We start from the raw sequence: 57,671 nt of genomic DNA on the forward strand, positions 1-57,671 counted from the left end.
GGAGGCGATCAGGTCCTCGCGGCGGGTGCCCGAGCGACGAATGTTCATCGCCGGGTAGACGCGCTTCTCGGCAAGCTTGCGGTCGAGATGGGCTTCCATGTTACCGGTGCCCTTGAACTCCTCGAAGATCACCTCGTCCATCTTGGAGCCGGTATCGACCAGCGCCGTGGCGAGGATGGTCAGGCTGCCGCCTTCCTCGATGTTGCGCGCGGCGCCGAAGAAGCGCTTGGGCTTCTCGAGGGCGTGAGCATCGACACCACCGGTCAACACCTTGCCGGAAGACGGCACCACGGTGTTATAGGCCCGGGCCAGACGGGTGATGGAATCGAGCAGAATCACCACATCGCGCTTGTGCTCGACCAGTCGCTTGGCCTTCTCGATGACCATCTCCGCGACCTGCACGTGGCGGGCCGGCGGCTCATCGAAGGTCGAGGCCACCACCTCACCGCGCACGGTGCGCGACATCTCGGTCACTTCCTCGGGGCGCTCATCGATCAACAGCACAATCAGATGGCACTCGGGGTTATTGCGGGTAATCGAGGTGGCAATGTTCTGCAGCATCAGCGTCTTGCCCGCCTTGGGGGGCGAGACGATCAGGCCGCGTTGGCCCTTGCCGATGGGCGCCGTCAGATCGATGATGCGCGACGTCAGATCCTCGGTAGACCCGTTGCCGATTTCCATGAACATGCGTTCCTGAGGGAACAGCGGTGTCAGGTTCTCGAACAGGATCTTGTGCTTGGCGTTCTCCGGCCGATCAAGGTTGATCTCGCTGACCTTCAAGAGGGCGAAGTAACGCTCTCCTTCCTTGGGCGGACGAATCTTGCCGGCAATCGAGTCACCCTTGCGCAGGTTGAAGCGACGGATCTGGGACGGCGAGACATAGATGTCATCGGGACCGGCGAGGTAGGAAGAGTCAGCGCTGCGCAGAAAGCCGAAGCCATCCTGGAGAATCTCCAGCACACCATCTCCGTGGATGTCCTCGCCGCTCTTGGCGTGTTTCTTGAGGATGGCGAAGATGATGTCCTGCTTGCGCGAACGGGCCAGATTATCGATACCCATTTCCTGGGCGATATCCAGCAGTTCCGGCACGGTCTTTTGCTTGAGTTCGGTAAGATTCATCGGTTTGATCAGAAATAGCTCGTGTCAGCGTGGCAACGAAGCCGGGAAACGACAGGAGGCGGTAACAATGCGCCGCGTGGTGCGTTCAGAGCCCTGGATCATCCACTCTCGATATATAATCAGCCGCCCGTTGCTTGCGGGGAAGCCTGGGACGATATCGAACTAGAGGGAAGCGCTGTTCATGTAGCCGTATTCGTGTCGCCTGAATAGCTAGTCATGATGGCGAAGCGTCATCGCGAGGAATCAGCGGGCTGACTGACGACTTGGAGTCTGACCGCGGCGTGAGATGCCGTTGGCGGTCACCGTGAAGCAGTCGGGAAGTATTCGGAACAGGCGAACGATTCGATGTTAGTCAAGCGAATCGGCAAACGCAAGCCCCCCGTGATATCACCCGCCATGTAAGCAATTGACAACCCCGGAAGCGAGACGCAACCTTGAGGCCAAGCAACGCCAAGGGATCCCCCATGAGCAACCATCCAGGCTTCGGCGATACGCCAGACAGCGCGGCCTCACCCCAGCGTCTGGCCGCTATCGATCTGGGCTCCAACAGCTTTCATCTATTGGTCGCCAATCAGGTCGACGGACAGCTTCAAGTCGTTGCCAAGCTCGGCGAGAAAGTCCAGCTGGGGGCCGGTCTTGATGATGAAGGTGCCCTGACCGAAGACGCCATGCAGCGCGCGCTGGATTGCCTGGCCCGCTTCGCGCCCTTTCTCGAGGAAACGCCCAACACCCAGCTGCGGGTGGTCGGCACCAACGCGCTGCGTGCCGCCACCAACAGCCAGGTGTTGATCGAGCGTGCCGAGGCGCTGCTGGGTCAAGACATCGAGATCATCGCCGGGCGCGAGGAAGCTCGCCTGATCTATCTCGGCGCGGCCCATGCCCTTGCTGAAGTGCACGGCCGCCGCCTGATCGTCGACATCGGCGGCGGCTCGACCGAGTTCATTATTGGCGAGCACTTCGAACCCCTGGCGCTCGAGAGCCTCGAAATGGGTTGCGTGACCTTCACCAAGCGCTTCTTCGCCGACGGCGAGATCACCGAAAAACGCTTCCGCAAGGCAGAGCTTGCCGCCTTGTCTGAGCTTGCCAACATTCGCCGCCCCTTCGAGGAACTCGGCTGGGCCGACCCGGTCGGTTCCAGCGGCACCATCAAGGCCGCCGCCGCCGTACTGGCCGCCAGCGGCCAGGGCACAGAAGGCATCATCGATCGCAAGGGGCTAAGCGCGCTGCGCAAGCGCCTGATCAAGATGAAGCGCCTCGACAAGGTCGCGATGGACGGGCTCAAGGAAGACCGCGCCAGTGTCTTTCCCGCCGGTATCGCCATTCTCTCGGCGGTCTTCGAGGCCTTTGGGCTCGAGCAGATGCGCTATTCCGACGGCGCCCTGCGCGAAGGGGTGCTCTATGACATGATCGGCCGTAACACCGCCGAGGACTCGCGCCTGCAGACCCTCGAGGGGCTGCGCCGGCGCTATCAGATCGACCCGCGTCAGGCCGACCAGGTCGCCGCCAGCGCCCGTCAGTGCCTGTCACAGGTGGGGGCTGCCTGGCAGCTGAGCGCCAGCAACGCCCAATTTCTCGACTGGGCCGCCCAGCTGCACGAAATCGGCCTTGTCATCTCACACAGCCAGTTCCATCGCCACGGTGCTTACTTGCTGGCACACTCCGATCTTGCCGGACTGTCACGCCCCGAGCAGCAGGCACTGGCCTTCCTGGTACGCGCCCACCGTCGCAAGTTTCCGCTCAAGGAGCTTGATGCACTGCCCGCCTCGGTTCGACCGACGCTGGGTCGCCTGGCAAGACTGCTGCGCCTGGCCGTCATCCTCAACCACTCTCGCCCCGAGCAGCCCCCGACCGACTTTCGCCTCACCGCCGATGGCGAGCAGTTGTCGCTGTCGCTGAGTCCCGAGCTCGCCGAGCAGGCGCTACTGGTCAATGATCTGGAGCAGGAGCAGGAATACCAGCGCTCGGCAGGCTTTACGCTTACCATCGAGACATTGGACACCGTCACCGCCTAGGTGCCAGAGGCGTCCGGTGGCGCTTTTAAGGCCTATCCCTTTAGCCGTCTCCCGACGCTATTCGGCTGACCAGGCCTTGGCCGAATAGCCCTGTGACGCCGCCAGCACGGCAGGCGCTCGGGGCTCGAACACCGCCGCCACCGTGTCTGCGTCCCACACCACCAGAAGCGCCTGGCGCTGCCAGGGCGGAACGCCTGCTTCCTGCAGAAGGCGCTTGAGGTCGCGCCGACCTCGCCCGGCCAGCCGTAGCACCTCGCCACCCTGGCGTGGACACACCTGATAGCAACCGCTCCCCCCCTCAAGACGCATTCCATGCTGCCCAAGCGGTGATGCCAACCCTGCCTGTCCGTCCCACTCGGCCTGCCACTCCAGCGGCAGGTCAACGGCTGGCGGCTGCAGATAAAGCACCTCGCGCCAGCAGCGCGCCTCTGCGCCTGGCCACGCCACATGCACCTGAGCATCACGCTGGGCGGTAAGCTGCTCATCGAGGGCCGACAAACGCCCTGCCGGCGGGGTGGGCAATGCCAGGCGCTGGCAGGCATAGCGGATCAGCAGGCGCCGACGCGGCGCGCTTAATGCGCGCAGCACCGGCAGCGCTAACCGGTCAGGGGTATCACCGCAGGCGGCCAGATCCAGCGCCGCCAGTTCACCGAGAAGGCTATCCGCTTCGCCGGCGAGCGAGGCACTCTTCGCCAGACTCGCCTCGGCAGCTGACCAGCGGGACTCGAGCAGTGGCAGCACCTGCCGGCGCAGGAAATTACGGTCCAACCCTTCATTCTGATTGCTCGGGTCCTCGACCCACTCAAGCCCCATTGCCTCGGCCTCACGCATGAGCTGCGCCCGAGACAGATCACGCAGCGGGCGAACCACGCACAGGCCGGCCCAATCGCGGCCCCTGGGCATTGCCCCCAGCCCGCGCACGCCGCTACCCCGCAGGGCGGCCAGCAGGAAGGTCTCGGCCTGGTCGCGACGATGCTGGGCGAGCCAAAGGGTATCGCCCGAACCAAGCCGCGAGGAAAAGGCCGCGTAGCGCGCCTCACGGGCGGCGGCCTCGAGTCCCCGGCCGCTCGCCGCGTCGACGCAGACCCGTTCGATGAACAACGGCACACCAAGGTGTGCACAGAGACGTCGGCAGTGTTCCACAAACGCGCATGACGCGTCCTGCAGGCCGTGGTCGACGTGCAGGGCGTAAAGCGGGCGAGGATGACGGTGCGCTGCCCGGGCGGCCAGGGTCAGCAGCAGGCTCGAGTCGAGCCCGCCGGAAAGCGCCACCCAAACGCGACGCCCCGGCGGGGTCTCCGCCAGGGCGTCATCAATCAAGGCTTGCACGTCATTGACCATAGGGGGTTCCACCGCCGCTTCGCACGCCGCAAGGCCCCTGACGAGATCAGACCGGGGCGCCGTAGCTCATCAGGCGCTCATAGCGCCGCTCGAGGAGAGCATCGGTATCCAGGCCGTTCAGGCGATCGAGGCTCTCGATCAACGAGGCCTTGATCCGCTCGGAGGCTTGTACAGGATGACGATGCGCCCCCCCCAGCGGCTCCTTGATCAGGGTATCGACGAAGCCGAGTTCCTGCAGCCGCTCGGCGGTGATGCCCATGGCATGGGCGGCTTCAGAGGCGCGGTCGGAACTCTTCCACAGAATGGAGGCGCAGCCTTCCGGCGAGATCACCGAATAGGTGGAGTACTGCAGCATCTGCAACTCGTCGCAAACGCCTATCGCCAGCGCACCGCCAGAACCACCCTCGCCGACCACGGTGGAAATGATCGGCGTCTTGAGCCGCGACATCACCGCGAGATTGTAGGCGATGGCCTCGGACTGGCCGCGCTCCTCGGCATCGATACCCGGATAGGCGCCTGGCGTATCGATAAAGGTCAGCACCGGCATCTTGAAGCGCTCGGCCATTTCCATCAGGCGGCACGCCTTGCGATAACCTTCAGGGCGCGGCATGCCGAAATTGCGACGCACCTTTTCCTTGACGTCACGCCCCTTCTGATGACCGATGACCATTACCGGCTTGTCGTCGAGACGGGCCACACCGCCAACCAGCGCCGCATCGTCGGCGAAATGACGATCGCCGTGCAATTCGTCGAAGTCGGTAAAAACGTGCTCGAGGTAATCGAGGGTGTAGGGGCGCTGCGGATGACGCGACAGCTGTGACACCTGCCAGGCCGAAAGATCCTTGAAGATCGACTCGGTGAGCTTCTTGCTCTTCTCCTGGAGCTTGGCCACCTCTTCATTGATATTGATCTTGCTGTCGTTGCCGACCAGCCGCAGTTCCTCGATCTTCGCCTGCAACTCGGCAATGGGCTGTTCGAAATCCAGATAATTGGGGTTCATAGGCTTCAGCTTGTTAGCAATCGGGGCAGCCTGGAGGCCACGGCTGTCGCGGAAAACATAAAAAAGGAACGATCAACGATATAGCCACTCATTATCGCAGCTTGTCTGTCCGGCGCAAGGCGCCTCCTCGCCCTGCCACCGGCGACCATCTTGCGGGATGCGTCAACGCCGGTACTTGAGGCGCACGCCATCCTGGCCCTGGACATCTCGCAGGGCGAGCATCAGTTCGTCCGAAGGCGACACCTTCCACTCGTCGGCCAGCTCAAGCCAGCCGGACGCCTCGGCATTGCGGTACTTGAGACGCACCGGCAGGCCGTTGGCATCACGGTAGGGCGTCAGGCTATCACGCAGGCTGTCGATCAGCTTCCCGTTGGCAGCCGCGCCGTCAACGGCGAGTTCCACGGCCTGGCCAAACCGGGCCCGCGCCTCGACCATGGGCGTCACGTCCTTGCCGCGCAGACGCAGGCCACCGGAATAATCGTCACTCGAGACCTCGCCCTCGACGATCATCACCTGGTCGGCCTCCAGCCGCCCGCGCAGGCGTTCATAGAGCTCGCCAAACAGCGAGGCCTCGATACGCCCGGTACGATCATCGAGGGTAACGAAGGCCATGGTGTCGCCACGCTTGGACTTCATGGTGCGCATCGCGACCACCAGGCCGGCCACCCGCTGGGGCTCCCGGGACGGTTTGAGTTCGTTGATGCGGATCGAGACGAAGCGGGAAAGCTCCTGCTCGTATTCATCGATCGGATGCCCGGTCAGGTAGAGGCCCAGGGTGTCCTTTTCGCCGGCCAGACGCTCCTTGTCCGTCCAGTCGCGCACGCGGCGGTAGTCGGCATAGACATCACCGGCTTCCTCCTCGTTGAACGCTTCGCCGAACATGTCCATCATGCCCTGGTTCTGATTGGCCAGGTTCTGGGAAGCCGCCTTGAGCGCGGCTTCCATGGAGGCCGTCAGTACCGCGCGGGCCGCCCCCAGGTTATCCAGCGCCCCGGAGCGAATCAGCGCCTCGAGCGTGCGCTTGTTCATGCGCTTGGGGTCGACCCGACGACAGAAGTCGAACAGGTCGCTGAAGGCACCGCCCTCGTCGCGCGCCTCGACGATCGCACCGATCGGCCCCTCACCGACGCCACGAATGGCGCCGAGGCCGTAGACCACCCGCCCCTCGGTATCGACGGTGAACTTGTAGCCGCCGACGTTGACATCCGGCGGGGTCACGGTCAGCCCCTGGTGGCGGCATTCCTCGATCAGCGGCACCACCTTGTCGAGATTGTCCATCTCGGTGGACATCACCGCCGCCATGAAGGGGCCCGGGTAGTGCGCCTTGAGCCAGGCGGTCTGGTAGGACACCAGCGCGTAAGCCGCCGAGTGCGACTTGTTGAAGCCATAGCCGGCGAATTTTTCCACCAGGTCGAAGATGTTGCCGGCGAGATCCTTGTCGATGCCGTTGGCCGCGCAACCTTCCATGAAGCCGGCGCGCTGCTTGGCCATCTCCTCAGGCTTCTTCTTGCCCATGGCGCGGCGCAGCATGTCGGCCTGACCCAGGCTGTAGCCCGCCATCACCTGGGCGATCTGCATCACCTGCTCCTGATAGAGGATGATGCCATAGGTGGGGCCGAGTACCGGCTTGAGGAGCTCGTGCTGATAGTCCGGGTGTGGGTAGGAGATCTCGGCCCGGCCGTGCTTGCGGTTGATGAAGTCATCGACCATGCCCGACTGCAGCGGGCCGGGACGGAACAGCGCCACCAGGGCGATCATGTCCTCGAGGGAATCCGGCAGCAGTCGCTTGATCAGCTCTTTCATGCCACGGGATTCGAGCTGGAAGACCGCGGTGGTCTCGGCCTTCTTGAGCATGTCGAAGGTCGGCACGTCATCCAGCGGGATGGTGTCGATATCCAGCGGCCCCTGGCCCTCGACGGCACGCACCTTGTCGACCATCTCCAACGCCCAGTCGATGATGGTCAGTGTGCGCAGGCCCAGGAAGTCGAACTTGACCAGCCCGGCCTCCTCGATGTCGTTCTTGTCGAACTGCACCACCAGGCCGTTGCCGTCTTCATCGCACAGCAGCGGCGAGAAGTCGGTGAGCTTGGTGGGCGCGATCACCACGCCACCGGCGTGCTTGCCGGTGCCGCGGGTAATGCCCTCGAGGCGCTGGGCCATCTCCCAGATCTCGGCAGCCTCTTCATCGGCCTCCAAGTACTCGCGCAGCGGCTCCTCCTGCTCGTGTGCCTTCTCGAGGGTCATGCCGACCTCGAAGGGGATCAGCTTGGAGAGCTTGTCGCCCAGCGAGTAAGGCTTGCCCTGGGCACGGGCCACGTCGCGCACCACCGCCTTGGCGGCCATGGTACCGAAGGTGACGATCTGCGAGACCGCATCGCGACCGTAGCGCTCGGCCACATAATCGATCACCCGATCGCGTTTCTCCATGCAGAAGTCGACGTCGAAGTCGGGCATCGAGACGCGCTCGGGGTTCAGGAAGCGCTCGAACAGCAGGTCGTACTGGATGGGGTCGAGATCGGTGATCTTCTGGGCGTAGGCCACCAGCGAGCCGGCACCGGAACCACGCCCCGGCCCCACGGGCACCTTGTTATCCTTGGCCCACTGAATGAAGTCCATGACGATCAGGAAGTAACCGGGGAAGCCCATCTGCAGGATGATGTTGAGCTCGAAATCGAGCCGCTCCCGGTAGCGCTGCTCGATGGGCGCCCAGTCGGCGCCGTCGCGCGGGTAGCGCTCGCGTGGATAGAGGGCGTCGAGCCGTTCGGTGAGGCCGTCGTGGGAGATCTTGCGGAAGAACTCCTCCTGGGTCATGCCCTCGGGGATTTCGAACTCGGGCAGGAATATCTCGCCCAGGCGGACGTCGACGTTGCAGCGCGCCGCGATCATCACACTGTTCTCGAGCGCTTCGGGAATGTCCGCGAACAGCTCGGCCATCTCGGCAGGCGTCTTCAGGTACTGCTCTTCGCTGTAGCGACGCTCGCGGCGCGGGTCGTCGAGGGCCTTGCCCTCACCGATGGCCACGCGCGTCTCGTGCGCCCAGAAATCCTCACGCGCCAGGAAACGCACATCGTTGGTAGCGACCACCGGCGTATGGGTCTCGCTGGCAAGCTCGACCGACAGGTGCAGGCATTCCTCGTCGAAGGGGCGCTGGGTACGATTGAGCTCGAGATAGAAACGCCCCGGGAAATACTGATTCCACTCCTCGAGCAGGCTGCGTGCCGTGTCGCCGTGTTCGCTCAGCAGATGACGACCGATCTCGCCGTCGCGACCGCCGGACAGCGCAATCAATCCCTCGCTCTGGGCGAAGACCCAGGCCTTGTCGAGGATGGCCCGCCCCTGGCGCTGCCCTTCCATCCAGCCCCGCGAAATCAGCTCGGTAAGGTTACGATAGCCCTCGCTGTCCATGGCCAGCAGGGTCAGCCGGTAGGGGTGGACGTCATCATGTGGATTATCGAGCCACAGGTCGGCACCGATGATCGGCTTGAGCCCGGCGCCCTGGGCAGCCCGATAGCCCTTCACCAGGCCGAACAGGTTGGCCTCGTCGGTCATCGCCAGGGCCGGCATGCCCGCCTGTGCTGTCTGCTTGACCAGCGGCTTGAGCCGCAACAGGCCGTCGACGAGGGAATACTCGGTATGCACGCGAAGGTGAACAAAGGAAGGGGTCATGGCGAACTCGTGGCTTGTCTGTGTCGAGAGCGGTGTCGACGGGCAATATCGGCGGCGGCGATCCGGCGGCCCGGCGATCCGGCGGCCCGGTGAACGAAGGCCGCAACGGCAGCGGCTGGAGGCTAGAGCAGGTCCAGTTGCTTCTTGACCGGCGCGAATGAGCGCCGATGGTCAGGCAGTGGCCCCAGGCGCGAAAGCGCCGCCAGATGCTCCTTGGTCGGATAGCCCTTGTGGCGGGCGAAGCCATAATCGGGATGCAGGGCGTCCAGCGACACCATCTGCGCATCCCGTGCGACCTTGGCCAGTATCGAGGCAGCGGCGATCGCCGGATGGCGCGAATCGCCCTTGACCACGGCCTGGCCGGGCAGGTGATGCCCCGGCAGACGATTACCGTCCACCAGCAGGTACTCGGCCTCGGGTACCAGGCCATCGATGGCGCGCCGCATCGCCAGATGGGTGGCATGGTAGATGTTGAGGCGATCGACTTCCAGCGGCGACGCCTCGGCCACACAGAACGCCAGGGCCTTGTCGCGAATCTCGCGGTCCAGTGCCTCGCGCCGTCGCGCCGTCAGCGCCTTGGAATCATTGAGTCCCTCGATCGGCCGCGCGGGATCGAGGATCACCGCCGCCGCCACCACCGACCCCACCAGCGGGCCACGGCCGACCTCATCGACGCCGGCCAGACGCTCGCCCCGGTAATCGACATGAAGTGGCGGAAGCGTCTTGGCGCTCATGGCTTCTCTCCCGAACGGGATGATGCGTCGCCATGACGGTGGCCATCCCCTTCTTGCTCCAAGGCTCGCTTGCCAGCGGGGCTTGCCGCACCACCGGCCTCAGGCGCCATGCTTGCCGGCAACGCCTGCCTGGCGATCAACGCCTCGATGGCCGCGGCGGCACGTTCACTGGCGCCGCGCTGCAAGCCTTCGTGCATGGCCGCGAAGCGGGCTTCCAACGCCTGGCGTCCGGGGCCATCGTCGAGCATGCCCGTAAGCTCCTCGGCGATCGCCTCGGCGTTAGCGGCGTCCTGAATCAGCTCCGGCACCAGTGTCTCACGGGCGATCAGGTTGGGTAGCGAGATCCAGTCGGTCTTGACCAGGCGCTTGGCGAGCCAATGGGTGGCCGGCGCCATCTTGTAGGCCACCAGCATCGCGCGATGACAGAGCATCGCTTCCAATGCCGCCGTGCCCGAAGCCAGCAGCACGGCATCCGCCGCGACCATCGCCTCCCGTGCCTGACCATCGAGGAGCGTTACTCGCTCCTTGAGCGCCGGATAGTCGACCAGTAGGGCCTCGAGCTCTGTCCGCCGTGCCGGCGTCGCCGCGGGAATCACCACCGCAAGACCGGGGCGCGCTTTGCAGAGACGCTCGGCGGCATCCAGAAAGGTCGTGCCCAGAAAACGGATCTCGTTGGCCCGAGAGCCGGGCAGCAGGGCCAACACTTCCCCCGCCTTAGCAAGGCCCAGCGCCTTTCGGGTACCCGCGCGATCGTTTTCAAGCGGCAACTCATCGGCCAGGGGATGACCGACAAACGCCACCGGCACGCCATGCTGCTCGTAGAAGGCGGCCTCGAAGGGCAGGAAGGTGAGGATCGCATCTACCGACTTGGCAATGCCCTTCACTCGTCCCTGGCGCCAGGCCCACACGGAAGGACTGACGTAGTGGGCGGTGGTCAGGCCTGATTCACGCAACTGACGCTCGAGGCCCAGCGTGAAGTCCGGCGCATCGATGCCGATCATGATATCCGGCGCCCAGGCGAGGGCATCACGCCTGAGTGTGCGGCGGACCTTGATCAGCTCGGGCAGGTGCTTGACCACCTCGACCAGCCCCATCACCGACAGTGTCTCCAGCGGGTAGAGACTATCGATGTCCTGGGCGAGCATCCGCGGACCGCCGATACCGCGAAACTCAACATCGCCCAGCCGCGCGCGCAGCGCCTGCATCAGGCCAGCGCCGAGGATATCACCGGACAACTCACCGGCAACCAGATAGACCCGCAGCGGGCGCGACGCGCGAGAGACATCTGTCATGGCCTAGCGCAGAATGCCGCGAGTTGAGGCGCGAATCGAATCGACGAAGACTTGTGTCTCCGGTAGCGCGTACTCGGCCTCGATCTCGGCGAGCGCCTGGTCGACAGTCAGTCCCTGGCGGTAGACCTTCTTGTAAGACTCGGTGAGGGCCTTGATCGCCTCCCGGGAGAAGCCACGGCGCTTGAGGCCCACCAGGTTGAGGCCATGGGGCTGCGCCGGATTGCCGTTGATCATCACGTAGGCCGGGGTGTCCTTGGTGATGATCGAGCCACCACCGGCCATGGCCTGAGTGCCGAAGTGACAGAACTGGTGGATCGCCGACAGCCCACCGATGATGGCGGCATCACCAAGGGTGACATGGCCGGCAAGTGTCACCTGATTGGCCAGGATGCAGTCGTTGCCGACCACACAGTCGTGCCCGACATGGACATAGGCCATGAGCAGGTTGCGGCTGCCGATGGTGGTCTCGCCGCGGTCCTGAACGGTGCCGCGATGCAGGGTGACGCCCTCGCGAATGACGTTGTCGTCGCCCATCACCAGGCGCGTCGGCTCACCGGCGTACTTCTTGTCCTGGCAATCCTCGCCGACCGAGGCGAACTGGAAGATGCGCGTGCGCTCACCGAGCACCGTCGGCCCCTTGACCACCACATGCGGCCCAATCACGCTTCCGGCGCCGATCTCGACGTCAGGACCAATCACGCTGAATGGGCCGACCTCGACATCCTCGGCAAGGCGCGCTTTTGGATCAACGATAGCAGTGGGATGTATCAAGCGACCTTCCTCTCGGCACAAATGATCTCGGCCTCGCAGGCCACCTCACCTTCAACGCTTGCGATGCACTGGAATTTCCAGATACCCCGTTTCGTGCGAATCACATTCGCCTCGAGACGCAGCTGATCGCCAGGCATTACCGGGCGTTTGAAGCGGACGTTATCGCTGCCGACGAGATAATAGACATAGCCATCGGCGGGTAACTTGTTGACCGTCTTGAAACCGAGGATGCCACACGCCTGGGCCAGCGCCTCGATGACCAGCACCCCCGGCATGATCGGATGGTGCGGGAAGTGACCATTGAAGAACGGCTCGTTGATGCTCACATTCTTATTGGCCACGATACGTGCACCCTGCTCGAGTTCCATGACCCGGTCGACCAGCAGAAAGGGGTAGCGGTGAGGGAGATACTCACGGATCTCGTTGATGTCCATTACCATCGATACGACCTCTGAAATGACAAAATGCTCGGCCGAAGGCGAGCATGTTGGGGCGGCAGGGCCGCCGCCATGATTAGGTTGGGATGGTGGACGTTCCCGTGCGGGCGTCTCACCACCTGGCTATTGCTTTTCCAGGCGAGTCACCCGTTTGGCGAGCGCATCCAGCTGTTTGAAGCGTACCGCATTCTTGCGCCACAGGGCGTTGGGCATCGAACCAGTGCCAGAAGAGTAAACGCCGGGCTCGTGGATCGAATTGGTGACCAGGCTCATGCCGGTGACTTGTACACCATCACAGAGGGTCAGGTGACCGGACAGACCGACACCGCCACCGAGCATGCAATGACGTCCCACCCTGGTGGAGCCGGCGATACCCACACAGCCAGCAAGGGCGCTGTGGTCACCGATCTGCACATTATGAGCGATCTGCACCTGACTATCGATCTTGACGTTGTTACCGATAACGGTATCGCCCAATGCGCCGCGGTCAATGCTCGAGCAGCTGCCAACCTCCACGTCATCACCGAGCACCACGCCCCCTAGCTGGGCGATCTTGTGCCAGCGGCTACCATCGTGGGCGAAGCCGAAGCCATCACCGCCAATCACGCAATGGCTGTTGAGCACGACCCGCTCACCAAGCACCACCCCATGACAGACACTGACATGCGCATGCAGGCGTGAACCGGCACCGACCACGCTATCGGCCCCGACCACGCTGCCCGGCCCGATGGCCACATCATCACCGATCACCACGCCATCCTCGATGACCGCCTGCGGGCCGATTTCGACATTGCTGCCGAGTGTTGCGGTGGGCGCAACGACAGCCGAGGCGTGAACCCCCGGCCGATGTCTCGCGGCCAAGGGATCAAACAGCCGAGACAGCTCGGCATAGCCCAGGTAGGGATTCTCGAGCGCAAGGCAGGCAGTCGGGCTTTCCTCGGCATGATCCGGGTGCAGAAGCACCGCCGCTGCCCGCGTTTTGGGCAGGTATTTCAGGTAGGCCCGATTAGCGAGGAACGTCAGTTCCTGAGGGCCGGCATCGCTGAGCGTCGCCAACCCACTGACGGTGCGACGGCCATCGCCGATCACACGAGCATTGAGGCGCTCGGCGAGCTCGTCGAGAGTAAACGTGGGAAGTGGAGCGATTGTCATGGACGCGGATCATCGCGGACAGCATGCCTGGGCAGGCTGTCGGCCTCAGTTGGACGAATTGAGAATCTCGGTAACGTCTTCGGTCACATCGAGAAGCTCGCCATTGGCATGAATTACCCCATTGCGATCCACCAGCACCTCGATGTCGTAACGATCGACGACCTGGTCCACGGCGCTCTCGAGCCTCGGCTGAGCCTGCTGCATGAACTCTTGCTCAGACTGCTGACGCGCCTGCGTCACTTGACGGCGCAACTGCTGAAAACGGCCGCCCTTTTCCTGGAGTTCCTGCATGGCTTCCTGGCGCTGCGACTCGGACATCGTGGCCCCGTCGCGCTGCAGACGCTGCTGAAGCTGCTGAACTTCCTGGCCCAGCGCCTTGGCTTCCTGCTGCTGACCACCGATCCGGTCTTCCAGTTCACTCATTGACTGCTGGGCATCATCGCTCTTCAGCAGGGCTTGGCGCCAATCCAGCACGGCGACATCAGTGGCCAGGGCGGGCGTACTCAGGGCCGCGAACAGGCCGAGACACAGGGCTCCGGTCAACTTGCGCATCTTGTCACACTCCTTGAAATCGATGGTCTGGCATCCGGCAATAAGCCTAGAACGTCTGGCCCAGTGAGAATTGGAAAAACTGGGTATCGTCGCCCGTCTGATCGTTCACTGGCTCAGCCACGCTGAAGGTCAGCGGCCCTACCGGCGTCAACCAGGAAAGGCCCAAGCCCACACTGTAACGCAGATCACCCAGATCGACACCCGAGCTGCAGTCAGAGGGCCTATCATCAGGCTTAACGGCGTAGCATTCAGTGAGGAAGGTGTTGCCGCCATCAATAAACAGAGAGGACTGCACACTGCGCTGATCCTCGACGAAGGGCGTCGGGAACAGCACCTCCGCGGTACCGCTGACCAGCACGTTACCGCCCAGGGTCTGGTCATCGCCGTTGCCGCGGGGCGTGGTGGATGGCCCGAGGGTGCTGCCGGTAAAGCCGCGCACCGAGCCAAGGCCACCGGTCAGGAAGTTCTCGTAGAACGGATAGGGCTCGTCATCAGGCGTATCGGCATAACCAAGGTTGGTGCCGAACTTCAATGACCAGGCGTCGTTAAACTCAAAGATTCGCTGCCCCTTGTAGCGCAGCTTGTAATAGACGGCATCGCTGCCCGGCGCTGCGGTATCAAGCGAGACTCGCTGATAGCTTCCGGCGGTGGGCATCACGCCGCGGTTGAGCTTGTTGCGGGTCCAGCTGGCCGTCAGCTTCAGACTGTCGGCGCTCTCGCCCTGCTCATCGACGTACTGAACGATCTCCGAGGATGTATCTCGATAGGTCTGGACCTCGAGCTGCTCGACACCGCCCCCGAAGTTGAGTCGGGTGAACTCATCAACCGGATAACCGAAGTTGATACTGGCACCGAGCGAGTCGGTGGAATAGGTCGAGATGTCGGAGTCTTCGTAGTCCGTCTTGCGATAGTAAAGGTTATACCCGCGCGAGATACCGTCCAGGGTCCAGTAGGGATCGGTGAAACCAAAGTTGAGGCTGGTATAGGTATCGCCCTTCTGAGCCCCGATGTTGACCCGGTTACCGGTACCCAGGAAATTTTTCTGGGACAGCGAGGCACCGTAGATGAAGCCATCGCTCTGGGAGAAGCCAATGCTCGCCGAGACCGAGCCTGAGGGCTGCTCCTCAACGTTATAGGTCACATCCAGCTGATCGGGCTCGCCGGCCACCGGACGCGTTTCCACATCGACCTGCTTGAAGAAGCCCAGACGCTCGAGTCGCTGACGCGACTGGCTGATCTGCTCGGTGGAGGCCGGGGCGCCCTCCATCTGGATCATCTCGCGGCGCAACACTTCATCCATGGTGGTGGTGTTGCCGACGAAGTCGACGCGGCGCACATAGGCGCGACGGCCGGGGTCAATCTGGAAGGTGACATCGACCCGCTCGCCATCGGCGGTAATTTCCGGCACGCCCTCGACGCTTGCAAAGGCGTAGCCCTCGGCGCCGAGGCGCGAGCGCAGTGCCTCGGAGGAGGCGGTGATATCGCTGCGCGAGAAGATCTCACCGGGCGTGGCTTCAACGAGGTTGCGGGCTTCGGAAGGCGAAATCTTGATATCGCCCGCGAAGCTGATGTCGCCCAGACGATACTGCTTGCCTTCCTCGACATTGATGGTAACGAAAATGCGCGACTTGTCGGGGCTGATCGATACCTGGGTCGAGGTGATCGCGAAGTTGACGTAGCCACGGTCCAGATACCAGGAACGCAGCCGTTCCAGGTCACCGGAGAGCTGCTGGCGAGAATACTCATCGCTTGAGAACCAGCCGAAGAACCAGCTGGGCCGGTCTTTAAGCTCGAAGACATCGCGCAGGGTGTCGTCACCGAAGGCCTGATTGCCGACCACGTTGATCTGACGAATCTTGGCCACGGCGCCTTCGTCGATATCGACCGTGACCCGCACCCGGCTGGCATCGATTTCCTCGACGTCGACATCGAGGCGGGCACTGTAGCGGCCCTGGCCATGATAGAGCCCCTCGAGTTCGCGCTGCACCTCATCAAGCGTCGAGCGCTGCAGCGCCTGGCCCTCGGCCAGGCCCGCCTCACGCAGCCCCTTGCGCAACTCCTCTTCGGAAATCTGGGAGTTGCCGGTGATTTGCAGATCGGTGATGAAGGGGCGCTCGTCGACCTGCACCACCAGTACATCGCCCTCACGGGCCAGGCGCACGTCCTCGAAGAGACCGGTCGCGAACAATGCCTTGGCTGCCTCAGCCAACTCGCGCTCGTCGACGGCATCGCGGGCACTGACCGGGAAGGCATTGAAGACGGAAGCCGCGGAGACCCGCTTGAGGCCCTCCACACGGATATCGGAAACGGTAAACGCATCGGCCAGCGCCACTGGGGCGCCAGACAGCAACAGCGCCGCAACGCCTAGAATCTTGAGTTTCATGCAGTCGGTTCGCTCGCGTTGGTCTGCCCGCTTGTCAAACGAGCACCTTATACATTTGTTCGGTCCACTGACAAGGCCAGGACCCGGCCGGGGCGGACCGCTCTCATGCAGCTACCAGAGCCGCATCAGGTCGAAGTACATCGCCATCAGCATCAAGCTACCTACCAGCGCCAGGCCGATCTTGAAGCCCACCGCCTGTGCCTGCTCGGAAACGGGGCGCCCCCGTACCGCCTCGATGAGGTAATAGACCAGATGCCCCCCGTCGAGCACCGGGATGGGTAGCAGATTGAGAATCCCGAGGCTGATCGACAGATAGGCCAGAAAGCCGATAAAACTCTCTACGCCGGTACGTGCCGTATCGCCGGCGATACGGGCAATCGTGATCGGCCCCGAAAGATTCGACGGCGAGATCAATCCGACCAGCATCTTGCGCATCGCATCCAGGGTCAATGCCGACATTTCGGCCGTCTTGTTCAGTGACTGGCCGATGGCTTCAAGCGGGCCGTAATGAATCTCGCGCTGGTACTCGGCCGGCCATTCGGCACTGGCGACGCCAGCGCCGATGTAGCCGATGGCCTGGCCATCATCCCGGGTGGTCGACCCCGGGGTCAGCGTCAGCGTCTGACGTTCACCACCACGTTCGATATCAAGCGTAAGCGCTTCGCCTGGGCTTGCCCGGACCTGCTCGACGAAGGCCATCCAGCCATCGATCGGCGTGCCCTCGACAGCGAGAATACGATCGCCTGCCTGCAGGCCAGCGCTGGCCGCGGCCTCACCGTCGAGCACCTGGCCAAGCACCGCGGGCATTGAAGGCCGCCATGGTGTCAGACCCAGGGTCGCCAGCGGCCGCGGTGGGTCTTGACCGACCAGCCAGTCTTCCACGGGGAGCTGGTGCTCTCGGGTCGCCGTGGCACCGTCAGTGCGCGACATCATGCTGATCGCGCCACTATCGCCAATCGCCGCGACCAGCTTCAGATTGATATCTTCCCAGGAACGTACCGATTCGCCCTGCACGGCCACGATTTCCTGGCCAGACGACAGACCACCGCGGGCGGCCGGCGAATCCGGGGCCACATTGCCGACAACCGGCGCGACGGTGGTGATGCCGATCACGAACAACAGCCAGTAGGCGACGATCGCCAGCAGGAAGTTGGCCAGCGGCCCGGCGGCGACCACGGCGATCCGCGCCCATACCGACTTGCGATTGAAGGCCAGGTGCGCTTCAGCGGGGTCGACAGGCCCCTCCCGCTCATCGAGCATCTTGACATAGCCGCCCAGCGGGATCGCGGCGACAGCGAATTCCGTGCCATGGCGGTCGATACGCGACCAAAGCGGTTTGCCGAAGCCGACCGAGAAGCGCAATACCTTGACGCCACAGCGTCTGGCCACCCAGAAGTGGCCAAACTCATGGAAGGTGATCAGTAGTCCGAGAACCACGATCACCGCCAGCACATTCTGTATCACGCTCATCGCAATTTACTCCCGGCCATAGCGTTCCAGATGGTGACGAGCCGCCCGGCGACCACGGGCATCCTCGGCGAGAATCCCCTCGAGTTCATCGGCCGCCGACGGCGGGCAGGCAGACAGCACGGCTTCGTTGAGCTCGGCAATGCCCGGGAAGGATAACCGCCCCGCGAGGAAAGCTTCCACGGCCACTTCATTGGCAGCGTTGAGCAGCGCAGGCGCACTGCCCCCTGCCGCCTGCGCCTCACCGGCCAGTCGCAGGCAAGGAAAGGCCGCCTCGTCGGGTGCCTCGAAATCAAGCCTTGCGACCTGAAACAGATCAAGGGGGGCGACGCCTGCGTCGATGCGCTCCGGCCAGGACAGGCCATAGGCGATCGGGGTGCGCATATCCGGATTACCGAGCTGCGCCAGCACCGAGCCGTCGAGGTAGGCCGCCATCGAATGAATGACACTCTGCGGATGCACCACCACCTGGATCTGCTCGGGGGCGGCATCGAAGAGCCAGCAGGCCTCAATCAACTCGAGCCCCTTGTTCATCAGGGTCGCGCTATCCACCGAGATCTTGCGCCCCATCGACCAGTTAGGGTGGGCACAGGCCTGCTCGGGGGTGACACTCGCCAAATCATCTGCCGACCAGCCCAGAAAGGGCCCGCCCGAGGCAGTCAGTAAAAGCTGGCTGACGCCGATGCGATCAAGGCCGCCACGGTGCTTCGAAGGTAGACACTGATAGATGGCATTATGTTCGGAATCGATCGGCAGCAGCACGGCGCCATGGCGCTCCACTGCATCCATGAAGAGACCGCCGCTCATCACCAGCGCTTCCTTGTTGGCCAGCAGCACACGCTTACCGGCGCGCACGGCGGCAAGCGTCGGCACCAGGCCGGCGGCACCGACGATGGCTGCCATGACCACATCGACCTCGCCGGCGTCGGCGACCTCGCTCAGTGCTGCCTCACCGGCGCGCACGTCGGTGGCCAGACCGGCTTCCGCCAATCTGGCGCGTAGCCACACGGCATCGTCTTCGCTGCCAATCACGGCCTGCAACGGACGGTGCGTCAGGCACAGCGCCAGCAGTGCTTCCTTCGAGCGTTGAGCGGTCAACGCATGCACCTGATAGCGCTCGGGATGGCGGGCGATCACATCGAGGGTGCTGGTGCCAATCGAGCCGGTCGCCCCCAGCACAGTGACGCGCTGAGGGCGGGACGCGGTGGTCGAGGTCGCGGTAGAGGAAAGGCTCATAACCACACCCGCAGCAGGGCGAAGATCGGGATCGCAGCCGTCAGACTGTCGATGCGATCCAGCACGCCGCCGTGGCCGGGCAACAACACGCCAGAATCCTTGATGCCGCGGGTCCGCTTCAACATGCTCTCGAACAAATCACCCAGCACCGACACCAGCGTAACCAGCACGGTCGCCATCAGCAGACCCAGGGTCGCGCCAATATCGAGTGACAGCCAGACGGCGAAGCCTAGTGCCAGCGCCAGCGTGGCGACGACGCCACCGGCGACGCCTTCCCATGTCTTGCCGGGACTGACGGCGGGGGCAAGCTTGCGTTTCCCGAAGGCACGGCCGGTGAAGTAGGCGCCAGTATCGGCGAGCCACACCAGCAACAGCACGAAGAGCAGCCACTCGGCGCCACTTGCCCGCAGACTGTTGAAGCCCGCCCAGCAGGGCAACAACACCAGCAGCCCCATGATGAGGCGACGGCCTGTCGTGGCCCATTGGGTCTGTCGCTCGGGGTAGTGAGTCACCCAGAAGAGGTTGGCAAGCCAGATGGCGGCACCGACCCACAGCAGAGCGGTAGCCTGCTCGCCCCCTCCTAGCCACAAGAGCCCCATGGCCAGGCCAAGTACTGCACTTGCCATGAGCCGCGCGCCAAGCTGCGTCAAGCCAGCAAGATTGGTCCACTCCCAGCCAGCGAGTAACACCACCACGCCGGTAAACAGAGCGAATGCCCCACCCTCGAGCAGGAATAGCCCGCCAAGGGCCAGAGGCACCAGGATGGCGGCAGTCAGAATACGTTGCTTAAGCACCCTGGGCCTCGATTTGCTCGTGGGTCATGCCGAAACGACGCTGGCGACGTGCGAAGTCGGCGAACGCCTTATCGAGCGCATCGGCGCCGAAGTCCGGCCAAAGCAGGGGAGAGAAATACAGCTCGGCATAGGCCATCTGCCAGAGCAGGAAGTTGGATAGCCGCTGTTCGCCGCTGGTGCGGATACACAGGTCCACATCGGGCGCGTCAGCCAGGCATACCTCACGACCCAGCAACGTCTCGTCGATCTGGGAGGCATTGATCTCGCCGCTGGAGACTCGGGCTGCAAGACGCTGCGCCGCCTGGGCGATGTCCCAACGGCCACCATAGTTGGCCGCGACGACCAGGTGCATGCCGCGGTTGTCCTGAGTCAGCTTTTCGGCACGCGTGATGTGCTTCTGAATCGAGGTCGAGAAGCCTTCCCGCTCACCAATGATGGTCAGGCGAATATCATGCTCATGCAGCTTGTTGACCTCCCGTTTGAGGGCGATCAGGAACAGCTCCATCAGCGCATTGATCTCGGCCGGCGGACGCTTCCAGTTCTCGCTGGAGAAGGCGAATAACGTCAGCACCTCGACCCCCCGCTCGGCGGCGCGACGTATCACCGAGCGTACCGACTCGACGCCCGCTCGATGACCACGCACACCGGACAGGCCATGGGCCCTGGCCCAGCGATTGTTGCCATCCATGATGATCGCCAAGTGACGCGGGATCGCCTGGTGATACGATTCGGGGGGTTGCGGTGATGTCATGGGGGCTCGCATAGCAGTAGAACGATAGGCGGGCGATGCGATGTCGCCCGCCAGACCTCAGACCGTCATCAGGTCCTTTTCCTTGGCTTCCAGCAGCTTGTCGATCTCAGCGATATACTTGTCGGTCAGCTTCTGGATGGCCTCCATGCCGCTGTGCTCTTCGTCTTCGGAGATATCTTTCTCCTTGAGCAGCCCCTTGAGGTCACCATTGGCATCGCGACGCACATTGCGCACGGCCACGCGGGCGTTCTCTGCTTCGGAGCGCGCCTGCTTGATGTAGCCCTTGCGGGTTTCCTCGGTCAGCATCGGCATCGGCACACGAATCACGCTGCCCGCCGTGGCCGGGTTGAGGCCAAGGTCCGCGGTCATGATCGCTTTCTCGACCTTGGGGACCATGGACTTTTCCCAGGGCACGACTGCGAGGGTGCGGGCGTCCTCGACGTTGACGCTGGAAACCTGGTTGAGCGGCATCTGGGCGCCGTAGTAATCCACGGTCACAGCATCAAGGATGCTGGGGTGAGCACGACCGGTGCGGATCTTGTTGAAGTTCGTATGCAGAGACTCGAGAGTCTTTTTCATGCGAGCTTCTGCGTCTTTCTGAATATCGTTGATCACGGTTTCAACCTCTGTCTATCAGCGTGCCTTCCTTGCCGCCCATCACCAGATTGAGCAGGGCACCGGGCTTGTTCATGTTGAATACGCGAACCGGCATGTCATGGTCACGCACCAGGCAGATGGCGGTCAAATCCATCACGCCAAGCTTCTGATCCAGACATTCATCGTAGGTCAGGCGCTCGTATTTCTGGGCGTCGGCATGCTTGACCGGGTCACGGTTATAAACACCGTCGACCTTGGTGGCCTTGATCACCACATCGGCGTCGATCTCGATGCCACGCAGGCAGGCCGCGGAATCGGTGGTGAAGAAGGGGTTGCCAGTGCCGGCGGAGAACAATACCACATCGCCCGACGTCAGGTAGCGGATGCCGGTACGGCGATCGTAGTGCTCGACCACACCGCTCATCGGAATCGCCGACATCACCCGCGAACGAATATTGGAGCGCTCCAGGGCATCGCGCATGGCCAGGGCATTCATGACCGTTGCCAGCATCCCCATATGATCGCCGGTCACCCGCTCCATGCCCGCCTCATGCAGGGCGGCGCCTCGAAACAGGTTGCCGCCACCGACCACGATACCGACCTGAACACCGATGCCGACCAGTTGACCGATTTCCAGCGCCATACGATCAAGCACCTGCGGGTCGATGCCGAAGTCGGCATCACCGGTCAGGGCCTCGCCGGACAGCTTTAGCAGAATACGCTTGTACTTGCTCTTCGCCTGGCGCTCAGGTTTGGCAGGGCGTTCGGACGTAGTGGTGAAATCGGACATGTGGCGTCTCCTGATGACAGCGACAGGGGGAGGAAATCTTGGCGGTATTTCTAACCGCCGGATACGCGAAGGCGTGCGCTTGCGCGCACGCCATCACGAACTCGCAGTACCAAGCCTTAACCGCGGTTGGCCTGCTCCATCACTTCCTTGGCAAAGTCGACTTCTTCTTTCACGATGCCTTCACCAACCTCGAAGCGAGTGAAGCTGACCACCTCGCCACCAGCTTCCTTGACGAACTCGGCCACGGTCTGGTCCGGATTCTTGACGAAGGCCTGTTCGGTCAGACTGTTCTCGGCCAGATACTTCTTCAGGCGGCCCTGAACCATCTTCTCGGCGATGTTCTCCGGCTTGCCCGCCATGTCCGGCTGCGCCAGGATGATCGCTTTCTCTTGGTCCAGCTGCTCCTGGGGCATGTTTTCCGGCAGCGCCACGACCGGATTAATGGCCGCCACGTGCATGGCCACGCCCTTGGCTGCGTCGGCGGTGCCGCCGTTCAGCACGGTCAGCGCGGCGATGCGGCCACCGTGAACATAGCCACCCACAGTGCCGCCGGCCGGCGCTTCAACCAGCGCTGCACGACGCACACTGATGTTTTCGCCGATCTTCTGCACCAGCAGCTCGCGAGCGTTCTCCAGCTCACCGTCCATCAGTGCTGCGATGTCGGTGGTCTTCTGGGCGAAAGCCTGCTCGGCAACCTTGTCGGCAAAGGCGATGAAGTTGTCATCACGAGCCACGAAATCGGTCTCGGAGTTGACTTCAAGCATCAGGCCATAGCTGGCGTCATCGGCCAGCTTGATCACAATAGCGCCTTCGGCAGCGGTACGACCCGCTTTCTTGGCGGCCTTGAGACCGGAATTCTTGCGCAGATTTTCGATAGCGGTTTCGATGTCGCCGCCGGCTTCGGTGAGTGCCTTCTTGCACTCCATCATGCCGAGCCCGGTGCGCTCGCGCAGTTCTTTTACCTGAGACGCGCTGATAGCTGCCATGGTATTAACCTCTGAAATAATTCGACGTCGATAATCAAAGCGTATCCGCCACCCGGGCGGGGGACGGAAAGAAGGGGGCCAAGCCCCCTCCTATGCCTACCCTTCATGCGCAATGAGCGGTGCCCACTGACCGGGTCTCCATCAATATGGCGACACCGGGTGACACTTCAGGGTAGACCAGCGCCATCACTCGGCGACCTGGTCGTCTTCGGTGACTTCAACGAATTCGTCGGGACGACCTTCCTGCGATTTGGCGCAGGCATTGGCGATGCTCTGCACGTAGATCTGGATGGCGCGGATGGAGTCATCGTTACCCGGGATCACATAGTCAAGGCCGTCCGGGTTGGAGTTGGTGTCCACCACGCCGATGACCGGAATGCCAAGCTTGTTGGCTTCATTGATGGCGATACGCTCATGATCGACATCAACCACGAACAGCGCGTCGGGCAGTCCGCCCATTTCCTTGATGCCGCCTACGGAGCGCTCGAGCTTGTCCTGCTCACGGGTCGCCATCAGCACTTCTTTCTTGGTCAGCTTCTCGAAAGTGCCGTCTTCGTGCATCGCTTCAAGCTCGCGCAGACGCTTGATGGACACGCGAATGGTCTTGAAGTTGGTCAGCATGCCGCCCAACCAGCGATGATTGACGAAGGGCATGCCAACGCGGTTAGCCTCTTCCTTGATCACCTTGGCTGCCGCACGCTTGGTGCCAACAAACAGGATCTTGTTGTTGGTCTCCGCCATCTTCTCGACCACGCTGATCGCTTCATTAAGCGCCGGCAGGGTATGCTCGAGGTTGATGATATGGATCTTGTTGCGGGCGCCGAAGATGTATTTGGACATCTTCGGGTTCCAGTACTTGGTCTGGTGACCGAAGTGAGCGCCTGCCTTGAGCAGGTCACGCATATTAACTTGTGTCATGAATGACTCCTGGACTATCGGGTTAGGCCTCCACGCACCCCATGGATCCGACCCTCGGACTAGCCGACGGCACCCGGGACCATGTGTCGGTGCATGTGTGTTTTTCAGGCTATTTAGCGCCTTGCTGCAGGCCGTGCAACGCACGCAGCCTTCACCGTTCGGGACAGCCTGGTCGCCGGACGTATAGAAGAAGCGAAGCACTCGGCACAACGCATTGCAGGAAAGCGCGCAGCTTTATACCATAGATCAATATCAAGATGAAGTCGCAAGCGCCCTGCCCGCCTGCCGTTTGCTCGGCCACACGCGAGCGCCCTTCCCCCTTCACAACCCGAGATTCCATGAACGTATCCATCAAGACTGCCGACGAAATCGTCAAGATGCGCGAAGCCGGCAAGCAGGCCGCCCGCGTACTGGAAATGATCACGCCTCACGTTCAGGCCGGCGTCAGCACCGGCGAGCTCGACCGCCTGTGCCATGATTTCATTGTCAATGAGCTAGGGTCTGTACCGGCCCCGCTGAACTACCATGGTTTCCCCAAGTCGATCTGCACCTCGATCAACCATGTGGTCTGCCACGGCATCCCCGACGATGCCAAGAAGCTCAAGAAGGGTGACGTCATGAATATCGACATCACCGTCAAGACCGCCGACGGCTACCACGGCGACACCAGCAAGATGTTTATCGTCGGCGAGAGCATTCAGGGCGAACGGCTGGCCCGTATCACCCAGGAGTGCCTCTACAGGAGCATCGCCGAGGTCAAGCCCGGCGTCCACCTGTCCCAGCTGGCACGCGTCATTCAGCAGCATGCCGAAGCCAACGGTTACAGTGTCGTCCGTGATTTCTGCGGCCACGGCATCGGTTCCGTCTTCCACGAAGAGCCACAGGTACTGCACTACGATGGCTATGCGCCCGAAGCCGACATCGCCCTAGAAGAAGGCATGTGCTTCACCATCGAGCCCATGATCAATGTTGGCGATCACCGCACCCGAGTCCTGCGCGATAACTGGACCGCCGTGACCAAGGACAAGGGCTTATCCGCCCAGTGGGAGCACACCCTGCTGGTGACCGCCACCGGTGTCGAGGTACTGACCGCGCGTGGCGAGGAAGACTTGAGCTTCCTCTCGAGCTGACATGCTGCTGCATCACTACCGCTTCCAGCCCGACACAAGCCTCTTCGATGTTGCTGAATTCTGCATCGAGCTTGAGGGCAAGCGCTCGCCGATCGCCCCTTTCAAGCAGGCGCTGAGCGACATTCAGGAAAACCTGGATGAACGCTTTCGCGCCGGCGCCGATATTCGCGACCTGGTGCATGGCCGCGCCTGGTGCCTCGACCGCCTGCTCGAGATCGCCTGGTCGCGCCATGCCTGGCCCGACGATGGCGTCGCCTTGCTGGCCGTCGGGGGTTATGGCCGCGGCGAGCTGCATCCCCACTCGGATGTCGACCTGCTGCTGCTGCTCGAAGACGATGACGACACCCTCTACCGCGAACCACTGACCGGCTTCATCACCTTCCTGTGGGATATCGGGCTCGATATCGGGCATAGCGTGCGCTCGCTGAACGACTGTGAGCGTGAGGCTCGCGCCGACGTCACGGTCATCACCAACCTGCTCGAGACACGCACCCTGGCAGGCGGAAGCCACCTGCGCGACGCCATGCGGGAAAGGATACAGACGGATCGGCTGTGGCCGGCAGATGCCTTCTTCGAGGCCAAGTGGCAGGAACAGATCGCCCGTCACTACCGCTACAACAACTCCGAGTATCACCTCGAGCCGAACATCAAGAGCTCCCCCGGTGGCCTTCGCGATATCCAGATGATCGGCTGGGTCGCCAAACGCCAGTTCGGAGAACTGCGCTTTGAGGAGGTCGTCGAAAACGGCTTCATGAACGATGCCGAGCTGCGTATCCTCAGTCAGGGCCAGTCCTTCCTGTGGCAGGTCCGTTACGCCCTGCACATGCTCACCGGGCGCGCCGAGGATCGCCTGCTGTTCGATCATCAGCGCACCATCGCCACCCTGTTCGGCTATCGGGACATTCCCGGTCGCCTGGCCGTCGAACAGTTCATGAAGCGCTACTATCGCCATGTCACGGCTCTTGCTGGCCTCAACGACATGCTGCTGCAGCACTTCGACGAGGTCATCCTGCGCGCCGACGAGGTCCTCGAGACGCACCACCTCAACGACCGTTTCGAGGTCAAGGGCGGCTATATCCAGGCTCGCGACGAGCGAGTCTTCCGCTATCGCCCCGCGGCCATGCTCGAGCTGTTCCTGCTGATGGCGCAGCATCCGGAAATCGAGGGGGTACGCGCCTCGACCATTCGCCTGATTCGCGACCACCGCCATCTGATGGATGACCTTTACCGCGACGACGTCCGCCATCAGAGCCTGTTCATGGAGCTGCTCCGCTCCAGCGGCAACGTCGCCCGCCAGCTCAGGCGCATGAACCGCTACGGCGTGCTCGGCAAGTACCTGCCGGAGTTCGGCCAGGCGGTGGGGCTGATGCAGCACGACCTCTTCCACAGTTATACGGTCGATGCCCATACCCTGGGCCTTCTGAAATTCGTGCAGCGCTTCCGCGAGCCGCGCTGCCGCGCCGAGTTCCCGGTCGCCGCCGCACTGGTCCACCAGCTGCCCAAGCTCGAACTGCTATGGATCGCCGGGCTCTATCACGATATCGGCAAGGGGCGCGGCGGCGACCACTCGCTGCTCGGCGCCCGCGATGCCGAGGAATTCTGTGAGCGTCACGGCCTCTCACCACGCGATACCCGGCTGGTCAGCTGGCTGGTCGAACATCACCTGTTGATGTCGAAGACCTCGCAGAAGCGCGACATCACAGACCCGGAGGTGATCCGCGAGTTCGCTACCCAGATGCACGACGAGGTCCACCTCGATTATCTTTATGTGCTGACCGTGGCCGACATCAATGCCACCAACCCGACCCTCTGGAACGGCTGGCGAGCCTCACTGCTGCGCCAGCTGCACGCCGAGACCAAGCGCGCCCTGCGCCGCGGGCTTGAAAACCCGCTGGATCGTGATGACTGGGTCCGCGAGACTCGCGAAGAAGCGCGCAGCCTGCTGACCAACGTCGGCGTTGACCCCCAGCGGGTCGAGCGTCTGTGGGAGTCGCTGGGCGAGGACTACTTCGTGCAGTATGCCCCCAGCGAGATCGTCTGGCAGACGCAGGGCATCCTTGCGCATGACGGCTCGAACCTGCCCCTCATCCTGATCAGCGCGCCCACCCAGGACATGACCGAGGGCGGCACCAAGGTGTTCATCCATACCCGCTCGGTGGATGATCTGTTCGCCGCCACCGCCGCGGCCATGGAGCAGCTTGGCCTGTCGATCCATGATGCGCGCATCGCTACCTCGAGCAATAACTGGACCCTCAACACCTTCATCGTGCTCGATGAAGACGGCCAGCCGATCAGAGACCGCGAGCGGCTTGAGACCATGCGCCGCCACCTGGCCGAGGAGCTCGAAAATCCGGACGACTACCCGCAGATCGTCACCCGACACACGCCGCGCCAGCTCAAGCATTTCAAGGTGTCGACCCGGGTAGAGATCGCCCAGGACCCGGGCAATGAGCGCACCATGCTCGAACTGACGGCACCCGACCGCCCTGGCCTGCTGGCTCGGGTCGGCCGGATCTTCATGGAGCAGGGCATCGCGCTTTCGGCCGCCAAGATCGCCACGCTTGGCGAGAAGGTCGAAGACGTCTTCTTCATCACTGACCGTAACGGTGCACCGCTCACCGACCCCACGCGCCAGCAGCAACTGCGCGAGCGGCTGGTCGAGATGCTCGACGTCTAGGTTCATCATCCAGACAACGGCCCTTTCATCAGCTGGGCTCAAAAGCCGGCAGGCGCCGAGATTGAGGCGCCTCGCCGGCTTCCCTATAATCGCTTGCCTGAACCCATGCGCCAGACCGACCATGCGGCCCCATTGATCGAGCCCCATGCCGTCACCACGATCACGACAACGCCCCGCGAGGCGGCCAGGACAGCCATGAACCCCGATCTCGATGCGCTCAAGCCCTACCCCTTCGAGAAGCTTGCCGCCCTCAAGGCCAATGTCACGCCCCCCGCGGCGCTATCGCACATTCCGCTGACCATCGGCGAACCCCAGCACCCGCCGTATGCAAGGGCGCTCGAGACGCTCAGTGCCCATCGTGATGAGATGGCCCGCTATCCGGCCACCGCCGGGCTTGCCGAACTCCGCCAGACCGTCGCTGACTGGGCGACGAAGCGTTTCGGCCTGCAAGGCATTGGCGGCCTCGATCCGGACCGCCAGGTGCTGCCGGTCAACGGCACCCGGGAAGCGATATTTGCCTTCGTGCAGGCCGCCCTCGATCGTCGCCGCCCGGCCAGGGTTGCCGTGCCCAACCCCTTCTACCAGATTTATGAGGGGGCAACGCTGCTCGCTGGCGGCACCCCGCTGTACCTAGATTGTCATGCCGAACAAGGCTTTCGCCCGGATTTCGAGGCGGTACCGGCCGAGACCTGGCGCGACGTTCAGCTGGTGTTCCTGTGCTCACCGGGCAATCCCACCGGCGCGGTAACCCCGTTCGAGGACTTCAAACGTCTGATCGAGCTTGCCGACGAGCATGACTTCATCATCGCCTCCGACGAGTGCTATTCAGAGTTGTATCTTGACGAGACCGCCCCGCCGCCGGGACTGCTCGACGCCTGTGCCCGCCTGGGCCGCCACGACTACCGGCGCTGCCTGGTCTTTCATTCGTTGTCCAAGCGCTCCAATCTGCCAGGCCTGCGCTCGGGCTTCGTGGCCGGTGACGCCAATCTGATTACCCCTTTCAAGCGCTACCGCACCTACCACGGTTGTGCCATGTCGTTACCGCTGCAGCGCGCCTCGATCACCGCCTGGCGCGATGAAGCCCATGTGAAGGCCAACCGCGACGCCTATCGCGAGAAGTTCGCCGCCGTCACCGAGATCCTCGCCCCGGTGATGGACTTTCCCACGCCAGAGGCGAGTTTCTATCTGTGGCCAGCAGTGCCCGGTGGCGACGATGAAGCCTTCACCCGGGCGCTCTTCGCCGAGGAAAACGTCAGCGTACTGCCAGGCAGCTACATGGGGCGCACCACCGCAGGCGACGGTTCATCAAGCGATAGCGGTGTCAACCCGGGGGCCGGTCGCATCCGGCTGGCATTGGTCGCCGACGTCGAGTCGACCGCCGAGGCTGCCCGGCGTCTGCGCCGCTTCACCGAACGCTGGCGGGCGGCCATGACCGACGACGAGGAGGCCCCGACATGATCACGCTCTATGGCATCAAGGCTTGCGATACCTGCCGCCGGGCGCGCAAGGCGCTGGAGCACAAGGGGCTGCCCTTCCAGGTCCATGACCTGCGCAAGGATGGCCTGTCCACGGAGCGGCTCGAGCATCTGCTCGAGCATGTGCCGGTGATGACCCTGCTCAACAAGCGCAGCACCACCTGGCGAGCGCTCGACGACGCCGACAAGGCCAAGCTGGATGCCCACTCGGCCCGCGAACTGATGCTCGCCAACCCGACCCTGATCAAGCGCCCGCTACTCGATACCGGCGAGGACATTCGGGTCGGCTACCGCGACGGCGACTATGACGACCTTGACGGCTGATACCGCCACCATGCTCGACACGACTTCACCTTGCCCGAGGCCCCAAAGCCTCGCTCACCTACAAACGAAAGGAGTTTCCCCATGCTGAGCTTCGCACTCGGAATCGGTAACCAGAACACTCAAGGCGACTGGCTGGATGTCTACTATCCGGCGCCGCTGCTCAACCCCGAGGCAAGCCTCGTCGACGCCGCACGCCAGGCCCTCGGTGCCCCCGCCGGCAACGTCGCGGTAAGCTTCTTGCCCGAGCATTGTGCCGATCTTGCCGAAGCGCTCAAGGCCGTCGGCCACACCAAGCAGGCAGAGTTTGCCGCAGCCCTGGCGCAGAGCCAGCGCCCGCTGGTTGCCACCTTCCTCGAGACCGACCAGGCACCGCAAAGCGCCCCGGAGGTCTATCTCAAGCTGCACCTGCTCTCACACCGCCTGGTCAAGCCGCATGGCCTGGACCTGACGGGCATGTTCGGTCTGCTGCGCAACGTCGCCTGGTCAAGCGAGGGCCCGATCGACATCGAGGAGCTGCCGGCGCGTCGCCTCAAGGCGCGTCTCGAAGGCCGCGCCCTGTCCGTCGACTGCGTCGACAAGTTCCCCAAGATGGCCGATTACGTCGTGCCGGCCGGTGTACGCATCGCCGATACCGCCCGTGTGCGCCTGGGCGCTCACCTTGGCGAGGGCACCACCGTGATGCACGAAGGCTTCGTCAACTTCAATGCCGGCACCGAAGGGCCCGGCATGGTCGAGGGCCGCATCTCCGCTGGCGTGATGGTCGGCAAGGGCTCTGATCTGGGCGGTGGTTGCTCGACCATGGGCACCCTGTCCGGCGGCGGCAACATCGTCATCAAGGTCGGTGAAGGCTGCCTGATCGGCGCCAATGCCGGCATCGGCATCCCGCTGGGGGATCGCTGCACCGTCGAATCCGGCCTCTACATCACCGCCGGCTCCAAGGTCGCCGTGCTCGACGATCAGGGACAGGTGGTCGAGACCGTTGCCGCCCGCGCTCTCGCTGGCCAAGACGACCTGCTGCTGCGTCGCCACTCGCAGTCGGGGCGCATCGAGTGCCTGACCAACAAGAGCGCCGTTGCGCTCAACGAGGCGCTGCACGCCCACAACTAAGCCTTTGCTGCGCCCGCCACCGGCGGGCGCCCTGCTCCCTCGCCAACCAGGATGACGCATGTCCGATACCGCCACGCCTTCTTCGATGCCCTCCGCGACCCTCGATCTGGCCATCGACCTGATGAGCCGCGCCTCGGTAACCCCCGATGACGTCGGCTGTCAGGCGCTGATGATCGAGCGCCTCGAGCGCCTCGGCTTTCACATCGAGCGGCTACCGTTCGGCGACGTCGAGAACTTCTGGGCGGTGCGTGGTCACCACGGCCCGGTACTGGCCTTCGCAGGCCATACCGATGTGGTGCCCAGCGGCCCCGAGAGCAAGTGGGACCACCCGCCCTTCGCGCCCTTCATCGACGAGCACGGCATGCTCTTCGGCCGCGGCGCCGCCGACATGAAGGGTAGCCTGGCCGCCATGGTCACCGCCGTGGAGCGCTTCGTGGCCGCGCATCCCGATCATGACGGCAAGATCGCCTTCCTGATCACCTCCGACGAGGAAGGGCCCGCCGTGGACGGCACCCGTGCCGTGGTCGAGCATCTGCGCGAGGCTCACGAGCGACTGGATTACTGCATCGTCGGCGAACCCTCGTCCAGCGAACGGGTCGGCGACGTGATCAAGAACGGCCGCCGCGGCTCGCTAGGTGCGGTGCTGCACGTCAAGGGCGTACAAGGCCACGTGGCCTACCCGCACATGGCGCGCAACCCCATCCACGACGCTGCGCCAGCGCTTGATGCCCTGGCCCGCGAACACTGGGACGCCGGCAATACCTTCTTCCCGGCCACCAGTTTCCAGATCTCCAACATCCGCGCCGGTACCGGGGCCACCAACGTGATCCCGGGTGAGCTTGAAGTGGTGTTCAACTTCCGCTATTCAACCGAGCTGACTCACGAGGCGCTGCGGGAACGCACCGAGGCGATCCTCGACGCCCATGGCCTCGACTACCGTCTCGACTGGACACTCAACGGTGAGCCCTTCCTGACCGCCGAAGGTCAGCTTGTCGAAGCGGCCGTGACCGGCGTCGAAGGCGTCACGGGCAAGCGGCCGACCTTGTCTACCGCCGGCGGCACCTCGGACGGACGCTTCATCGCTACGCTGGGCAGCCAGGTGGTCGAACTGGGGCCGCGTAACGACACGATCCACAAGGTCAATGAGCAGGTCCGCGCCGCCGACCTGGATACCCTCAGTGACATCTACGAAGCCATCCTCACGCGGCTGTTCGCTCGCGCCGACTGAGCCTGCCACCCGCTACCGAGAGTCAAGCATGCAACGCTACCCGGATATCGAGATCTACCTGGCCAAGGCGCCGATCGAGGCCCTGGACGCCTGGCTGGCCGCCACCCTGGACGCGCCACCGCTGTCTCGTGCCGGCAAGCGCCAATGGCGCACCACCGGCCACCTGGACGGCAACAAGGTTCCGGTACTGCTGGTCGAGCAGGCAGCCGACAGCTTCTCAAGCCTCTGGTTCGACAGCGACGCCTCGCCCTGGCCCCGCGATGCTGACTGTGCCCGGGCGGCCGCGACCGCCCTGAACGTCGAAGTTCGCTGTTCACTGGGCGGCTGGCAACCGGGTGACGACCCGGACCGTTTCTGGCGCGTCCAGCCCGACGGCCAGGAAGACGTCATCACCTGGCCTGACTCTGGCAAATAAAGCTGGAAAATGAGGCTGGCAAATAAGGCTGGCCACTAGCCGAAACGACAACGTCCCGCCTGGTTGCCAGACGGGACGTTGAGTGTGACGGTAACACTGGAAATACAAGCCGAGCGCAGGCCGTTGCCTCAGGTGATGACGGTCACGTCATCGGCCTGGTAACCGCGCTCGTTTTCGATCACGTGGTAACGCACTTTTTGCCCCTCGGCCAGGGTCCGATGCCCCTTGCCGCGAATAGCACGAAAGTGCACGAACACATCATCTCCGCCGTCGCGAGTGATGAAGCCGTACCCCTTGTTGACGTTGAACCACTTGACCTCGCCGATCTCGCGATCGTCGTCTTCAACGTCGGCAAGCGTCGCAAGGGCCGGTGTCAGCACATGGATGGCAACGGTAGCCGTCAGGGTGACCAGGAAAACGGCAACGGCTGTGGCCAGATAGACGAGGGCGACACCGCCCACCTCCAGGCTGGCGAACAGTTCGCGGGACAAATCTCCCCCGGTCAGGAAGATGAACAGGGCGATCAGCAGTGGCGCAGGCGCGGCCAGAAGCACGCTGATCAGACTACAACGAAGTAAGACCTTTTGATTCATGGACCTCGGTTTCTCTTGTGATGGCAATGGATGAAGGGGTCATGACGAAATCCCACCGCCGTAACGCTGATGGGCATAAGCTGACAAGATGAGGCTGTCGCGATGAACGGCAACAGGCCACACGAGGATACTACCATGCAAGATCACGACTGGCTCGCCCGCCTGGAAGGCCTCGAGAGCCGAATCGCCTATCAGGAACACTGGCTGGACACCCTGGATCAGGCAGTGGCTGCCCAGGAGACTCGGCTGGCAGGGCTTGAGCGCATGAGTGAACTGATGCAGGCAAAGCTGCGCCAGCAACAACGCGCCCTGGACGACTCACAAGGCGATCAGGTGAGCTTCGAAGACGAGCGCCCACCACACTATTGAGCGTAGTGACGGACTGCACAGCCGAGCGCTTGAGTGGCCTTCAGGACGAATGGCCCTGGCCACTCAAACGGGTAGGGGCAGGTATCAGCGTCGGGTGCTGAAGCGGTTCGTTTCGATCCGGTTCAGCACCCAAGGAGGCGCCTTTGGGGAGTTGCTTAGCCTTCCAGGCCGTCCAGATAGCGCTCAGCGTCCAGCGCTGCCATGCAGCCACTGCCCGCGGAGGTGATGGCCTGACGATAGACGTGATCCATCACGTCGCCGGAAGCGAAGACGCCCGGAACACTGGTGGCGGTGGCGTTGCCTTCGAGGCCCGACTGCACCTTGATGTAGCCCCCCGCCATCTCGAGCTGACCCTCGAAGATACCGGTATTGGGCGTGTGGCCGATGGCGATGAATACGCCCGGTGCGGCCATCTCCTTGGTACTGCCATCCAGCGTGGACTTGAGACGCGCCCCGGTCACCCCGCTGTTATCACCCAGCACCTCGTCCAGGGTGTAATTCCATTCAACCGCCATGTTGCCGTTCTCGACCTTATCGAACAGCTTGTCCTGCAGGATTTTCTCGGCACGCAGACTGTCGCGGCGGTGCACCAGGGTCACCTTGGACGCGATGTTCGACAGGTATAGCGCTTCTTCCACAGCGGTATTGCCTCCGCCGATCACTACCACTTCCTGGTTACGATAGAAGAAGCCGTCGCAGGTCGCGCAGGCAGACACGCCCTGCCCCATGAACGTCTTCTCGGATTCGAGACCCAGATAACGGGCACTGGCGCCGGTGGAGATAATCAGCGCGTCGCAGGTATAGGTGCCACTGTTGCCCTTCAGGGTATAAGGCTTCTCGCGCAGTTCGACTTCCTCGATGTGATCGAACAGCACCTCGGTATCGAAACGCTCGGCGTGGGCGCGCATGCGCTCCATCAGCTCAGGTCCCTGAACGCCATCCGCATCACCCGGCCAGTTGTCGACATCGGTGGTCGTGGTCAGCTGCCCCCCTGCCTGCATGCCGGTGATCAGCAGTGGCTTCAGGTTGGCGCGAGCCGCATAGACGGCAGCGGTGTAACCGGCAGGGCCTGAGCCCAGGATGATCAGGCGTTCGTGGCGCACTTCGCTCATGTCGGGTCCTCACAAAAAAATGACGGCCGGATGTCGGCCGAAAACGCTCTCTGGCCTGAGTGCGTTAAACGCAGAGGGAACTCAGGCCACAGTACGCTTGGTGGATGGGTAATTTTAACGGCAGGGAGTGTAGCATCCCAAGGCCGTCAGCCAGAGCCTCTCAGCATGGCTCGAGGCAAAAGCCTCTTCGCTACAAAAGCGCCAGACACAAAAGAGGCGGCCCGCAGGCCGCCTCTTCATACCCCTCAACGCTTACAGCGCTTCGGCGTACGACCCCAGGTACTTGGCGACGCCTTCCGGCGTGTCTTTCATGCCTTCTGCACCTTCATCCCAACCGGCCGGGCAAACTTCGCCGTGCGCGTTGTGATGCTTGAGCGCCTTGACCATGCGCAGCATCTCATCGACGTTGCGGCCCAGGGGCAGGTTGTTGACGACCTGATGCTGAACGACGCCATCTTCGTCGATCAGGAAGGAAGCGCGCATCGCAACGCCGGCATCCGGGTGCTCGATGCCGTAAGCCTGAGTGACTTCGTGCTTGACGTCAGCAACGATCGGGAAGCCAACTTCACCGATGCCGCCGGCATCCGGAGAGGTCTTGCGCCATGCATGGTGGGTGAACTGGGAATCGATGGAGACACCGATAACCTCAACCCCCAGATCCTTGAACGCCTGCAGACGGTTGTCGTGGGCGATGATCTCGGACGGGCAGACGAAGGTGAAGTCGAGCGGCCAGAAGAACAGCACACGCAGCTTGCCGTTGCTGTCGGACAGCTTGAAGTTGTCGACGATTTCACCGTTGCCCAGTACCGCGGCGGTATCGAAGTCGGGGGCCTGACGACCTACCAGTACGCTCATGCAAATCTCCTTGCTGATGGAATGATCAATGGATGATGAATTTGAGCCCAGCCTAAGGCCGCGCTCATGACTCTGCCAAGTTGATAAGGCCAATGGCCAATATAGCGTGTGTCTATGGGCATTGCTGCTGTGATAGCACGACCCCACCTTTTCACCACACACCGCATTGTTCATGGGCCGCTATAGGGTATTACGCCTGACCTGTGACGAACAGATGATGCCTAGACGACATCATCATCGCGACCAAGGGTGACTCCTTCGACCTCACCGCTGAAATCGGACACCATTACCTGCACTTGTATCGGTGCGCAGCAGCGTGGACAGTCTTCCCAGGTGGTATGGCTACCTTGACTGGCATCGACCAGAAGCTCGAAGCCCGTATCACAGTAAGGACAACTTGCCGCATGTGAATTCAACATCTCTTCATGCATGTCTCTCTCCTTACGGTGATCGTCATTGATAACCCATGACCCTGTGCCAACGACTGCCTTTGCTGACGACTGACAGCTAGATGGGGGCGATTGGGCGTCGTTTCAAGAAACCATGGCACACTGATGACCCAGTGCTTCATCTTTCGGCCTGTTACCCTTGCTTGTGTTCCCATAGGCTAGGCTTGAAAGCAGCCATTGTCGTAGCCATGTCTCACTGATGATCCATCGATGGTCACATGAGCTTGCTTGCATCATGACCTTCACTCGGCACGAGGAGAAAACCATGAGCACCACCCCTGACTCGCTGGATACCCTCAAGGTAGGCAATCAACCCTACCATTACTATAGTCTCCCAAAGGCCGCTTCCACCCTCGGCGACATCTCCCGCCTCCCCAAGACGCTCAAGGTGTTGCTTGAGAACCAGCTGCGCTTCGCCGATGACGAGAGCGTCTCGACCGACGATCTTCAGGCGTTGGTCGACTGGCAGAAAGAAGCCCGCTCCTCTCGCGAGATCGGCTACCGGCCGGCGCGCGTGCTGATGCAGGATTTCACCGGCGTGCCCGGGGTGGTCGATCTCGCCTCGATGCGCGCCGCCGTGGCCAAGCTCGGCGAAGATCCCGAGCGCATCAATCCCCTCTCGCCGGTCGATCTGGTCATCGACCACTCGGTCATGGTCGACAAGTTCGGCGACGAAAGCGCCTTCAAGGACAACGTTGCCTTGGAGATGGAGCGCAACCGCGAGCGCTACGAGTTTCTGCGCTGGGGGCAGCAGGCCTTCGATAACTTCCGCGTCGTGCCACCGGGCACCGGCATCTGCCACCAGGTCAACCTGGAGTATCTGGGCAAGACGGTGTGGACCAAGGAAGTAGACGGCAAGACCTTCGCCTATCCAGACACGCTGGTAGGCACCGACTCCCACACCACCATGATCAACGGCCTGGGCATACTCGGCTGGGGCGTCGGCGGCATCGAGGCCGAAGCGGCCATGCTTGGCCAGCCGGTGTCGATGCTGATTCCCGAGGTGGTCGGTTTCAAGCTGACCGGCAAGCTCAAGGAAGGCATTACCGCCACCGATCTGGTGCTGACGGTCACCCAGATGCTGCGTAGCCGCGGCGTGGTCGGCAAGTTCGTCGAATTCTATGGCGACGGCCTGGACGACCTGCCGCTGGCAGACCGCGCGACCATCGCCAACATGGCACCGGAATACGGCGCCACCTGTGGTTTCTTCCCGGTTGATGACGAGACCCTCAACTACCTGCGCCTCACCGGTCGCGAAGACGAACAGGTCGAGCTGGTAGAGGCCTACAGCAAGGCTCAGGGCCTGTGGCGCGAGACCGGGGACGAGCCGGTCTTCACCGATACCCTGGCGCTGGACATGGGCGATGTCGAAGCCAGCCTTGCCGGACCCAAGCGTCCCCAGGACCGGGTCGCGCTGAAAGACATGAAGACCACCTTCGAAAAGCTGATGGCCAATAACGGCACCAAGGTATCGGAGGAAGAGCAAGACAAGTGGCAATCCGAGGGCGGCCAGACCGCCGTCGGCGTCGAGGACAGCTACGAGCATCACACCAGCCAGGACGTCGACCTCGACGGCCAGAGTATCAGGCTTAACCCGGGCGCCGTGGTGATCGCCGCCATCACCTCCTGCACCAACACCTCGAACCCCAGCGTGATGATGGCCGCCGGCCTGCTGGCGCGTAACGCCCTGGCCAAGGGCCTGAAGACCCAGCCCTGGGTCAAGACCTCGCTGGCGCCGGGGTCCAAGGTCGTCACCGACTACCTGGCCGCCGGCGGCGTCGATGATGACCTGAATACACTCGGCTTCAACCTGGTCGGCTATGGCTGCACCACCTGCATCGGCAACTCAGGGCCGCTGGCCGACCCCATCGAGAAAGCCATCAACGACGGCGACATGACCGTCGCTTCGGTGCTTTCGGGCAACCGCAACTTCGAGGGCCGGGTGCATCCGCTGGTCAAGACCAACTGGCTCGCGTCGCCGCCCCTAGTCGTCGCCTATGCCCTCGCCGGCAACGTCCGCACAGACCTGACCAAGGAGCCGCTGGGCACCGGTAGCGACGGCCAACCGGTCTATCTCTCGGACATCTGGCCGTCGCAAGCCGATATCGCCGAGGCGGTCGAGAAGGTCAAGACCGAGATGTATCGCAAGGAGTACGCCGAGGTCTTTGACGGCGATGACGTCTGGCAGGCCATCGATGTGCCCCAGAGCGAGGTCTACGAGTGGTCGGATGCCTCGACCTACATCCAGCATCCTCCCTTCTTCGAGGGCATGGGCCGCACGCCCGAGGCCACCGAAGACGTCAAGGATGCCAAGGTGCTGGCCATGCTCGGCGACTCGGTGACCACCGACCACATCTCGCCAGCCGGCGCCATCAAGCCCGACAGCCCCGCCGGTCGCTATCTGCAGGAGCACGGCGTCAAACCCGCCGATTTCAACTCCTATGGGTCGCGTCGCGGCAACCACGAGGTGATGATGCGCGGCACCTTCGCCAACGTGCGCATCCAGAATGAGATGCTCGACGGCGTGGTCGGTGGCGAAACCCGCCATGTGCCCTCCGGCGAACAGATGTCGATCTACGATGCCGCCATGCGCTACCAGCAGGAAGGCACCCCACTGGTCGTGGTGGCCGGCAAGGAATACGGCACCGGCTCCAGCCGCGACTGGGCCGCCAAGGGCACCCGCCTGCTCGGCGTGCGTGCCGTCTTGGCCGAGTCCTACGAGCGTATCCACCGCTCCAACCTGATCGGCATGGGCGTGGTACCGCTGCAGTTCCCCGAAGGCGAGACCCGCCAGTCGCTTGGCATGACCGGTGACGAGACGGTCTCCATCGAGGGACTCAACGACCTGAGCCCCGGTGGCCAGGTCCGTGTCACCATCAAGAGCGACAAGGGCGAGAAGCAGATCGATGCGCTGTGCCGCATCGACACTGCCGACGAGCTCGAGTATTACCGCCACGGCGGCATCCTGCACTATGTGCTGCGCAAAATGATCGGCGAAGCCTGATCGACGCAGCGTGACCGATGCCCCAACGAAAGGCCCCGCCGGTTAGCCGGCGGGGCCTTCTTTGTGGGGACTTACCTTGTTGCGGGTACATACGTTGCGGGTACGTACGTTGTGGGTACTGCCGTTCTGGACACTTAGTTAGCAAGCTGGCAAACGTCTCCACCGGGTAGCTGAACCGCGACGACGCGTCGCTTGTTCACCCCCCCTGGTCGGCCCGGCCTCAGAAGGCCCGGCGGCGATATTCACGGTAGCGCGGATACCAGAAATTGCGCTCGATGGAGGCCCACAGCACTTCATCACTGCACTCCAGTGCCTTGCCCTCGTGTTGCGCCATCTTGGCCACATCAAAGGCAATGGACTGACTGATCTCGCGAATATCCGCAAGTGACGGCAGCAACGCACCCTCACCGTGTTGCACCATTGGCGCATGCTTGGCCAGGGCATTGGAAGCCGCCATCAGCATGGCGTCCGTGATACGGGTTGCACCGGAGGCGATGACACCAAGGCCAATGCCCGGGAAGATATAGGCATTGTTGCACTGGGCGATGCGATAGGTCTCGCCATTGAGCTCAACCGGCTTGAAAGGACTGCCGGTGGCGACCAGTGCCTGACCATGGGTCCAGGCCAGCACCTGATTGGGGGTCGCCTCGACCCTGGAGGTGGGGTTGGAGAGCGGCATCACCAGTGGTGCCTTGCAACCGGCATGCAGTGCCTCGATCAACTCCTGATCAAAGAGGCCACGCTGGCCGGATACCCCAATCAGCACAGTAGGTTTGGCTTGTTTGACCACGCCCAGCAGGCTGGTATCGGTGAAATCCGCCCGGTCATGAGCGAGGCGGCTCTGGAAGTCATAGAGCCCCTCCATGTCACGGGTCAAGAGGCCATGACGGTCGATCATCAGAATGCGTGAACGCGCCTCTTCCTCGGAGAGACCTTCGGCACACATCGCCACCACGATCTGCTCGGCGATGCCGCAACCGGCAGAGCCGGCGCCGACGAAGGCCACTCGCTGCTCGGCAACGCCTTCCTTCTTGGCCTTACAGGCAGCAAGCAGGGTGCCCACACAGACCGCGGCGGTGCCCTGGATATCATCATTGAAGCAGCACATCTCGTCCCGGTAGCGCTCGAGCAGCGGCATGGCATTGGTCTGAGCGAAATCCTCGAACTGCAGTAGCACCTTGGGCCAGCGACGCTTCACGGCAGTAATAAACGTGGCCATGAAGTCGTTGTACTCCTCCTGGGAAACACGCTTGTGGCGCCAGCCCATGTACATGGGGTCATCGAGCAGCGCCTGGTTGTTGGTGCCCACATCCAGTGTGATCGGCAGCGTATAGGCGGGGCTGATGCCGCCACAGGCGGTATACAACGCCAGCTTGCCGATGGGGATGCCCATACCGCCGATGCCCTGATCGCCGAGCCCCAGGATACGCTCGCCATCGGTCGCCACGATCACCTTGACGTTGTCCTTGGTGGCGGAGCGCAGGATATCGTCCATGTGCTCCCGGTCAGGATAGGAAATGAACAGACCGCGATGGTTGCGATAGATGTTGGAAAACTCTTCGCATGCCTCCCCCACCGTCGGGGTATAGATGATCGGCAGCATCTCCTCGAGGTGTTCCTCGAGCAGGCGGAAGAACAGCGTCTCGTTGTCGTCCTGGATGGCGCGCAGGTAGATGTGACGGTCCAGGTCGGTCTGGCACTGCCGGTATTGCCGGTAGGCGCGCTCGGCCTGCTCTTCAATGGATTCGACGTTCTGCGGCAGCAGGCCGATCAGGTTGAAGGCGATGCGCTCCTGAAGGGTGAAGGCGCTGCCCTTGTTGAGCAGCGGCATCTCGAGCAGCGATGGTCCCGCATAGGGCACATAGAGGGGACGCTTTGGCAATGTGGTCATCGTCTCATCCTTTGACTGTCAGTGGGCGATCATCGCCGCCCGATGGTTGGGAGCTACCGCAACAACTCACTCCTGCATGGGCGGAGCCGGATACGTCATAGGCTTGCGATCAGATGAAGCGGCCGAGTCCTGCCGCTTCTCGCAGGCGATCCATGAAGGGAGCAGCCTCAGAACGTGCCCGCTCGGCGCCCTTGGCCAGTACCTGCTCGATATGCCCCGGGTCCTCCATCAGCGCTTGATAGCGCTCGCGGGGCTCACGCAGATGGGCATTCAGATACTCAAAGACACGGTCCTTGGCTACCCCCCAGCCGATGCCGTTCTCGTATTCACGGCGCAGCTCGGCGGTCTCCTCGACGGTAGCGAATGCCGAGTAGATCTGAAACAGGGTGCAGGTATCCGGGTCCTTCGGCTCGCCGGGTTCCAGAGAGTTGGTCTTGATCTTGCGCACCAGCTTCTGGAGCTTTTTCTCGGACACGAACAGCGGAATGGTGTTGTTGTAGCTCTTGGACATCTTGCGCCCATCGAGGCCGTTCAACACTTCCATCTTCTCATCAACCACCGCCTCGGGCTGGGTAAAGAACTGCCCCTTGTAGAGGTGGTTGAAGCGCCCGGCCATATCGCGCGCCATCTCGATATGCTGAATCTGATCACGGCCGACCGGCACCTTGTGGGCATTGAACATCAGGATATCGGCGGCCATCAGCACCGGATAACCGAACAACCCCATGGTAATGCCCTTGTCCGGGTCCTGAGAGCCTGCAATCTCGTTGTCGCCGACGGCCGCCTTGTAGGCGTGGGCTCGGTTCATCAGGCCCTTGGCGCAGACACAGGAGAGCATCCAGGTCAGTTCGGGAATCTCGGGAATATCCGACTGGCGATAGAAGATGGCGTTGTCAGTATCAAGGCCCAGCGCCAGCCAGGTGGCGGCGATCTCGAGGCGCGACTGCTCCACACGCTTGGGGTCCTGGCACTTGATCAGGGCGTGCAGGTCAGCGAGGAAGTAGAAAGACTGAACATTGGGATCCTGGCTTGCGGCGATGGCCGGCTTGATGGCGCCAACGTAGTTGCCGAGGTGCGGCGTGCCGGTGGTGGTGATACCGGTGAGAACGCGAGTCTTGTTCATGAATTCGGACGGGTCCACTGGGTAAATGGCTAGTCACCCCAGTTTACAGCGCTGTCCCGGTCAAGGCGAACGGCACGCCCAACGGGACGACCCTGCAGGGCCGTCCCAGGCTGTGACGCATCGATACAGACGTTAACCGTTGGCCTCGGAGTCACTTGCGCTCAACCTCGCCAGACTCACGAAGATAACGCTCAAGAAAGCGACGCTCAGGTCAAAAGGCTCGCCGCATCGACACTCTCGAGACCGAAGGCCTCTGCCACCGCCCGATAGGTCACCTGGCCCGCGTGGACATTGAGACCTTCCAGGAAGTGCGGGTCATCGGCCAGCGCCTGTTGCCAGCCCTTGTCGGCCAGTGCCATCACGAATGGCAGGGTCGCGTTGGTCAGCGCCTGGGTCGAGGTACGGGCCACCGCGCCGGGCATGTTGGCCACGCAGTAGTGCACGATGCCGTCGACTACATAGGTCGGTGCGGCATGGGTGGTGGGCTTGCTGGTCTCGAAGCAGCCACCCTGGTCGATCGCCACGTCGACCAGTACGCTGCCGGGCTTCATCTCGGCAAGCTGGGCGCGGTTGATCAGCTTGGGGGCAGCAGCACCCGGCACCAGCACGGCACCGATGATCAGGTCTGACTCGCGCACCGCCTCCTCCAGGGTGTCGGCCGTCGAGTAAACGGCCTTGATGCGGCTCTGATAGCGATGATCGAGCACCTCGAGACGCGCGAGCGACTTGTCGAGGATGGTCACCTCGGCACCCAACCCCAATGCCATGCGCGCCGCGTTCTCGCCGACCACCCCACCGCCGATCACGGTCACCTTGGCCGGTGCCACCCCCGGCACGCCCGGCAGCAGAATGCCGGCGCCCCCCTGGGCCTTCTCCAGGCTGTGGGCCCCCGCCTGCACCGCCATGCGACCGGCCACCGCGCTCATCGGTGCCAATAGCGGCAGGCCACCGCCAGCCCCGGTGATGGTCTCGTAGGCAATGCAGGTGGCACCGCTCTCGATCAACCCTTGCGTCAGGGCCTCCTCGGCGGCCAGGTGCAGATAGGTAAACAATATCTGCTCTGACGACAGCCGCTCGACCTCTTCGGGCTGGGGCTCCTTGACCTTGATGATCAGTTCGGCCTCTTGCCAGAGGGTCGCCACATCGGCCTCGAGGTGAGCACCGGCGGTCTGGTAATCAGCATCCGGGAAGCCGGCCCCCTCACCGGCGCCTGCCTGTACGACCACCCGGTGGCCACGCCCAGTCAGCTCACGGACGCCCGAGGGCGTCAGGGCCACGCGATATTCGTGATTCTTGATTTCCTTCGGCACAGCGATCTTCATGGCACCTCCTTGAGGGTAACGGGCGCACGGGGCGCGTCGGTCATCGCACAAGCATCAGTACAGCACAGCGGAACAAGAACGCCCAAGCCATTGTGATAGTTTAGAAAATGTCCATAAAAAAACGCCCAACCAGCAACGAAACCGTTGCCAGCTGGACGTTAAAAAACACATATTCCTGACTATCGGAAGGGCCTCTCAGTCGCGACGATGCGTACCACAGGCCCAGCAGGTCTCGAAGACCCCCTCGAGACGTTCACCACAGCCCGGGCAATGCCACTCAGGACGGGCCTCGACCGGCCCCTCGAGCGCTTCGTGCACCAGGTTTTCTGCCCGCTCGGCATTGTGTGGCGCCACCCAGACCCCGGGCTCGCAGTCACCCAGCGGCAGCTCACCCGCGCCACCACCGAGCGTCATGTTTCTGAGCTCGGCCGGCACCCCGGCGCTTTCCAGCACGTTGTGCACGTGGCTGACCATCAGCGCGTTGGAGTGAGCGAAGACCCGTACCCAGTCACTCATCGGTCGCGAGACTCCTTCACCAGGCCCGGATCAATCACGGTACTTAGTCACGGAAAACACGCACTCCGAGTGCCTTGAGATAAGACGTCTCGGGTATCGCCGGATGCACCGGATGATCGGCGCCCTGATGACCTTGATAGATCACCTGGCCATGACGGTCCTGGTGACGCACGGCTCCTCGCACGCACTCGACAAGACGCTCGGGCGCCAGGTGCATCGAGCAGGATGCGCTCATCAGCAGGCCATCGCGGCCCAGCAGGCGCATCGCCTCACGATTGAGGCGTGAGTAGGCACGCTCGCCACTGGGGATATCCTTGCGCTTCTTGATGAAGGCCGGCGGGTCGAGAATCACCACATCGAACTCCTCGCCATCGGCCTTGAGGGCGGCCATGGCCTCAAAGGCATCCCCCTCACCAATGGCCACCTGATCGGTCAGGCCGTTGAGGGCAGCGTTGGCGGCGACATGCTCGAGGGCTTCACTGGAGGCGTCCACGCACAGCACCTCGCTGGCACCATGTGCCGCCGCCTGAATGCCCCACCCCCCCACATAGCTGAATACGTCCAGCACGCGCTTGCCGGCCACCAGCTGGTTGAGCCAGGCGCGGTTGTCGCGGTGATCATAGAACCAGCCGGTCTTCTGGCCATCGAGCACCCGCGCCACGAAACGTACGCCGTTCTCCTCGAGCAGCACTTCTTCGGGCAGCTCGCCCTTGACCACCTCGACCTGGCGGTCAAGCTTCTCCTGGCGACGCCCGGAGGAATCGTTCTTGAAGACGATGGCCCGTGGCGACAGCACCTTGTCGAGGGCGTCGATCACCTGCTCGGCCATGCGCTCCATGCCGAGGGTATTGAGCTGAACCACCAGCACATCGTCGAAGCGATCGACGATCAGCCCGGGCAAGAGATCGCCCTCGCCATGCACGAGGCGATAGAAAGGCTTGGCGAAGAGCCGCTGGCGCAGGCCCAGAGCCTGCTTGAAACGGTGCACCAACAGCGAACGGTCGAGACGCATCTCCGGATCACGGGACACGATCCGCGCGCAGATCAAGGAGTGAGGATTGACGTAGGCGACTGCCATGGCACGGCCGTTCTGAGCTTCGATCACCGCCTGGGCGCCCGGCTCGAAGGTCTTGAGCGGCGTCGCGTCGGTGTCGATCTCGTTGGAATACAGCCACAGATGGCCGGCCTTCAGGCGGCGGTCGGCGTTCTTCTTCAAGCGCAGGCGTTCGGTCACGGAGGTCTCCGTCAAACAGACAACAGGAAAGTAAGGACAGTCTACTCTGCCGCACCCGGCAACGCGCGAGCACGGCGGATTAACCACATCAGGTCTGGCAGCTAGGGCAAAAGACGCTGGCACGCTGACCAAGAGTCACCAGGCGAAGCTCTCTTCCACAGCGTCGACAGGGCTCGCCATTGCGGCCATAGACATTCAGGCGCTGAGCGAAATAGCCCGGCTCCCCGGTGCCACTGACGAAATCACGCAGCGTCGTGCCGCCCTGCGTTATCGCCGCCGCCAGTACCTCGCGGATCGCAGCGGTGAGCCGCACATAACGCTCACGCGAGATCTGGCCGGCAGCCCGGCGCGGATCGATGCCGGCAAGGAACAGCGCCTCGGCGGCGTAAATATTGCCCACCCCCACCACGATGGCGTTATCCATCAGGAAAGGCTTCACGGCCAGGCGCCGCTTGCGCGAGCACTGGAACAGCCGCTCATCATCGAAGGCCGGCGACAGCGGCTCCGGCCCCAGCTTCGCCAGGCGCCGGTCGCCGTCGCCCTCGAGCCAATCGAGGAAGCCGAAGCGGCGCGGATCGTGATAGCGCAGAATCGCGCCATCCTCCATCACCAGATCGACATGGTCGTGCTTCTTTGGGGGATCGCCGAGCCGCGCAATGCGCAGGCTGCCGGACATGCCCAGATGCCAGAGCAGCGCCTGACGCGGCTTGGCCTCAAGCCAGATACCGTCGCCCGCCCCCACAGCGCCCGATGCCACACTGTCGGGTGCCGCATCATCGGGTGCCGCATCGCCGGGCGCCGCATCGATCGGCAGGATCAGATACTTGGCACGACGTGAAAGCGCACCGATACGCATACCGATCAAGGCGTTTTCGAGCCCCTCCGGCACCGGCAGGCGCAGCCGCCGCTGACGCACGATCACCTCGCGGATCTCGCGCCCTTCCAGATAGGGGGCGATACCGCGGCGCGTGGTCTCGACTTCGGGAAGCTCGGGCATGGCGCGATGATTCCGTGGAGCGGTGGGCGTGGGACAGAGGGAGGCGCCAAAGACGCAAAAACCCGGCGTTAACCGGGTTCAGGCGACAGGCTTTCGCCTGCGGCAGGAGCCATCAAGTGTTACTTGATCTTGGCTTCCTTGTACATCACGTGCTTGCGAATCGTCGGATCAAACTTCTTGAATTCAAGCTTGTCCGGCGTGTTCCGCTTGTTCTTATCGGTGGTGTAGAAATGGCCGGTACCGGCGCTGGACACCATACGAATCTTATCGCGCATGACTCAGTTCTCCCTGGAAGGCTGCTTAAACGCGTTCGCCGCGCTTACGAATATCGGACAGCACCTCTTCGATGCCTTTCTTGTCGATGATGCGCATACCCTTGGAGGAGAGGCGCAGCTTGATGAAGCGCTTCTCAGACTCCACCCAGAAACGGTGGGAATGCAGGTTCGGCAAGAAACGACGACGGGTCCTGCGCTGGGAGTGAGATACGTTATTACCTGTTACCGGACGCTTGCCGGTAACCTGACATACATTGGACATGGGAGCCTCCAACCGCTTGGCGAGTTGTTCAAAACCTGTCGGGCAAACCGGGTAGGGCGAACGGCTGGCCACCGCCTCGATGCCCCCTTATTTAACCCAGGGAATTCTAAAGGGTGCATGTTATACCAGAGGCCGGCATTCGCGGCAAGCATCATTGGTACAACACTCTCCCCCTGCACTCCCATGAGCGCTGGCCTGGAGGTCAAGACGGGCGTCTTTAGTTGGCACGACACCTACACGACAGACAGGTGCTGTGTGACCCGGCGCGATAGATACCAATCACTCAGGGCTCATTCGCACTCGGCGGCGCAGTCTACCGCACCTCCTCATGGAACGAAATGATCGCAGGAGCGAAATGATCCGCTCCATGCGACGCTCGATACCACGACGACCATGCAAGACAACCATGCTGCCTCTATAGCCACCCTCGCTCGGCAAAAGAGACCACCTCGCCGTCGCCGACCACAAAGTGATCGAGGACCCGGATCTCGAAGAGCTCCAGGGCCGCCTTGAGGCGTTGCGTGATGCGCCGGTCGGCGTCACTCGGCTCGGCCACTCCGGAAGGATGGTTATGGGCCAGAATGGTCGCACCGGCGCCTAGCGCCAGGGCACGCCGGGCCACCTCCCGGGGATACACCGAGGCACTGTCGAGGGTGCCGCGAAACAACGACTCGAAGTGAATCACACGATGCTGGCTATCCAGAAACATCACCGCGAACTCCTCATGGCCCAGATGGCGAAGCTTCGAGGCCAGAAAGGCGCGCACCAACGCAGGCGAGGTCAGGGCGTCACCCCGGGTGAGCTGGCTTGCCAGGTGGCGACGCGACATCTCAAGCACCGCCTGCAGCTGCACGAAGCTGGCATCGCCCAACCCGTGCTCGGCGCAAAAACGCGCTCGGTCCGCTTCGAGTAGCGGCCGCAGGCCACCAAAGCTCGTCAACAGATCCCGCGCCAGATCCACTGCCGAGCGCCCCTTGACCCCCACCCGCAGAAAAATCGCCAGCAGCTCTGCATCTGATAGCGCTGCTGGCCCCAGGCTCAACAGTTTCTCTCGCGGGCGCTCTCCCTCCGGCCAATCTCGAATCGCCATACGACGCCTCCTTGCGTCCGGGTAACGATGACTCGGCCTTCACCGCTCTGCGAAAGCCAGGCCGCCTCATTATTAGCAAAGCCTATATATAGCGATGCTGCAACGCCCACCATCATGGGGAACCGCCGCGAGATCACCCGCACCTGAATGACACGGCAGCCACACGCTCGACAGGAGACCGGGAGATCACCGCCCGGGCCGGGGCACGCTACGCAAGAAATGCGCTGAGTGGTAAGGTATGAGGCTTCGCTCACGGCTCGGATTCTGAGATGGCAACCCCCTCCGGAAAGCGCATTCTACTTGGCATCAGTGCCGGCATTGCCGCCTACAAAAGCGCCCACCTCGCCCGCCTGTTGAAGAAGGCAGGACACGAGGTGCGCGTGGTCATGACCGATGGTGCTCAGGCGTTCATCACCCCGCTGACGCTGCAGGCACTCACCGGCGAAGCGGTACGCACCTCGCTGCTCGACCCTGAGGCTGAGGCCGGCATGGGGCATATCGAGCTCGCCCGCTGGGCAGAGTTGATCCTGATCGCACCGGCCACCGCCGACCTGATGGCCCGCCTCGTTCACGGCCATGCCGATGACCTGTTGACCACCCTGTGCCTGGCAAGCCAAGCCGAGAAAGTGATGGCGCCGGCCATGAACCAGGCCATGTGGCGTCACCCGGCGACCACCCGCAATGCTCGCCAGCTCGAGGCCGATGGCTGGCAGTTGCTGGGGCCTGCGGCCGGTGACCAGGCCTGCGGTGATGTCGGGCCCGGGCGCATGCTCGAGCCCGAAGCCATCGTCGACGCGCTCTTTATGGCGCCGCTTTTCAAGGCGCCCGATGCTGCGCCTGCCGAGGCGCGCCCGGCTCAAGGCCTGACGGTCACCATCACCGCCGGCCCGACGCGTGAGCCGCTGGACCCGGTGCGTTATCTGTCCAACCACAGCTCGGGGAAGATGGGCTATGCACTTGCCGAGGCAGCAGCCGCACTCGGTGCCACCGTGCACTTGATCAGCGGCCCCGTGACGCTTGCCACGCCGAACAGTGTGCGACGCATCAATGTGAGCTCAGCGACCGAGATGGCGGAGGCGGCGCATCGCCTGGCAGGGCAAAGCGATGTCTTCATCGGCTGCGCGGCGGTCGCCGACTACCGAGCCGCCAACGTCAGCGAGCACAAGATCAAGAAAACAACAGAGAGTGACGAGCTGACCCTCACACTGGTCAAGAACCCCGACATCATTGCCGAGGTGGCAAGGCACCGTAGTGGTGCAACCCGCCCCTTTGTGGTGGGTTTTGCCGCCGAGACGCGCGATCTCGAGGCCTATGCCCAGGACAAGCTGGCCCGTAAGGGTCTCGACATGATCGTTGCCAATGATGTTTCCCAGGCGGGTCTGGGCTTTGGCTCGGACAGTAACGCCGCCCTGGTGCTGTGGCCGGCCAGCAGCGAGCCGCATTCCCCCCTTGGCCGCCGGGCCTTACCCGCCCAGACCAAGGCCACACTCGCCACGGCGATCCTCGACTGCGTACTCGAGCGCCTTGAACACTCTGATACCGCTTCGTCACCGATCGCCACTACCCAGAACCCCAAGGCCTCATCACAGGACCCCCAATGACCGCGACTCCTTCCACTCCGCGCCTGGCCGTCAAGATTCTCGACGAGCGCGTTCGCGATCACATGCCCCACTATGCCACCGCCGGCAGCGCCGGCATGGACCTGCGTGCCCTGCTCGATGCACCGCTGACCCTGGCCCCCGGCGAGTGTGAGCTGGTGCGCACCGGGCTCGCCGTGCACATCGGCGACCCCTCGCTCGCCGGCATGATTCTTCCCCGCTCGGGGCTCGGCCACAAGCACGGCATCGTGCTTGGCAACCTGGTGGGACTGATCGACTCCGACTACCAGGGCGAGCTGATGATCTCGGTGTGGAACCGCGGCCAGCAGAGCTTCGTGCTGGAACCCTTCGAGCGCCTGGCACAGTACGTGCTTGTTCCTGTGGTACAGGCAAAGCTCGAGGTGGTCGATGACTTCGACGCCGGCCAACTCGGCACCGACCAGGGCGATACCAGCCAGCGTGGCACCGGCCAACGTGGCACCGGAGGTTTTGGCAGCTCGGGCCGCCATTGAACATGGCCCTCTACCACGCGCATCACCCAACATCGCTTCGACATCACTTCAGACTTGGGGCGAACACCGGACGCATTCGACCCACTCGACCGACACTCTACTGCAAAGGAATGACCTCATGACTCAGGTACCCGCTTCGATCTTCCGCGCCTACGACATCCGCGGCATCGTCGACGACTCTCTCACCGAAGCCGGCGTCGAGCAGATCGGACGCGCCATCGGCAGCGAGGCCGCCGCCCGCGGCGAGTCCAGCGTGGTGGTTGCTCGCGATGGCCGCCTGTCCGGGCCGCGACTTTCAAGCGCCCTGATGCGCGGCCTGGCCGCCGCCGGTCAGGACGTCATCGATATCGGCATGGTGCCGACCCCGGTGCTCTACTTCGCCACCCACGTGCTCGAGGGCACCGCTTCCGGGGTGATGGTCACCGGCAGCCACAACCCGCCAGACTACAACGGCCTGAAGATCGTACTCGGCGGCGAGACCCTGTCCGGTGAGGCCATCACGGCCCTGCACACCCGCCTCGACAAGGATGACCTGACAAGCGGTCAGGGCAGCATCCGCGAAGCCGATGTCCGCGAGCAGTACCTGCAACGCATTCTTGGCGATATCGCGCCGGCACGGCCACTCAAGGCGGTGGTCGACTGCGGCAACGGCGTGGCCGGCGAGCTTGGCCCAAAGCTCATCGAACGCCTCGGCATCGAGACCGTTCCGCTGTTCGCCGAGATCGACGGCACCTTCCCGAACCACCACCCCGACCCGGGCAAGCCCGAGAACCTCACCGACCTGATTCGCACCGTCAAGGAAACCGGCGCCGATATCGGCCTTGCCTTCGACGGCGACGGTGACCGCCTCGGCGTGATCACGCCCAAGGGCGAGCTGATCTATCCGGACCGGCTGATGATGGCCTTCGCCGAGGACATGCTTGAGCGCAACCCCGGCGCCCGGGTCATCTTCGACGTCAAGTGCACCGGCAACCTGGCGCAGGTGATTGAGGCAGCTGGCGGCACCCCGGAGATGTGGCGCACCGGCCACTCCCTGATCAAGGCGCGCATGAAGGAGACCGGCGCCCAGCTCGCCGGCGAGATGAGCGGCCACATCTTCTTCCAGGAACGCTGGTACGGCTTCGACGACGGCCTCTACGGCGCCGCCCGCCTGCTCGAGATCCTGTCGAAGCAGGACCAGGACGCCGACGCCTTCTTCGCCCGCTTCCCACAGGACCTGGGCACCCCGGAACTCAATATCACCGTCACCGACGAGACCAAGTTCGCGCTGGTCGAGCGCCTGGCCCGGGAGGCCGACTTCGGCGAGGACGGCGTCAAGACGACCCTGGACGGCATCCGCGTCGACTATCCTGATGGCTGGGGCCTTTGCCGGGCCTCCAACACCACCCCGGTGCTGGTACTGCGCTTCGAGGGCAAGAGCGAGGCGGCGCTTGCACGCATCCAGGCACGCTTCGGCGATGCACTGAAACAGATCGATGCAAGCATATCGCTGCCGTTCTGAAACGAGCGTGACACCGACGTAGCACCCATCGATTCATCTGAAGCGTACGTCGCCGCGCCGCCGGCGACATGCCAACGCGTTGCCCGCCCTGTCGGGCGCGACACAACGAGAGACATACCATGAGCGAACATACCCGCGACCCTCGCCAGGTCGTCGAGGTCCTCTCCGAGGCCCTGCCCTATATTCAGCGCTTTTCCGGCAAGACCGTCGTGGTGAAGTACGGCGGCAACGCCATGACCGAGGACACCCTGATCGATTCCTTCGCCCGCGACATGGTGCTGATGAAGGAAGTCGGCATTAATCCGGTGGTGGTCCACGGCGGTGGCCCGCAGATCGGCGAACTGCTCGGCAAGCTCAAGATCGAGTCACGCTTCGTCAACGGCATGCGTGTCACCGACGCCGAGACCATGGACGTGGTCGAGATGGTACTGGGCGGCCTGGTCAACAAGGGCATCGTCAACCTGATCAACCAATGCGGCGGCAAGGCCATCGGCATGACCGGCAAGGACGGTGGCCAGATTCGTGCCCGCCAGCTCAAGGTCGAGCAGAAGACCCCGGAAGTGTCTACCTCAGAGATCATCGATATCGGCCATGTCGGTGAAGTCGAGCATGTCTCCACCGACCTGATCGAAATGCTCACGGCTCGCGATTTCATCCCGGTGATCGCCCCGATCGGCGTCGACGAGACCGGGCGCAGCTACAATATCAATGCCGACCTGGTGGCCGGCAAGATCGCCGAGGCGCTGTCCGCCGAGAAGCTGATGCTGCTCACCAACGTCGCCGGCCTGATGAACGCCGAAGGCGAGGTACTGACCGGGCTCTCGACTCAGGATGTGGACAACCTGATCGCCGACGGCACCATTCACGGCGGCATGCTGCCGAAGATTCGCTGCGCCCTGGATGCGGTCAAGGGCGGCGTGGCAAGCGCTCATATCATCGACGGTCGCGTCCCTCACGCCACCTTGCTGGAGATCTTCACCAAGGCCGGTGTCGGCACTCAGATCCTAGACAGCGAGGGCTGACAGATAGCCGCAAGGCGGATTGCCCCGCTCGCAGCGGCTCAGTAGGATGAGCTAGAGACTCCCAAAATATTATTAGAAGAAGCTCATGACGCAGGAAACCAACAAACCCAATCGCCGCGAGCAGATCCTTCAAGCGCTGGCGCTGATGCTTGAGGAAGATAGCGGCAAGCGCATCACCATCGCCGCCCTGGCGCGCCAGGTCGGTGTTTCGGAGGCTGCGCTCTACCGCCACTTCCCGAGCAAGGCCCGCATGTTCGAAGGGCTGATCGAGTTCATCGAGGAGAGCCTGTTCGAGCGTATCCGCCGCATCCTCGATGAAACACCCGGCGCCCTGTCACGCTGCCAGCAGATCATGACCCTGCTGCTGGGTTTCGCCGAGAAAAACCCGGGGCTGTCCCGGCTGCTCGGGGGCGATGCGCTGACCGGTGAGACCGCGCGCCTTCGCCTGCGCATTCACCAGCTCTTCGAGCGCCTCGAAACACAGCTCAAGCAGGTCCTGCGCGAGGCCGAGCTTCACGAACAGCACCGCCCACGGGTCTCGGCCTCGGCAAGTGCCAACCTTCTGATGGCGCATGTGGAGGGTCAGATCTCCCAGTATGTCCGGAGCGACTTCAAGCACCGCCCCACCGAGTTCTGGGACGACCAGTGGACCTTGATTGCCGAGCGACTGCTCGTTGAAGTACCAAACCTCGCTCGCGCCTGAATCAGTGCGCATAAGGGCTGCAACGCCCTGGTAGCGAGCATCTGATTTCGAGCAACGCAAGCCAGGGGGCGAGAGCTCAGAGGTCTTGCCCCCCAGAAACGCAAAACCCCCGATGCCGAAGCACTGGGGGTTTTTTCATGCCATTAGACGGTCATGGCGGGCAATCGCCTGGCAACGACTAGGCCACCAAGGCGTCGCCAATCTGATGCTTGATCTTCTTCATGGCGTTTTTCTCGAGCTGACGAATGCGCTCGGCGGATACGCCATAGACATCAGCCAGATCGTGCAGGGTCGCCTTGGGCTCATTGAGCCAGCGCCGCGTCAGGATGTCCTGTGAGCGCTCGTCCAACTCGCCGAGAGCGGCGCGCAGACGACGGGTAGAGTCCTCTTCCCAGTCACTGTCTTCGAGCTGGGTCGCCGGGTCATAGCGACCGTCGTCGAGGAAGTTGACCGGCGCCTGATAGGAGGAGGACTCGTCATCATCGCTTGGCGACGCATCGAAACCAGCGTCGTAGGCCGACAGCCGCCCTTCCATGTCGCGCACCACCTGCGGCTTGACGTCGAGATCCTTGGCGATGGCATCGACTTCGTCATTGTTGAGCCAAGCCAGGCGCTTCTTGGCGCTGCGCAGGTTGAAGAACAATTTGCGCTGAGCCTTGGTGGTAGCGATCTTGACGATGCGCCAGTTGCGCAGCACGAACTCATGGATCTCGGCCTTGATCCAGTGCACCGCGAAGGAGACCAGACGCACGCCCTGATGCGGGTCGAAACGCTTGACGGCCTTCATCAGGCCCACGTTGCCCTCCTGAATCAGGTCTGCCTGGGGCAGGCCGTAACCGGAGTAGCTGCGGGCGATATGCACCACGAAACGTAGATGTGACATGACCAGCCGGCGGGCCGATTCGAGATCGTTCTCGTCATGAAGGCGGAAAGCCAATTCACGCTCTTCTTCAGCGGTCAGTACGGCAATACCGTTAACCGCCTGAATGTACCCATTCAGGTCGTGGCCCGGGGATAATTGGCCAGTAGGCAGAAGACTGGTGCTCATGCAGGATGTCTCCAAGTTTGCCCTCAGTATCGTGCGCACACGCATGAAAAAGCGTGCGCGCGGGAGCGTACGTTGTGATCGAGGCAAGCGACTCGACCTCGACCATTAGATGACTAACGTTTCGCTGTTGGATGTTCACCAGACCATAAAGTTCCGGAGAATGCCAGTTGCTCGTATCAATCGACGTCATTTGTCCGTCGCGACACGCAGTGTAGCCTACTGAGGACGGATGTCAGCCAGATGACGCGAAACCGCGATCCAAGCCCCCAGTAAACCGAGCAGTGTACTTGAAATCAGCAGCGTTGCCGAGCCCATGGCATCCAGGGCAGGCATCGTGAAGCTGGCGCCGTAACTCTCCGCCAGGGCCGTCGCCGGTGCACTCAACCACTGCCGACCCAGCGCCAAGAGTCCCCAGGCCAGGAGCCCACCACCGAGACCATACCAGGCACCGCTGTACAGGAAGGGCCGGCGCACGAAGGCGTGGGTTGCCCCGAGCAGGGTGACGACCTCAATCTCCTGGCGACGGCTCTCTACCGCCAGCCGGATGGTGTTGCCCACCACCAGCAGCACCCCCAGACCGAACAGCACGCCAAGCGCCAGGGTCACCCGGCGACCAAGCTCGGCAAGGCGTTTGAGACGCTCAAGCCAGGCAAGATCCACACGCACCTCATCCACGCCGCTGACCGCTTCAAGCTCGGTCGCCAGCGTGCGCATGGCATCAGGCGATGCATCCCGAGGCGAGACGACAACACTTGCCGGCAGGGGATTGGTCGTGAGCCGGTCGAGGGCATCCTCGAGCCCCAACGCCTGCTGGAACTCGGCCATACCTTCGGCGGCCGTGATCAGCCGTATCGCCTCGACCGCCGGCGTCGAACCCAGTGCCTCGGCTACGCGCATCGCTTCGCGCTCATCGACATCACTTTCCAGATAGGCCGTCAGTGTCGCGCTCTCGTCGAGCTGGGTATCCAGCAGGCGAGCCCCATCAAGCGTCAGCCACAGAGCGGTGGGCAGCATCAGGGCAATGGCGATGGCCAGCATGGTCAGCAAACTGGCGACAGGCGTGCGAATCAGGCGTGTGGCACTGTCCCGGCACATGGCCCGGTGGTGTCGGGCCCAGGCGCTAAGCCGGCTGCGCATCACCGTGCGTTGACTTCGTGCTCCACGCCTCGAGGTGCCACTCGCCGCTTGAGCGTTTTCACGTTCACTCATGAGGCCTCCTGATCACCGACCAGGCGGCCCTCGCCCAGGCGCAGCACACGATGGCGCAGCCGGGCGATGAGCGCCAGATCGTGGCTTGCCACCAGCACCGTGGTGCCAATGCGATTGAAGTCTTCGAACAGCGTCATGATGTCGGCGGAAAGCTGGGGATCAAGGTTACCGGTCGGCTCATCGGCCAGCAAAAGCGCCGGCTTGTTGACCACCGCACGGGCAATGCCGATGCGCTGCTGCTCACCACCGGAGAGCTCGATAGGCAGCGCCTTCTCGCGATGCAAGAGCCCCACCTTGTCGAGGGCCGCCCGGGTGCGACGCGCGATCTCTCGGGGCTCTGCCCCCTGAATCTCTAGTGGCAGCGCCACGTTGGCGAACACATCGCGATCGAAGAGCAGCTGGTGATCCTGAAAGACCACGCCGATCTGGCGCCGGTAGAACGGCACCTGGCTGGCGTGCAGCCCAGCGATGTCATGACCCGCCACCCGTATCTTGCCACGGGACGGCCGCTCCAGCCTCATGATCAGGCGCAGTAGTGAGCTCTTGCCGGCCCCGGAATGGCCGGTCAGAAAGACCATTTCGCCGCGCCGGACCCGAAAGTCGATGTTGGCCAGCGCTTCGAAACGCCCGCCATAGCGCTTGCCGACATGCTCGAAGGCGATCATCGCTTAACGCCTCACTCGCTGCGAGACACGTCGAAGAGCGCATCGACGAAATCACGACCGGCGAAGGGCCGCAGGTCATCGACCGTCTCGCCGACGCCAATATAGCGAATCGGTGTGCCGAGCTGCTTGGCCAGTGCGAAGATGATGCCGCCCTTGGCGGTCCCATCGAGCTTGGTCAGCGTGATGCCCGTGACCGGTACCGCCTCATTGAAGGTGGCGGCCTGGGACAGCGCGTTCTGGCCAGTGCCGGCGTCCAGCACCAGCATCACCTCATGGGGAGCAGAGGCGTCGAGCTTGCCCATCACCCGCTGCACCTTCTTGAGCTCTTCCATCAGGTGGCCCTTGTTATGCAGGCGCCCGGCGGTATCGGCGATCAGTACGTCGATACCGCGAGCCTTGGCCGCGGAAAGCGCGTCATAGATCACCGAGGCACTATCGGAGCCGGTGTGCTGGGCAATCACCGGTACGCTGTTACGTTCCCCCCATACCTTGAGCTGCTCGACGGCGGCAGCGCGGAAGGTATCACCGGCGGCGAGCATCACGCTTCGTCCCTGCCCCTGAAAACGCTTGGCCAGCTTGCCGATCGTGGTGGTCTTGCCGACCCCGTTGACGCCAACCATCAGGATCACGAAGGGGCCCTGCCCTTTCTCGGGCAGCACCAGATCCTTGGCCACCGGCTCGAGCAGCGCCGCAAGCTCGTCCTGCAGAGCGCCATAGAGCGCTTGAGGCTCCTTGAGCTCCTTGCGGGAGACCCGAGCGGTCAGTCGATCGATAATCTCGGTGGTGGCCTCGATGCCCACATCCGCCATCAAGAGCTGAGTCTCGAGATCCTCCATCAGCTCGTCATCGATCTGCTTCTTGCCGAGGAACAGACCGGCGAGCCCCTCGCTCAGGTTGGAGCGCGTCTTGCCTAGGCCTTCCTTGATACGCGCGAACCAGCCCTTCTTCTTACCCTTCTCCGGTTCGGTGCTCGGCTGGGGCATCGACTCATGACCAGGGCTTGCGTCGCGCTTTTCCTCGGCGGCCGGCTCAGACGAAGGCGCCGCCTCAGCAACGGAAGGGGTAACCTCTGGCTCGGGCGGTGCCTTGGGTGGTTGCTCGGGCGTCAGGGCACCCTCGACGGGAGCCTGCTCAGCGACCTGCTCGGAGACACCGCCCTGGCGATGCTCGGCCGCCGCATCAGCTGCAGCCTTGGCATCGTCTTCAGTCGAGTCGCTTTCAGCCCGCTTGTCGGCTGTCGGCTCAGCCGATACCTCATCGGGTGCGACACGCTCGTCACGGGCGCTAGGCGTCTCGGCGGTTTGAGTATCGCCGTTTCGCTCGTCGCTATCGGTGTCCGTCGCCCTGGCATCATCGGCCGCATCTTCCGATGCGTCAGGAGTCACCTCCTGGTCCGGTGCCTGCTCTTGCTGTGACGGGTCCTGTTTCTTCTTTCGCTTGAATAATCCGAACATGGGCGTGATCTGGTCTCGAGTGCAGAGAATTGACTCATCGTACCATCGCCGACCATGACTGTGGACAAGGCCACGGGTACAATCACCCGACCATGAAACGACGTAGCCCCTCTTCATCCCGTTCCAGCCGCCAGGGCAAGACCCAGGGTAGCCAAGGCACCGGCCGCCGGGACGCCGGCCGCCTGCGGATCATCGGTGGCGACTATCGCCGCCGCCAGCTTCCGGTACTCGACCACCCTGGCCTGCGCCCGACGCCCGACCGGGTTCGCGAAACCCTGTTCAACTGGCTGTCCGTCGCCACCAATGGCGCACGCGTACTGGATCTGTATGCCGGCACCGGCGCACTGGGTCTCGAGGCACTGTCACGAGGCGCCCGGGAGGCGCTGTTCGTTGAACAGAGCGCCCCGGTTGCCCGGGCACTGGACGCCAATATTGCCACGCTGGGCGCCAACGGCCGCGTCATTTCAGCCACCGCCGAGGCATTTCTCGACGACATGTTGAACACCGCTGCAG

At 63.0% G+C, this 57,671-nt stretch carries 52 protein-coding genes (2 of these 52 cut by a window edge); 16 read left to right on the forward strand and 36 right to left on the reverse strand.

Annotated features, from left to right (window positions below):
• Positions 1–1,119: the 5' portion of a transcription termination factor Rho gene (rho, locus tag HF027_RS06260; protein ID WP_136255568.1), read on the reverse strand. It extends 141 nt beyond the left edge of the window; the window shows 1,119 of its 1,260 coding nt (coding positions 1–1,119); its start codon is at positions 1,117–1,119; its stop codon lies off the left edge, out of view.
• Between the two features lie 464 nt (positions 1,120–1,583).
• On the opposite strand from rho, the gene ppx reads away from it, so the two are divergent.
• Positions 1,584–3,131 (forward strand): exopolyphosphatase, encoded by a 1,548-nt coding sequence (ppx, locus tag HF027_RS06265; protein ID WP_168013948.1) that lies wholly within the window; start codon positions 1,584–1,586, stop codon positions 3,129–3,131.
• Between the two features lie 57 nt (positions 3,132–3,188).
• Here ppx and tilS read toward each other — a convergent pair whose 3' ends face one another.
• The 18 genes from tilS to rpsB form a co-directional block, all read right to left on the reverse strand.
• Positions 3,189–4,472, reverse strand: a complete 1,284-nt coding sequence (tilS, locus tag HF027_RS06270) for a tRNA lysidine(34) synthetase TilS (RefSeq protein ID WP_168013950.1) — start codon at positions 4,470–4,472, stop codon at positions 3,189–3,191.
• 46 nt (positions 4,473–4,518) lie between these two features.
• The gene (accA, locus tag HF027_RS06275) at positions 4,519–5,472 is read right to left on the reverse strand and encodes an acetyl-CoA carboxylase carboxyl transferase subunit alpha (RefSeq protein WP_168013952.1); all 954 of its coding nucleotides are present in this window, start codon (positions 5,470–5,472) and stop codon (positions 4,519–4,521) included.
• A gap of 162 nt (positions 5,473–5,634) precedes the next feature.
• A complete protein-coding gene (dnaE, locus tag HF027_RS06280) occupies positions 5,635–9,138 on the reverse strand; it encodes a DNA polymerase III subunit alpha (protein ID WP_168013955.1) in 3,504 nt (1,167 codons plus the stop codon).
• A 122-nt stretch (positions 9,139–9,260) separates the two neighbouring features.
• The gene (rnhB, locus tag HF027_RS06285; RefSeq protein ID WP_168013957.1) at positions 9,261–9,872 is read right to left on the reverse strand and encodes a ribonuclease HII; all 612 of its coding nucleotides are present in this window, start codon (positions 9,870–9,872) and stop codon (positions 9,261–9,263) included.
• Positions 9,869–11,164, reverse strand: a complete 1,296-nt coding sequence (gene lpxB / locus HF027_RS06290; protein ID WP_168013959.1) for a lipid-A-disaccharide synthase — start codon at positions 11,162–11,164, stop codon at positions 9,869–9,871. The genes rnhB and lpxB overlap by 4 nt, the downstream gene beginning before the upstream one ends.
• A gap of 3 nt (positions 11,165–11,167) precedes the next feature.
• Positions 11,168–11,935 (reverse strand): acyl-ACP--UDP-N-acetylglucosamine O-acyltransferase, encoded by a 768-nt coding sequence (lpxA, locus tag HF027_RS06295; protein ID WP_168013961.1) that lies wholly within the window; start codon positions 11,933–11,935, stop codon positions 11,168–11,170.
• Positions 11,932–12,375, reverse strand: coding sequence for a 3-hydroxyacyl-ACP dehydratase FabZ (fabZ, locus tag HF027_RS06300; RefSeq protein WP_168013963.1), 444 nt, complete (start codon positions 12,373–12,375; stop codon positions 11,932–11,934). Before fabZ ends, lpxA begins: the two co-directional genes overlap by 4 nt.
• A 120-nt stretch (positions 12,376–12,495) precedes the next feature.
• A complete protein-coding gene (gene lpxD / locus HF027_RS06305; RefSeq protein WP_168013965.1) occupies positions 12,496–13,524 on the reverse strand; it encodes a UDP-3-O-(3-hydroxymyristoyl)glucosamine N-acyltransferase in 1,029 nt (342 codons plus the stop codon).
• Positions 13,525–13,569: 45 nt separating this feature from the next.
• Complete coding sequence (locus HF027_RS06310) at positions 13,570–14,076, reverse strand: OmpH/Skp family outer membrane protein (RefSeq protein WP_168013967.1); 507 nt, start codon at positions 14,074–14,076, stop codon at positions 13,570–13,572.
• Between the two features lie 46 nt (positions 14,077–14,122).
• Positions 14,123–16,459, reverse strand: coding sequence for an outer membrane protein assembly factor BamA (gene bamA / locus HF027_RS06315; RefSeq protein WP_168013969.1), 2,337 nt, complete (start codon positions 16,457–16,459; stop codon positions 14,123–14,125).
• A 111-nt stretch (positions 16,460–16,570) separates the two neighbouring features.
• Entirely contained in the window at positions 16,571–17,929 is a 1,359-nt protein-coding gene (rseP, locus tag HF027_RS06320; protein ID WP_168013971.1) for a sigma E protease regulator RseP, read from the reverse strand.
• 6 nt (positions 17,930–17,935) lie between these two features.
• Positions 17,936–19,162: a 1-deoxy-D-xylulose-5-phosphate reductoisomerase gene (gene ispC / locus HF027_RS06325; RefSeq protein WP_168013973.1), complete on the reverse strand. Its 1,227-nt coding sequence runs from the start codon at positions 19,160–19,162 to the stop codon at positions 17,936–17,938.
• A complete protein-coding gene (locus HF027_RS06330) occupies positions 19,159–19,956 on the reverse strand; it encodes a phosphatidate cytidylyltransferase (RefSeq protein ID WP_168013975.1) in 798 nt (265 codons plus the stop codon). The genes ispC and HF027_RS06330 overlap by 4 nt, the downstream gene beginning before the upstream one ends.
• Positions 19,949–20,707 (reverse strand): polyprenyl diphosphate synthase, encoded by a 759-nt coding sequence (uppS, locus tag HF027_RS06335; RefSeq protein WP_168013977.1) that lies wholly within the window; start codon positions 20,705–20,707, stop codon positions 19,949–19,951. The genes HF027_RS06330 and uppS overlap by 8 nt, the downstream gene beginning before the upstream one ends.
• A 57-nt stretch (positions 20,708–20,764) precedes the next feature.
• Positions 20,765–21,322, reverse strand: a complete 558-nt coding sequence (gene frr / locus HF027_RS06340; RefSeq protein WP_168013979.1) for a ribosome recycling factor — start codon at positions 21,320–21,322, stop codon at positions 20,765–20,767.
• A 4-nt stretch (positions 21,323–21,326) separates the two neighbouring features.
• Positions 21,327–22,094 carry a UMP kinase gene (gene pyrH / locus HF027_RS06345; RefSeq protein WP_168013981.1) on the reverse strand — a complete coding sequence of 256 codons (768 nt, stop codon included), beginning with the start codon at positions 22,092–22,094 and terminating at the stop codon, positions 21,327–21,329.
• Between the two features lie 116 nt (positions 22,095–22,210).
• On the reverse strand, positions 22,211–23,080 hold the full coding sequence (gene tsf, locus HF027_RS06350) for a translation elongation factor Ts (RefSeq protein WP_168013983.1): 870 nt from the start codon (positions 23,078–23,080) through the stop codon (positions 22,211–22,213).
• Positions 23,081–23,266: 186 nt separating this feature from the next.
• Positions 23,267–23,998 carry a 30S ribosomal protein S2 gene (gene rpsB, locus HF027_RS06355; protein ID WP_168013985.1) on the reverse strand — a complete coding sequence of 244 codons (732 nt, stop codon included), beginning with the start codon at positions 23,996–23,998 and terminating at the stop codon, positions 23,267–23,269.
• Between the two features lie 338 nt (positions 23,999–24,336).
• Here rpsB and map point away from each other — a divergent pair, with 338 nt between their 5' ends.
• From map to HF027_RS06390, 7 genes are all read left to right on the forward strand, one after another.
• Positions 24,337–25,128, forward strand: a complete 792-nt coding sequence (map, locus tag HF027_RS06360) for a type I methionyl aminopeptidase (RefSeq protein ID WP_168013987.1) — start codon at positions 24,337–24,339, stop codon at positions 25,126–25,128.
• 1 nt (position 25,129) lies between these two features.
• Positions 25,130–27,805 carry a [protein-PII] uridylyltransferase gene (locus HF027_RS06365; RefSeq protein ID WP_168013990.1) on the forward strand — a complete coding sequence of 892 codons (2,676 nt, stop codon included), beginning with the start codon at positions 25,130–25,132 and terminating at the stop codon, positions 27,803–27,805.
• A gap of 195 nt (positions 27,806–28,000) precedes the next feature.
• Positions 28,001–29,263 carry a succinyldiaminopimelate transaminase gene (gene dapC / locus HF027_RS06370; RefSeq protein ID WP_168014106.1) on the forward strand — a complete coding sequence of 421 codons (1,263 nt, stop codon included), beginning with the start codon at positions 28,001–28,003 and terminating at the stop codon, positions 29,261–29,263.
• Positions 29,260–29,604 (forward strand): Spx/MgsR family RNA polymerase-binding regulatory protein, encoded by a 345-nt coding sequence (locus HF027_RS06375; RefSeq protein WP_168013992.1) that lies wholly within the window; start codon positions 29,260–29,262, stop codon positions 29,602–29,604. The genes dapC and HF027_RS06375 overlap by 4 nt, the downstream gene beginning before the upstream one ends.
• A gap of 81 nt (positions 29,605–29,685) precedes the next feature.
• Positions 29,686–30,711 carry a 2,3,4,5-tetrahydropyridine-2,6-dicarboxylate N-succinyltransferase gene (gene dapD / locus HF027_RS06380; RefSeq protein ID WP_168013994.1) on the forward strand — a complete coding sequence of 342 codons (1,026 nt, stop codon included), beginning with the start codon at positions 29,686–29,688 and terminating at the stop codon, positions 30,709–30,711.
• Positions 30,712–30,769: 58 nt separating this feature from the next.
• Positions 30,770–31,939 (forward strand): succinyl-diaminopimelate desuccinylase, encoded by a 1,170-nt coding sequence (gene dapE, locus HF027_RS06385; protein ID WP_168013996.1) that lies wholly within the window; start codon positions 30,770–30,772, stop codon positions 31,937–31,939.
• A gap of 28 nt (positions 31,940–31,967) precedes the next feature.
• The gene (locus HF027_RS06390) at positions 31,968–32,354 is read left to right on the forward strand and encodes a hypothetical protein (RefSeq protein WP_168013998.1); all 387 of its coding nucleotides are present in this window, start codon (positions 31,968–31,970) and stop codon (positions 32,352–32,354) included.
• 128 nt (positions 32,355–32,482) lie between these two features.
• On the opposite strand, the gene HF027_RS15750 is transcribed toward HF027_RS06390, so the two are convergent.
• Positions 32,483–32,947, reverse strand: a complete 465-nt coding sequence (locus tag HF027_RS15750; RefSeq protein WP_168014000.1) for a cold-shock protein — start codon at positions 32,945–32,947, stop codon at positions 32,483–32,485.
• Between the two features lie 135 nt (positions 32,948–33,082).
• Between HF027_RS15750 and HF027_RS06400 the strand changes: the two genes are divergently transcribed.
• Complete coding sequence (locus tag HF027_RS06400) at positions 33,083–33,316, forward strand: SlyX family protein (RefSeq protein WP_342448729.1); 234 nt, start codon at positions 33,083–33,085, stop codon at positions 33,314–33,316.
• A 155-nt stretch (positions 33,317–33,471) separates the two neighbouring features.
• On the opposite strand, the gene trxB is transcribed toward HF027_RS06400, so the two are convergent.
• The 3 genes from trxB to HF027_RS06415 all read right to left on the reverse strand — a co-directional run bounded on the left by trxB (position 33,472) and on the right by HF027_RS06415 (position 35,714).
• Complete coding sequence (trxB, locus tag HF027_RS06405) at positions 33,472–34,428, reverse strand: thioredoxin-disulfide reductase (RefSeq protein WP_168014004.1); 957 nt, start codon at positions 34,426–34,428, stop codon at positions 33,472–33,474.
• Between the two features lie 252 nt (positions 34,429–34,680).
• Positions 34,681–35,283 carry a peroxiredoxin gene (locus HF027_RS06410; RefSeq protein ID WP_168014006.1) on the reverse strand — a complete coding sequence of 201 codons (603 nt, stop codon included), beginning with the start codon at positions 35,281–35,283 and terminating at the stop codon, positions 34,681–34,683.
• A 221-nt stretch (positions 35,284–35,504) separates the two neighbouring features.
• Positions 35,505–35,714, reverse strand: a complete 210-nt coding sequence (locus HF027_RS06415; protein ID WP_168014008.1) for a zinc ribbon domain-containing protein — start codon at positions 35,712–35,714, stop codon at positions 35,505–35,507.
• Positions 35,715–35,997: 283 nt separating this feature from the next.
• Between HF027_RS06415 and acnA the strand changes: the two genes are divergently transcribed.
• The gene (acnA, locus tag HF027_RS06420) at positions 35,998–38,736 is read left to right on the forward strand and encodes an aconitate hydratase AcnA (RefSeq protein ID WP_168014010.1); all 2,739 of its coding nucleotides are present in this window, start codon (positions 35,998–36,000) and stop codon (positions 38,734–38,736) included.
• Positions 38,737–38,956: 220 nt separating this feature from the next.
• Here acnA and HF027_RS06425 read toward each other — a convergent pair whose 3' ends face one another.
• The 9 genes from HF027_RS06425 to radC all read right to left on the reverse strand — a co-directional run bounded on the left by HF027_RS06425 (position 38,957) and on the right by radC (position 47,446).
• Positions 38,957–40,627 (reverse strand): NAD-dependent malic enzyme, encoded by a 1,671-nt coding sequence (locus tag HF027_RS06425; RefSeq protein WP_168014012.1) that lies wholly within the window; start codon positions 40,625–40,627, stop codon positions 38,957–38,959.
• 109 nt (positions 40,628–40,736) lie between these two features.
• A complete protein-coding gene (gene trpS, locus HF027_RS06430; RefSeq protein WP_168014014.1) occupies positions 40,737–41,750 on the reverse strand; it encodes a tryptophan--tRNA ligase in 1,014 nt (337 codons plus the stop codon).
• A gap of 206 nt (positions 41,751–41,956) precedes the next feature.
• Positions 41,957–43,072 carry an alanine dehydrogenase gene (gene ald / locus HF027_RS06435; protein WP_168014016.1) on the reverse strand — a complete coding sequence of 372 codons (1,116 nt, stop codon included), beginning with the start codon at positions 43,070–43,072 and terminating at the stop codon, positions 41,957–41,959.
• 195 nt (positions 43,073–43,267) lie between these two features.
• Positions 43,268–43,588, reverse strand: a complete 321-nt coding sequence (locus HF027_RS06440; RefSeq protein ID WP_168014018.1) for a putative signal transducing protein — start codon at positions 43,586–43,588, stop codon at positions 43,268–43,270.
• A gap of 43 nt (positions 43,589–43,631) precedes the next feature.
• Positions 43,632–44,822 (reverse strand): class I SAM-dependent rRNA methyltransferase, encoded by a 1,191-nt coding sequence (locus HF027_RS06445; protein ID WP_168014020.1) that lies wholly within the window; start codon positions 44,820–44,822, stop codon positions 43,632–43,634.
• An 88-nt stretch (positions 44,823–44,910) separates the two neighbouring features.
• Positions 44,911–45,819, reverse strand: coding sequence for a bifunctional DNA-formamidopyrimidine glycosylase/DNA-(apurinic or apyrimidinic site) lyase (mutM, locus tag HF027_RS06450; RefSeq protein WP_168014022.1), 909 nt, complete (start codon positions 45,817–45,819; stop codon positions 44,911–44,913).
• A gap of 119 nt (positions 45,820–45,938) precedes the next feature.
• A complete protein-coding gene (gene rpmG, locus HF027_RS06455; RefSeq protein ID WP_136255529.1) occupies positions 45,939–46,094 on the reverse strand; it encodes a 50S ribosomal protein L33 in 156 nt (51 codons plus the stop codon).
• A 25-nt stretch (positions 46,095–46,119) separates the two neighbouring features.
• The gene (rpmB, locus tag HF027_RS06460; RefSeq protein WP_136255528.1) at positions 46,120–46,356 is read right to left on the reverse strand and encodes a 50S ribosomal protein L28; all 237 of its coding nucleotides are present in this window, start codon (positions 46,354–46,356) and stop codon (positions 46,120–46,122) included.
• Positions 46,357–46,771: 415 nt separating this feature from the next.
• Positions 46,772–47,446, reverse strand: coding sequence for a RadC family protein (gene radC / locus HF027_RS06465; RefSeq protein ID WP_136255527.1), 675 nt, complete (start codon positions 47,444–47,446; stop codon positions 46,772–46,774).
• A 269-nt stretch (positions 47,447–47,715) separates the two neighbouring features.
• Between radC and coaBC the strand changes: the two genes are divergently transcribed.
• The 5 genes from coaBC to slmA all read left to right on the forward strand — a co-directional run bounded on the left by coaBC (position 47,716) and on the right by slmA (position 52,782).
• On the forward strand, positions 47,716–49,047 hold the full coding sequence (gene coaBC, locus HF027_RS06470) for a bifunctional phosphopantothenoylcysteine decarboxylase/phosphopantothenate--cysteine ligase CoaBC (protein WP_168014024.1): 1,332 nt from the start codon (positions 47,716–47,718) through the stop codon (positions 49,045–49,047).
• Complete coding sequence (dut, locus tag HF027_RS06475; protein WP_168014025.1) at positions 49,044–49,556, forward strand: dUTP diphosphatase; 513 nt, start codon at positions 49,044–49,046, stop codon at positions 49,554–49,556. The genes coaBC and dut overlap by 4 nt, the downstream gene beginning before the upstream one ends.
• 118 nt (positions 49,557–49,674) lie before the next feature.
• Positions 49,675–51,057 (forward strand): phosphomannomutase/phosphoglucomutase, encoded by a 1,383-nt coding sequence (locus HF027_RS06480; protein WP_168014026.1) that lies wholly within the window; start codon positions 49,675–49,677, stop codon positions 51,055–51,057.
• Between the two features lie 119 nt (positions 51,058–51,176).
• Complete coding sequence (gene argB / locus HF027_RS06485; RefSeq protein WP_168014027.1) at positions 51,177–52,079, forward strand: acetylglutamate kinase; 903 nt, start codon at positions 51,177–51,179, stop codon at positions 52,077–52,079.
• Between the two features lie 85 nt (positions 52,080–52,164).
• Positions 52,165–52,782 (forward strand): nucleoid occlusion factor SlmA, encoded by a 618-nt coding sequence (gene slmA / locus HF027_RS06490; protein WP_168014028.1) that lies wholly within the window; start codon positions 52,165–52,167, stop codon positions 52,780–52,782.
• A gap of 178 nt (positions 52,783–52,960) precedes the next feature.
• On the opposite strand, the gene rpoH is transcribed toward slmA, so the two are convergent.
• The 4 genes from rpoH to ftsY form a co-directional block, all read right to left on the reverse strand.
• On the reverse strand, positions 52,961–53,830 hold the full coding sequence (gene rpoH / locus HF027_RS06495) for an RNA polymerase sigma factor RpoH (RefSeq protein ID WP_136255521.1): 870 nt from the start codon (positions 53,828–53,830) through the stop codon (positions 52,961–52,963).
• A gap of 216 nt (positions 53,831–54,046) precedes the next feature.
• Positions 54,047–55,039 (reverse strand): permease-like cell division protein FtsX, encoded by a 993-nt coding sequence (ftsX, locus tag HF027_RS06500; RefSeq protein WP_168014029.1) that lies wholly within the window; start codon positions 55,037–55,039, stop codon positions 54,047–54,049.
• Entirely contained in the window at positions 55,036–55,704 is a 669-nt protein-coding gene (gene ftsE, locus HF027_RS06505) for a cell division ATP-binding protein FtsE (RefSeq protein WP_168014030.1), read from the reverse strand. Before ftsE ends, ftsX begins: the two co-directional genes overlap by 4 nt.
• A gap of 11 nt (positions 55,705–55,715) precedes the next feature.
• Positions 55,716–57,158, reverse strand: coding sequence for a signal recognition particle-docking protein FtsY (gene ftsY, locus HF027_RS06510; RefSeq protein ID WP_168014031.1), 1,443 nt, complete (start codon positions 57,156–57,158; stop codon positions 55,716–55,718).
• A gap of 92 nt (positions 57,159–57,250) precedes the next feature.
• Between ftsY and rsmD the strand changes: the two genes are divergently transcribed.
• A protein-coding gene (gene rsmD, locus HF027_RS06515) for a 16S rRNA (guanine(966)-N(2))-methyltransferase RsmD (RefSeq protein WP_168014032.1) crosses the window boundary here: on the forward strand, positions 57,251–57,671 show its 5' portion. The gene runs 215 nt beyond the window's last position; only the first 421 of its 636 coding nucleotides appear in the window; it begins with the start codon at positions 57,251–57,253; its stop codon lies beyond the right edge, outside the window.

The organism is Halomonas salinarum, assembly GCF_012062845.1.
In the GTDB taxonomy this organism is placed as follows: domain Bacteria; phylum Pseudomonadota; class Gammaproteobacteria; order Pseudomonadales; family Halomonadaceae; genus Onishia; species Onishia salinarum.

Excerpts from the sequence above, each read along its gene's own strand:
- ppx (WP_168013948.1), top strand. The coding sequence starts at position 1,584 with ATGAGCAACCATCCAGGCTTCGGCGATACGCCAGACAGCGCGGCCTCA.
- tilS (WP_168013950.1), bottom strand. The coding sequence starts at position 4,472 with ATGGTCAATGACGTGCAAGCCTTGATTGATGACGCCCTGGCGGAGACC.
- accA (WP_168013952.1), bottom strand. The coding sequence starts at position 5,472 with ATGAACCCCAATTATCTGGATTTCGAACAGCCCATTGCCGAGTTGCAG.
- dnaE (WP_168013955.1), bottom strand. The coding sequence starts at position 9,138 with ATGACCCCTTCCTTTGTTCACCTTCGCGTGCATACCGAGTATTCCCTC.
- rnhB (WP_168013957.1), bottom strand. The coding sequence starts at position 9,872 with ATGAGCGCCAAGACGCTTCCGCCACTTCATGTCGATTACCGGGGCGAG.
- lpxB (WP_168013959.1), bottom strand. The coding sequence starts at position 11,164 with ATGACAGATGTCTCTCGCGCGTCGCGCCCGCTGCGGGTCTATCTGGTT.
- fabZ (WP_168013963.1), bottom strand. The coding sequence starts at position 12,375 with ATGGTAATGGACATCAACGAGATCCGTGAGTATCTCCCTCACCGCTAC.
- lpxD (WP_168013965.1), bottom strand. The coding sequence starts at position 13,524 with ATGACAATCGCTCCACTTCCCACGTTTACTCTCGACGAGCTCGCCGAG.
- HF027_RS06310 (WP_168013967.1), bottom strand. The coding sequence starts at position 14,076 with ATGCGCAAGTTGACCGGAGCCCTGTGTCTCGGCCTGTTCGCGGCCCTG.
- bamA (WP_168013969.1), bottom strand. The coding sequence starts at position 16,459 with ATGAAACTCAAGATTCTAGGCGTTGCGGCGCTGTTGCTGTCTGGCGCC.
- rseP (WP_168013971.1), bottom strand. The coding sequence starts at position 17,929 with ATGAGCGTGATACAGAATGTGCTGGCGGTGATCGTGGTTCTCGGACTA.
- ispC (WP_168013973.1), bottom strand. The coding sequence starts at position 19,162 with ATGAGCCTTTCCTCTACCGCGACCTCGACCACCGCGTCCCGCCCTCAG.
- uppS (WP_168013977.1), bottom strand. The coding sequence starts at position 20,707 with ATGACATCACCGCAACCCCCCGAATCGTATCACCAGGCGATCCCGCGT.
- pyrH (WP_168013981.1), bottom strand. The coding sequence starts at position 22,094 with ATGTCCGATTTCACCACTACGTCCGAACGCCCTGCCAAACCTGAGCGC.
- tsf (WP_168013983.1), bottom strand. The coding sequence starts at position 23,080 with ATGGCAGCTATCAGCGCGTCTCAGGTAAAAGAACTGCGCGAGCGCACC.
- rpsB (WP_168013985.1), bottom strand. The coding sequence starts at position 23,998 with ATGACACAAGTTAATATGCGTGACCTGCTCAAGGCAGGCGCTCACTTC.
- map (WP_168013987.1), top strand. The coding sequence starts at position 24,337 with ATGAACGTATCCATCAAGACTGCCGACGAAATCGTCAAGATGCGCGAA.
- HF027_RS06365 (WP_168013990.1), top strand. The coding sequence starts at position 25,130 with ATGCTGCTGCATCACTACCGCTTCCAGCCCGACACAAGCCTCTTCGAT.
- dapC (WP_168014106.1), top strand. The coding sequence starts at position 28,001 with ATGAACCCCGATCTCGATGCGCTCAAGCCCTACCCCTTCGAGAAGCTT.
- HF027_RS06375 (WP_168013992.1), top strand. The coding sequence starts at position 29,260 with ATGATCACGCTCTATGGCATCAAGGCTTGCGATACCTGCCGCCGGGCG.
- dapD (WP_168013994.1), top strand. The coding sequence starts at position 29,686 with ATGCTGAGCTTCGCACTCGGAATCGGTAACCAGAACACTCAAGGCGAC.
- dapE (WP_168013996.1), top strand. The coding sequence starts at position 30,770 with ATGTCCGATACCGCCACGCCTTCTTCGATGCCCTCCGCGACCCTCGAT.
- HF027_RS06390 (WP_168013998.1), top strand. The coding sequence starts at position 31,968 with ATGCAACGCTACCCGGATATCGAGATCTACCTGGCCAAGGCGCCGATC.
- HF027_RS15750 (WP_168014000.1), bottom strand. The coding sequence starts at position 32,947 with ATGAATCAAAAGGTCTTACTTCGTTGTAGTCTGATCAGCGTGCTTCTG.
- HF027_RS06400 (WP_342448729.1), top strand. The coding sequence starts at position 33,083 with ATGCAAGATCACGACTGGCTCGCCCGCCTGGAAGGCCTCGAGAGCCGA.
- trxB (WP_168014004.1), bottom strand. The coding sequence starts at position 34,428 with ATGAGCGAAGTGCGCCACGAACGCCTGATCATCCTGGGCTCAGGCCCT.
- HF027_RS06410 (WP_168014006.1), bottom strand. The coding sequence starts at position 35,283 with ATGAGCGTACTGGTAGGTCGTCAGGCCCCCGACTTCGATACCGCCGCG.
- HF027_RS06415 (WP_168014008.1), bottom strand. The coding sequence starts at position 35,714 with ATGCATGAAGAGATGTTGAATTCACATGCGGCAAGTTGTCCTTACTGT.
- acnA (WP_168014010.1), top strand. The coding sequence starts at position 35,998 with ATGAGCACCACCCCTGACTCGCTGGATACCCTCAAGGTAGGCAATCAA.
- HF027_RS06425 (WP_168014012.1), bottom strand. The coding sequence starts at position 40,627 with ATGACCACATTGCCAAAGCGTCCCCTCTATGTGCCCTATGCGGGACCA.
- trpS (WP_168014014.1), bottom strand. The coding sequence starts at position 41,750 with ATGAACAAGACTCGCGTTCTCACCGGTATCACCACCACCGGCACGCCG.
- ald (WP_168014016.1), bottom strand. The coding sequence starts at position 43,072 with ATGAAGATCGCTGTGCCGAAGGAAATCAAGAATCACGAATATCGCGTG.
- HF027_RS06440 (WP_168014018.1), bottom strand. The coding sequence starts at position 43,588 with ATGAGTGACTGGGTACGGGTCTTCGCTCACTCCAACGCGCTGATGGTC.
- mutM (WP_168014022.1), bottom strand. The coding sequence starts at position 45,819 with ATGCCCGAGCTTCCCGAAGTCGAGACCACGCGCCGCGGTATCGCCCCC.
- rpmG (WP_136255529.1), bottom strand. The coding sequence starts at position 46,094 with ATGCGCGATAAGATTCGTATGGTGTCCAGCGCCGGTACCGGCCATTTC.
- rpmB (WP_136255528.1), bottom strand. The coding sequence starts at position 46,356 with ATGTCCAATGTATGTCAGGTTACCGGCAAGCGTCCGGTAACAGGTAAT.
- radC (WP_136255527.1), bottom strand. The coding sequence starts at position 47,446 with ATGGCGATTCGAGATTGGCCGGAGGGAGAGCGCCCGCGAGAGAAACTG.
- coaBC (WP_168014024.1), top strand. The coding sequence starts at position 47,716 with ATGGCAACCCCCTCCGGAAAGCGCATTCTACTTGGCATCAGTGCCGGC.
- dut (WP_168014025.1), top strand. The coding sequence starts at position 49,044 with ATGACCGCGACTCCTTCCACTCCGCGCCTGGCCGTCAAGATTCTCGAC.
- HF027_RS06480 (WP_168014026.1), top strand. The coding sequence starts at position 49,675 with ATGACTCAGGTACCCGCTTCGATCTTCCGCGCCTACGACATCCGCGGC.
- argB (WP_168014027.1), top strand. The coding sequence starts at position 51,177 with ATGAGCGAACATACCCGCGACCCTCGCCAGGTCGTCGAGGTCCTCTCC.
- slmA (WP_168014028.1), top strand. The coding sequence starts at position 52,165 with ATGACGCAGGAAACCAACAAACCCAATCGCCGCGAGCAGATCCTTCAA.
- rpoH (WP_136255521.1), bottom strand. The coding sequence starts at position 53,830 with ATGAGCACCAGTCTTCTGCCTACTGGCCAATTATCCCCGGGCCACGAC.
- ftsX (WP_168014029.1), bottom strand. The coding sequence starts at position 55,039 with ATGAGTGAACGTGAAAACGCTCAAGCGGCGAGTGGCACCTCGAGGCGT.
- ftsE (WP_168014030.1), bottom strand. The coding sequence starts at position 55,704 with ATGATCGCCTTCGAGCATGTCGGCAAGCGCTATGGCGGGCGTTTCGAA.
- ftsY (WP_168014031.1), bottom strand. The coding sequence starts at position 57,158 with ATGTTCGGATTATTCAAGCGAAAGAAGAAACAGGACCCGTCACAGCAA.